Here is a 57671-nt window from a genome sequence, read left to right on the forward strand (position 1 = left end):
ATCGGCCACCGCGGACGGAAGCCATACAAAGCCCATATCGTGATGCAGCCCATAGAAATCGGCAAATGCCTGATCCAGCTTTTTTTCCGCATACCGGGCGATATCCACATACCTTTGGTCCCCGGTGCGCAGATAGAGAAGCCACATGATTCCCGGCCAGAAGCCGTTGGTCCACCAGGAAACGCCATCATCCCAGCCAAACTGCCGGTCCTCGTCAATCTTGTTGTCATGAGTTCCCGAAACCGTCGTATACGGGATTTTAAATCTGGATTTTTCAGAAACCCAGTCCATTTTTTCAATAATTTTTCGTTCTGCCTCGCAGGTCCAGTCCATCTCATTCTCACTTTCTGATGTCAAGCAGTCTTTAAAGCCGGGTATGGAACAGCCCGCAAAACGGGTCCACCGGATTTTTCCCTGTAAACCGGCTTCTCCCCATTATTTTTTCGACTATGGCATCGATTACGTATCTGCTGGGTGTATAACCATTGATGTATGTCCTGACCTTTGGCACATCCAGGAGCATATAAGGGTTATCCACAGATATAAAGAGTGTCGGGATTTCATAAATGTATCTGGGTGTGTTGCATCCGCCCGGCGCGGTCCAGGAAATTCTGGAAACATTGTCGCTGCCGGAAGTTTTCACGCTGCAGTAATACAGAATCAGGTCAAACCGCTTCGTCATGCTCTCTATGCTGTTCCCGATCGGAAGCAGATCTTTTCTGGAAGCATCGTAGACGGTCACTTCAAACCCTTCTCTTTCCAGCAGCCCGGCCAGATACTCCGCCTGATTGCAGATGGGATCGTGGTAACCGCCCTTGTCGCCCAGGACATGGAGCAGAATCCGCCTCTGCGTCCTGGGGCTTATGGGGAGCAGGTTCTGGGTGTCCTTAACCAGGGTAACCGACCGGTCCGCACACTCCCTGGCCAGATTACGGTTATCCTCACGTTCAAACACCTTCAGCGCCTCATCTCCCGGAAACAGGGTTCCCTCCTCCATCTTTTTATGAAGCTTTAGATGAGCCTTTAAAGCCAGAATCCGTGCAACCGCCTCGTCCAGTCGTTCCATGCTGATGGTTCCGTCTGCTGCCGCGTCCAGCACGTACTGGTAATCTTCTTTTAAATCCAGGGTAAACAGGATCATATCGCAGCCTGCCGCCACCGCAAGGGGCAGGGCGTCTCTTCTGGCCATGGTCTGCATGAATCCGGTCATCGTCGTGGCATCCGTCACCACCAACCCATTAAATCCCAGCTGCTCCCGCAGGAGCCTTGTGGTCAGATCGCAGGACAGGGAGCCGGGAAGAATCTCCTCATCCCTGATATCCGGTTTCATCTTTCTGGAGTATGCCGGCAGCATGATATGGGCGGCCATGACGGTTTCCGCGCCGTCATCTATCAATGCCTTATAAATCTTTCCATAGGAGGCATCCCACTCCCCGGCCGTGCAGTCGTTGATGGTGGTTACCATATGCTGGTCCCGTTCATCCCGCCCGTCTCCAGGCCAGTGCTTCATGCATACGGCCATACCGCTTTCCATCTGTCCTCTGACAAACTCCCTGGACATCTGAAGAACTGTTTCCTGGTCGGAACTGAATACTCTCGTATTCGTAATGGGATTGTGATAATTCGTGTCAATATCCAGAATCGGCCCAAAGTTCCAATTGGCCCCGGTTGCCGCCGCCTCCTCCCCACAGACCCGCCCCAGCTCATACGCCCATCTCTTATCTCCGGCTGCCGCAACCTGCATCTGCGTTCCAAATAAAGTGCCTTCTTTGCAGATCCCATCCGCTCCGCGCTCGAGATTCGACGCAAACAGCAGAGGAATCCCGGTTCTGGCCTGAAGCTTTTTGAAATTTTCTTTCACTTTCCTTGCTGGAAAAACATCGGTCATATAGCCGCCCGGATAAAAGCCCAGGGCATCCATTTCCGCTGCCATCTCTTCCACCGGTTTATCCTTGATTAAAATACAGAACAGATGGCTGACCTTCTCTTCCACGGTCATTTTCTTCATACAGCCCTGTACCCATGCGATATCACTCTCATCCAGGAAGAATGGCTTTACCTTAAAATCCACGTTCATACCGCGCTCTCCTTTCTTATCCCTTGACACCGGAGGATGCCAGACTCTGCTCGAAGAAACTCTGGAAACACAGGAATACGATCAGAATCGGTATAATCGAGATGACCGATGCAGCCATGATCGGCCCGTACTCTGCCGTAAACTCGCTGATCATGTTGCGCAGTCCCAGCTGAATGGTATACAGTTCCCTGGAATTGATGTAGATAAGCGGAGCCAGAAAATCGTTCCATACGGATACAGAGGTCAGGATCACCAGCGTTCCGATTACCGATTTGGAAAGAGGCATGATGATCTTGGAATAGATGCCGAACTCATTCAGGCCATCAATCCGCGCCGCCTCGCTCAGTTCATTGGGAATTCCATCGAAGAACTGCTTCATCAGAAATACGCCCATGGGGTTAAACGCCTGAATCAGGATCAGCGCCATATGGGTATTGGTGAGTCCGAATATCTTGATAACGGAAAACTGAGGAATCATAACCACCTGGTAGGGAAGCATCAGCGTTGCCAGGTACAGGATAAAGATCTTATCTCTCTCCGGAAATACCAGCTTGCTGAATGCGTAAGCCGCCAGGCTGCACGTCACGATCTGCAGAATGGTAATCACCACCGTCAGCTTCAGTGTGTTAAAAAACAGCTGCGGATAATTGGCCTTATTCCAGATATAGGAGTAATTTTCCAGTTTCAGATTCTGAGGGATCCACTGGATAGGAAAATTGAAGACTTCCAGACTGTCTTTAAAGGAAGAAGACAGCATCCAGAGGAACGGAAGAATCATAGTTAAAGACGATGCGATGACGACCGTATACTTGACAATCGATAAGAACAGCGCAAGTCCGGTTTTTTTCTTTTTTTCTGCCATGCTCTCTCCCTCCTAATCCTGTTTTTGGCGTTTGAACTGAATCAGCGTCACCACTAAGATACAGGCAAACAGTACCATAGCCTCTGCTGATGCGTAGCCAAACTTGTAATTCTGAAATGCCTCTTTGTAAATCTGAAGCACCAGCACGGATGTAGCGCGTCCCGGGCCGCCCTTTGTCATGATGAAAATCGGCGTAAATACCTGGAACGAGTTGATGATGCACATGATGGTTATGTAAAAGGTAACCGGCTTAAGCTGCGGAATCGTAATAAACCGGAAGCGCTGGAATGAATTGGCCCCGTCTACGGTAGCCGCCTCATACAGCGAGTTATCAATCCCCTTTAAGCCCGCCAGATAAATGATCATATAGTATCCGATTCCTTTCCAGATAATCATGATCATCACAGCCAGAAGCGCCCAGTCCTTATCCGACAGCCACGCGGGAACATTTTGAAGACCAATACTGTGCAGGATCTGATTTAAGGGGCCGTTCTTGGAATAAAGGAACTGCCATACGACCGAAATCGCTACAATGGAGGAAATATGCGGAAAGAAATGCGCCGCACGAATTGCAGAAGAAAACTTAATGCCGGAATCCAGAATAAACGCCATAACCAGAGACAGCATGATGATAAACGGTACGGTTCCCACCGTATAAATAACGGTATTCCAAAGGGATATCGTAAAGTTTGAATCGCGAAACAGATTGATATAGTTTTTAATTCCCACAAACTTAGCCGCACCGGATCCGTCCCAGTTCGTAAAGCTTAAACCGATTGCCCAAACAGCCGGTATTAAGGTAAAAACTGCAAATCCGATGATATTTGGAAGCAAAAAACAGAACGCCATCTTTCTGTTCCGGTTGACCACTACCTGGTTCGACTTGTATACTGCTGTCGTTTTTGCCATATCGTCCCTCCTTGTTATGTGCACTTCACGGGCGCACCCTGGCCGCTTACGTGCAATACATGTCGTCTCCGCTCAGCGCGTGACGCTTTTTAAAGTCTGAGCCGGCAGACTTGAAGCTGCACTGCGTAATGAACTGCGCAGTGCAGTGCTCAAAATATCGTACCGGCTCAGGAACCACCCCTTAGTTCTGAGACAGGATCTCTTCACGACGGGTATTTAAGTTTTCAGCCATCTCTTCCGGAGACTGGTTGTCTGTAAGTACAAGCTCAAGTTCTTCGTTTACCGCACTTGACATCTGGCCTAAATTCACGCTTGCTTCTCCAAGGCCGTAACTGACATTGTCCGTCAGCGCTTCCATGGATGATTCGTCAAGCCCTGTGCTCTCTTTAAATGTGGTCATAATCTCATCTGACATATATCCCGGAACCAGCATGGATTCTGCAACGATCTTTGCGCCCTCTTCTCCGCAGAGAAACGTCATCAAATCCCATGCCGCATCTAATTTTTCCGTCTTAGGATTGATCAGTACCGGAGTAGAGGTTGCAAAGCCCTTCTTATCGGTGCCTTCCCAATAAGGAGATTTCACAATGCCGTATTCAAATCCTAGATCCTGTGCTTCCAGAAGCTGCGTCATCCAGGAACCGTTATACAGCATGCCCCACTTTCCCTGGTAGAAGTATGTCTGATCCTTCGACATGGAGACAGACTCCGCATAGTCTTCCCAGACGCCGTCTTTCATCGCTTCCATGACTTTTGTTGCTGCCGGCACCAGCTCATTAAAATCGCTGGAAGTAATATCAAACCCGTTTACGGCTCCGACGAGACACGGTGCGATAAATCCTGGTTTTGGATAGAACGCACATCCGTAGACATCGTCATGGCTTAACTGCTTTCCGAGTTCAAAGAACTGCTCCCATGTCATATCATTGGTGGGATATGCAACTCCTGCATCATCAAAAATCTTCTTATTATAATAGATCACCCAGTCATTGGTCCGGAACGGAAGGGCATAGAGGCCGCCGTCTATCACATAATGCTGTTCCAGAACAGTTCCGTAAGGGGTGAGATCAAATCCTTTTTCTTTTGCTACGGCATTTAAGTCGAGGGCAAAATTCTTCTGCACCAGCGTCGGATAAGAAGTATTGGATTTTGCAAAATATACGTCAATATCGTCGCCGGAAGCCAGCATCGTGGTAAGCTTTGTCTCGTAATCGTTGGCCGGCGCGTTGATGACTTCCACTTCAATATTGGGATATTTCTGGTTAAACGCCTCCATCATGGCCGGGTATACAGAGCCCTCCACGTCATAGTCCCAAAGAGCCAGTTTTAACTTCGTCTTTTCTCCTGATGCCTCTTTGCTTTCTCCCGCCGCTGTTGTCGCAGACTCAGCCGCCAGAGCTGCTGTTGTAGTCTCTGTCTTCGTTCCGGTACCGCTGCATCCTGCAAGAACTGTCACTGCGGCTGCGGCTGCCAGCATTACACTTACGTTTCTTTTCTTCATGTGAATAATCCCTCCATTTTGAATGCCAATAAAAACCGTCAAGTTTTTACGATCATTTATTGGTTTTACGATTGTTTTGTATGTTCATTATATTCTTTTATGTACATTATGTCAATAGTGCTAAGAAATATTTTTTATTTTATGTTGTTTTTATGTTTTTTTGTTTCCAATCGTTCATTTTGTCACTTTTACGAACTATATTTTTATTTTTCATTGTGGTACGCGTGATTTTCTATTGATTTATTGTACGTTCTTTGGTATGCTGTCCTTGTATTCTTGAGTTTTCTTTTATTTTTCGTTCATTCAGGAGGATTATATGAACGTTTTAGTGATTGATGTTGGAACTTCCAGCATGAGGGGTATTTTATACGATGCGCACGCAGCAGAACTGAAAAAGGTTCAAATTTCCTATTCCCCGTTCTATATTGATCAGATTCGTGTGGAGCAGAATGCTTCTGAATGGACCTCGGCACTGATCCGGATCTGTTCCGGATTGGCGCAGGCCGCCAAAGAAGAAAATCTGGAGATTGATGTGCTGTCTCTCACGTCACAGCGCTCCTCCGTACTTCCACTGTCGAAAGATATGGAACCACTGTCTCCGGCGATCATGTGGCAGGACAAACGTACAGTACCTCTCTGCCATGATTTAAAGAAGTCTGATCCTGTTATAATCCAAAAGGCAGGAAGCCGGGTCAATCCGGTTTACTCGGGCAGTAAAATGGCCTGGATCCGCAAAAATCAGCCGGAACTGTTTGAACATGCGGCAAAACTGGCGGTCATTCCCAATTATCTGGTATGGTTTATGACGGGTACTCTGGTCACCGACCATACCTACGGGAGCCGCTCTCTTCTCATGAATCTGGGAACCCGGGAGTGGGATGAGGAGCTTCTGCGGCTCTTTGAACTCCCCCGCTCCAAGCTCTGTGATCTCATATCTCCCGGCACTGTGGCGGGACACATATCCGGCCCATTTTCGCGGCTCACCGGACTTTTGGAAGGGACGCCGCTCATATCGGCAGGAGGCGATCAGCAGTGCTCCGCGCTGGGCCAGGGGGTGATCCACCATGGAGACGCCCAGATCACGACAGGTACCGGCGCTTACATCATCAGCGGCTGCGATGAACTGCCTGTGGTTAAAGGCAGCGAAGTCATCGCGGGCGTCAGTGCAATACCGGGAAAATACGTTTTAGAAAGCAGTATTCTGGCCTGCTGTTCCGCTTTTAACTGGTTTCATAACGCCTTTTATCCTGACAGCGATCACGGCTTCGATTCGATCAACCGGGAAATCCTGGATTCACCTCCTGCGGCAGGCGGCATCATCGCTCTGCCTTATTTTCAGGGGCAGGGGACGCCTGACTGGAACAGCATGGCCACAGCCTCCCTCCTGGGTCTCACGCTGTCCTCCTCAAGAGGGGATATGGCCAGAGCCATCTTAGAAGGGATCTGCTATGAGATAAAGGTCAATATGGAGTGCATGGCACGGTATCTTCCCGTCCCCTCGTCCATTGTCTTAAGCGGCGGCCTTACGAAATGCCCGTCCCTGGCGCCGTCCCTGGCCGGAATCCTGGGAACGCCGGTCACCCAGTACAGCAATCCGGAGTCCACTGCCTTAGGCGCATGGATGTCCGCCGCCGTAGCCACCGGGCTGTATCCCGGCTGGGAAGAAGCCTTTCGGGCCGCCCGGGCCGCCGATGCCGTTACACAGACACTCCCGGAAAACAGGGACAACTACAAAAAAGGATACAGTCTGTATCAGGAATCTTATTCCAGACTGTATCCTTACACTTAAATATTCTGTTATCTGTCCTTACCTGTCAATCGGTAATGTGGCCCTTCAATATGGTCACGTTATCTTTTTCCAGCCTTGACGTAACCGCCTCGTCGGCCAGCTCGTCCGTAACGATATGGGTAATCTGATGGGTATCCGCGATGATAAAATTATGCAGCTTGCCGATACGCTTATGATCCGCCAGTATGACGACCATATCCTTTGCCCGCTCGATCATCAGGCTGTTTACCATGGTTTCCTGAAGCACCGCCGTGCTGATCTCGCCTTCTGCCGTGATTCCGCTGACTCCGATGAAGCACTTGTTCGCCCGGATCTTCCGTATGGTGGCAAGTGCAAAATCCCCTACCAGGGAACATTTCGTTCCGTGCAGCTCCCCACCGGTCAGAATAATGCTGACCAGCGGATCGTGACTGCTGGTAATGGCATTTCCATTATTCGTTATCACGCTGACCCGCTTGCCGGATATATAGTCCAGCATTAAAAGAGCCGTCTTACTGCTGTTGACGAATATTATATCGCCCTCTTCAATCAGCTCTGCAGCCTTCTTTGCAACGACTCTTCTGTAATCCGTCGTTCCGTCCTGACCGGTGGCAGGCGGAACCTCCAGCGTCGGATCTTCAAAAAGGGTGCCTTCTATCAATTTTGCACCGCCGTAATGGCGTTTCACAAATCCCTGATTTTCAAAATCAATCAAATCCCGTCTTATGGTAAGCGGTGAGACTCCCAGTTCATTGGCTAATTGATCAACCGATACTTCTTTCTCTTTCTGCAGTCTCTGTAAAATCGTCTGCTGCCTTTTTACAATGACACCCTTTTTGTTTTTCACTTCGACAACCTCTTATACCCTGTTATAGTTTCGTTTCCTGCTCTCCGCAGAAGACATTTTCACTTAAAATACATTTTCCTGATCGTTTTGTTCAAATGCACCGCATTTTACGAACATTTTTTTGATAATTAAGGATTCATTTAGAATATTTTATCGAACGTTGCATCAAATATCTGCGGTGTTTCAGTCCGGCTTTCCCCGCCAAATGCTTATATAGTACATATCATACCATAAATTTCATTATTTGAACAGTTCAATAGCCAGGAACTTAAAATTCCTGGCTATAAACAGTAACCTATGATCTCTTCTTTGTATTCGACGTTATGACTACCAGCGCAATTGCAGCCGCGCACCCGGCCAGTTTGGAAACCAGCAGCGCAGGCAGCATATCCGGCTCGGTGCTCACGGTAAATCCCAGATGGGCGGCCAGCATGGAGGCTGAGCTCACCATATACGCCACATTGACAAGCTTGCCAAACGTGTTCATGTCCTTCATCATGACGAGCGCCGGTATGGGACTCACGATACTGACCAACAGCCCCAGGACACTGATGCTGTCCAGCCCCATTCTGGCGCCCAGTGCGGTACAGGGCCGTTTCAGCCGGCGCTGAAGAAATTCCGTCACGGGAAGACTGCCCAGAAGCACCACACCGATGGATGAAACCACCGCCATGGCCTCCTCGATGGGAGCCATTCCGGGAATCACCACAAATCCTGTCATATATGTAACCGCTGCCAGCACAAGCCCGGCGGTTATCACGGTACGGATAAGAACAGCGAACACCTCAAAGCCTTTCACCATGCCATCAGGAATACGGAACAGACCGATTCCCAGCAGAAGGGCCAGAACCAGAACAGGAAGATTCTGATGCAGAATCTCCCCGATCCCCAGGCCGCACACAGCCCCTCCGGTGATCAGCGCCGCCGGCATGGCAGCCAGCCCCAGCATAATTCCCTTTGCAAATACGGGACGGTCGCCCTCTTCGATCAGCCCCATCCCTACCGGAATGGTAAAGACAATCGTGCAGCCAAACACAGAGGCCGCCACGATTCCCGCGTACCTTCCGATCAGCGGATTCTCCGCCAGCTCCATGGAAAGCTGATATCCTCCCATATCGATGGCCAGAAGGCTTCCAAACATGGCGGGGTCCACCCCAAGGAACCGGTAAACCGGAATGATAAGCCTTCCCAGCGTCCCCGATACCAGCGGGGCCAGGCAGATGATCCCCACCATGGACAGCGCAGTCGGCCCCAGATACTGAAAGCCTTCCTCAAATTTCTTCCCATACCCAAAACGATTCCCCAGGATACGGTCAATTCCCCCAGCCACGGCGCCCAGCGCCATAATGATCATAATAATCCGGTTTATCATATCTCTGTCTCCAAAATCAAATTTAATCTCTCACCGGACACTGTCGGCTGTGTCTCATTGTATCACAAACTCGAAACTCGTGGAAGACCTCATCAGTTTTAAACGTGTATGAATTTACCAGACTGCGGTACCCCAGACGGGGAGAGAACAGTAAACTTTTTGACAGCCGGGAGGCGATTTATCTATGGATATCTATTGATGTGAATACAAAGTTCTACTATAATGGAAGGGAGAATATTGATGAACCGTCATACACTGCAGCGGCCTCCCCAGAAAGCTGATTGTCTATCTAAAGAAAGATAACTTCTGGCTCAGCCGCCTGGGAAACGTATAAGGAGGTAAATACAAGGTGTGACGCACTCAGGGAATTATTTGCAGAAGAACTGGATTTCAAAAGAATCCCAATACCAACACAGAAAGAGGATAACCAATGTCAGACAAACTCACACGGTGTGACTGGGCCGCCCACGATATACTGAACCAGGAGTATCACGATAACGAATGGGGGAAACCCGTTCACGATGACAGAACACTATTTAAAATGCTGATTCTGGAGGGTATGCAGGCAGGTTTAAGCTGGATTACCATCCTGAAGAAGCGGGATGCCTTTATAAAGGCCTTCGATGATTTCGATCCGGCCATCATCAGTACATACGGCGACGAGAAGATCGAAGAGCTGATGCAGAACGCCGGAATCATCCGAAACCGTTTAAAGATCAACGCAGCCATCTTAAACGCCAGGGCTTACTTCGTGTTGTGTGAAAAATACGGTTCCCTGGACCAGTTCTTATGGTCCTATGTGGATAACAAGCCCATCAAAAATGCCTGGGAAACCATGTCTGACGTTCCTGCCAGCACTCCGTTAGCAGAAAAAATCAGTAAGGATTTAAAGAACCTGGGATTTAAATTTGTAGGCCCTACCATTATTTATGCCTACATGCAGTCGGTCGGGCTGGTCAACGATCATATGACCTCCTGCTTCTGCTATAATTGCGAAGAGTAGAGAGAAATGGTTAGAGCATGTTTGAAAATTGTTTTCCGACATCTGTGTATCCAACTTTATGAGAGATTTTGCCCCACTAAAGGAGGCACAGCGGGCTACGCGGGCTGTATCGGTCCAAATCTGCCATGAAAAGGGACGTGCAGTATGACCAGAGGAACATGGCTTCCGGATGCATGTGTGATGCAAGGCGCTGCTGCAATTATCTGGTGCTCGGACGCCAGAGAGTCAAAGGCCGTATCAAAGTCATTCTCGTTGGAGAAACTTTGGGATTTTAAAAAGAAGCGCTTTTCCGATCCAACCATGACCGGAAAAGCGCTTCTTCTATTCTTTGTTACTCTTTATTATTCGTTATTTTTCTTTTTTACCAGCTTTTAATTACCGCTCTTTCCATCTCTACAGCAAATTCTTTGGTCCGAACCCGATCGGCAGCAATTCCTTCAGCGTAAAGATTTCATACTCCTCCCTGCTGGAAGGCAGAATAATCTGAAATGTCTCCGGGTCGCAGAATTCCATCATCACCTGGCGGCAGACGCCGCAGGGAGCCGTCAATCCTTCCGGGACACCCTCCTTCCCGCCGACGATACAGATCGCAGTAAACTCTCTCACCCCTTCGCTGACCGCCTTGAAGAACGCCGTCCGCTCCGCACAGTTGCTGGGGGTATACGCCGCGTTTTCAATATTGCAGCCCTGATAGATTATTCCGTCAGCCGTGAGCAGCGCTGCTCCGACTTTAAATCCGGAATAAGGGGCGTAGGCCTTCGCCATGGCCGAAAATGCCTGGGATATCATCTCCTCAGCGGGAAGCTTTGCCCTAAGCACAGCCATTTCCTCCGTAAAATCCATAACGGCCTCCTTTCCTTTACCAAACAATTGCATAAATACCGCAGTAACAGTGCTTAATATCCGCCGTCACTCTTCTCCTGCTTTACCAGCTTGATCATCCGGCTGGTTCCCAGGCGCTCCGCGCCCAGCTCCAGGAACTTTTCCGCATCTGAGAGCGACGAGATGCCGCCTGCGGCTTTGATCTTTACCTCTTTTCCCACATGCGCCTTGAAAAGAGCCACATCGTCAAAGGTTGCTCCCGCTTTGGAAAATCCGGTGGATGTCTTGATAAAGTCCGCGCCGGAACTGGTTACGACCTCGCACATACGGATTTTCTCCTCATCGGTGAGAAGGCAGGTCTCGATGATGACTTTTAATATCTTATCTTTGCAGCATTCCTTTAACGTGCGGATTTCCTCCTCCACACGGTCGTATCTGCCGTCCTTCACCCAGCCGATGTTGATGACCATGTCAATCTCATCGGCACCGTTTGCAATCGCGTCCTTTGTCTCATACGCTTTTACCGCGGTCGTGGAATAACCGTTCGGAAAACCGATCACCGTGCAGACCGCCATGCGGTCCTTCATATATTCCTTCGCCGCCTTCACATAGGAAGGGGGAATGCAGACCGACGCCGTCCCAAATTCCATGGCCTCGTCACAGATCTTCCTGATTTCTTCCCAGGTCGCCGTCTGGGTCAGCAGCGTATGATCCACATACTTCAACGTTTCTTTTCCGTCCATAATTTCCTCCTGTGCCTCCTTACAGTTCCAGAGCGATCTCCATCATCTTTCCAAATCCCAGCTGGCGCTCCTCGGCGCTTAATTTCTCCTCGCCGTAGATCAGATCCGAGATTGTCAGCATACAAAGCGCTTTCTTTCCCGCAGCCGCGGCGTTCATATACAGCGCGGCCGCTTCCATCTCCACGGCCAGCACGCCCATACTGCGCCACTTGTCATTTACGGTAGTGTCCGCGTTATAGAAAATGTCGGAAGAAAGGATATTGCCTACCACCACATGGGTCCCCTGTGCGTTCGCCGTATCCACCGCTTTCGCCAGCAGACCGTAGTCAGCAATAGGGGCAAATGTCCCGGGGAGGCCGTACTGATAAGCATAGTTGGAATCCGTGCAGGCTCCCATGCCGATTACCACGTCCATAAGCTTTACCCCGTCCTGTAAGGCTCCTGCGGAACCGATGCGGATAATCTGCTCCACGCCATAGAAATGGAACAGCTCATACGTGTATATGCCCACAGAGGGCATTCCCATTCCGCCGCCCATGACGGAAATCTCTCTTCCCTTATACGTTCCGGTATAACCGAACATGTTGCGCACTGATGTCACTAACACCGGATTTTCCAGATACGTCTCCGCAATATATTTTGCACGCAGCGGGTCGCCCGGCATCAGTACTGTCTTCGCTATCTCTCCCTGTTTCGCCCCGTTGTGGGCTGTTGGTGTCATACTCATTTGCCTGTCTCCTTCTCAATTTTTGCTGTTTTCTTCCTGAATCATCAGCCGGATGGCCTCGACAGCTGTCCGGATGGCCGCATCCGTGTCATGGACAATCGGGTTCTCAAGCCCTTCCTTCGCCCTCTCCTGGTTAGCCATAACGAGAAATACCGATCCCGCCCTCACCTTCAGCGCGCTGGCCACGATAAACAGCGCCGCCGATTCCATCTCGGAAGCCTTACAGCCCAGACGCAGCCAGGCGTTCCACTTATTCATCAACTCATACGATACCGGCTTCGTCTCCGGTGAATGCTGGCCATAGAAAGAATCCTTGCACTGGACAACGCCGACGTGATACGGTTTTTCCAGCTTCTTCGCCGCCGCTGCCAGGGCGTTCGTCACATCAAAATCGGGAACCGCCGGAAATTCGATAGGAGCATATTCGCGGCTGGTGCCCTCCATACGGATAGCTCCGTTGGCAATCACCAGGTCCCCGCTCTTAACATTGATATCCATCCCGCCGCAGGTGCCGATACGGATAAAGGTATCCGCCCCCGACATCACCAGCTCTTCCATAGCGATCGAAGCCGACGGTCCGCCGATTCCAGTGGAGGTAACGCTGACAGGCGTTCCGTCAAGCGTTCCGGTATACGTCACATACTCCCGGTTGTCCGCGATCAGCTTCGGATCGTCAAAATATTTCGCAATAAGCGCGCACCGCTTCGGGTCGCCCGGCATGATGACGTACCGGCCCACATCGCCCCTTCCCACCTGGATATGATACTGTTTCCCTTCGTTTTCCGAATAGTTTGTCATAAATGACCTCCCTTTCTCTCAATCCGTTATATGTCATTCTCATCTATCTTATCCGCCATAGCCGATTTAATTCTCTGGTACTGTTCTTCACTGATTAAGATTCCCCTTCCCTCCCGGGAAATATATCCCTCTTCCTCCATCTGGCTTACGCACCGATTTACCGTCTTCACACACAGCCCCGTACTGTTGGACAAATCCTTTCTCGTCAAATGAATCCGGCAGACCCCCCGTCTGGCTGAATCCCGGTATATCTGCATAAACAGAAGAAAAAGCCGGTCGATTCCCTGAAGGAAGAGAAAGAGACGCTCCTTCCTCACCTGCTCCACGAGATAAACGCTCATAGCCTTCACCTGTTCCAGCACCGCGTGGATATCCGTCAGCATCCAGCGGCTGAACTGGTCCTTGGACACGCAGAGGAACCGGCAGTCGGTCTCCGTCATCAAGGTCGTCTTATACAAATCATACCCCATGAGAAATTCCATAGCCCCGAACACCTCAATGGGATAAAATCGGGTGTAATCGTACGCCACCTCCTGAATGCGGTAGTCCGTCGCCTTCACAATTCCCTCTACCAGAATGTATACAGTGTCCACATGCGCGTTTTCATGGATGAACGTGGTTCCCTTCTTCAGACGCACGATCTGAAATGCTTCCAACAGCCACTTGGGCGCGTTTGCCAGATAATTATTCAGATACTCGCGTTCTTCGCTGCGCAGCTCGTTGATCAAAGATACAACATCATTCATGGTCTACCTCCTTCATCCGTACTTGCCATCCTCTTCTTCTAGTTTGCATCATTTCACAAAAAAAGTCTACTGTTCCTCATAAATTTTTTTAATATTTTCCCTCTATGACTTACCATCCCCAGCCTGACGCCAGTCCAATCCGCCAGTCTGCTCCGCCTGGAACGGGAAGGGGACTTTTCCGTACCCTGGCCGGAAAAAGGCGGAAACCGGCGGGCTGAAGACGGCGATTTTTTCCGGAGTGTGGCGGGACTTAGGGCGGGCAGGGGGCAAACGGGGGGCAGATTTTCGTTTACAGGACGAAAATCTGAGGGCACTGAGAGCGAACTCATCAAGAGTTCGGTCGAATTGCCCGGTACCCCCGTTTGGCCCCTGTCGGCCCTTAGTCCCGTCCACTCAGGAAACATGAGCCGTCTTCTGCCCGCCGGCTTCCGGCTTTTTCCTCACACCGCCGTCAAAGTCCCATTCCCGTTCCAGGCGGAGCAGACTGGCGGATTGGACTGGCGGCAGGCGTCCCCTTCTATATTTATCTGGCGCCCTTCTCGTACGGCTGACCACTGGCCTTCGGTGCAGAGGACTTACCAACAAAGAGAATTAGAATCACAATCGTAATAAAATACGGCAGCATAGCGAGAATCTGTGACGGGACTGCGAAGTTCCCGCCTCCCAGCGTTACCGTCAGCGCCTGGGCCGCGCCGAACAGAAGACATGCGCCATACGCCCCGTGTGGCGTCCACTTACCGAAAATAACGGCCGCCAGCGCGATAAATCCCTGGCCGCTGATAGCGGTCGGCGTAAACTGCGGAATAATGGCCAGAGTCATGGCGGCTCCGCCAAATCCCGCTAACAATCCGGAAACCAGAACACAGATGTAGCGGATCACATACACATTGATACCCATGGTATCGGCAGCAGCCGGATGTTCCCCCACGGCCCGGATGTGAAGACCCCATTTTGTCTTATACAGAAAGAACCAGATGAACACAGCCAGCAAAAGCGCGAGAACAACGGTCACATCCACATTTAAATTCTGAAGAGCCCCCTGTACTTTCAGTCCTCCGAACAGCTTGGGAATCTTGTTTGGTACCGGCTGCGACATGGTCGCACCGTCGAATAACAGCCGGCAGACGAAGAGCGCCACACCCGGTCCGATTAAGTTAATGGCAATTCCGGAGATCGTCTGGTCCGCTTTGCAGGTAATGGCGGCAAACGCATGGAGAAGCGCAATCAGTCCGCCTGCCAGCCCCGCGGCGATAAATCCGGCCCAGGCGCTTCCCGAGTAATATCCCACCGTAGCTCCCGTGACCGCTCCGATTGTCATCATTCCCTCAATCCCCAGGTTTGTCACTCCGGACCTCTCTGACACGACTCCGCCCAGTGCGGCGAAAACCAGAGGAGTTGAATACATCAGTGTAATGCCGATAAACAATGTCAGACTGTTAATCATGTTTTTTTCCTCCCTTTGACAGACGTTCCACCAGCGGCGGAATAATATGGGTCAGCGCAACAAAGAACACGATAATGCCGATGACAATGTTGATAATCTCGGACGGTGCGCCCACCTCGTACTGCAGTGTCTGGCCGCCATAAATGAGACCGCCGAACAGAAGTCCCGCAAAGATACAGCCAACCGGAGAGCTTGCCGCGATCAGACAGACTGCCAGCCCATTAAAACCGGTATTCTCAAATGCCGCCAGTGTAGCAATTCCGTGGGGAGAGTTGCCTGTTATGTAAAGAGCTGCCGCCAGCCCGCAGATCGCGCCGGAAATCAGCATGGAATGCAGGATATTCCGGTTCACATTAATTCCCGTAAACTCCGCCGCAAACCGGTTTGCGCCGACCGCGCGAAGCTCAAATCCCTTTGCCGTCTTATAAAGCAGAAAAGATACGAGCACGGCAAGGATGATGGCAATGAGAAATCCAGCGTTGACGTCTGTCTTTAAAAGCGTATTTTTCAGGAAATCATTTTGCATCAGCGCGGCCTTCCCACCTTCCGTCGCCTTGTAATTTCCCAGAATCATCGTATAGCCGGAACGGTTGATCGCATACGTTCCGATGGTGTCCGGCTTATGGAAGCGCTCCAGTCCGCACACATAGTTGGAGAAATAGAGCGCAATCCAGTTGAGCATGATGCTGGTTAGAACCTCATGGATACCGAATTTTGCTTTCAGAAAGCCTGCAATTCCTCCGTATAACGCGCCTGCCGCTACTCCCGCTCCCAGCACCAGGGGGATCTGAATCACCGGTGGGAAATCACAGACAATTCCGACCACAGTGGCCGCGACACAGCCCATAATAAACTGCCCCTCCGCACCGATGTTAAAGAGGCCGGTTTTAAATGCAAAGGCCACTCCGATTCCGGTCAGAATCAGAGGCGTGCTTTTGATAATCACGTTAGACATATGCTTGGGACTCGAAAAAACACCGTTTAACAGAACGCCCAGCGACTGAACAGGCGGATATCCGACCGCAGCCAGAATGATTCCGGCGACCAAAAAACCAAAAAAGATGGCAATCAGGGTCATCGTGAGCGGCTTTTTCAAAATATGAACAGTTTTATTCATGATTCTTTCCTCCTGCCATCAACAGGCCAATCGTATTTTCATCCACGGTCCCCTGTGTAAACGTATCCTGGATTTTTCCATCGTAGATCACCGCAATGGTATCAGAGACATTCATTACCTCATCCAGCTCAAAAGAAATGAGGAGCACCGCCTTTCCCTTGTCGCGCTCGCGGATCAGTGTCTTATGCACGGTCTCGATGGCTCCCACATCCAGTCCGCGGGTGGGTTGAACCGCAATCAGCACATCCGGGTTCATGGAGATTTCACGGCCGATAATGACCTTCTGCTGGTTTCCTCCAGATAAGCCGCCTGCCCGCTTCGAACCACAGTCCTCCGGCCTGACGTCAAATTCCCCGATCAGTTTTTTGGTGAACAGCTCCATCTCCCTCTTATTCAGAATACCTTTTCTGGAAAATGGTTCCTGGCGGTATCTCTCCAGCACCGCGTTCTCATTGACCGTGAAATCCAGTACCAGGCCGCGTTTCTGCCGGTCCTCCGGTATCGTGCTGATCCCGCTGTCGATGACGGTGCGCGGATTTGTGTTGCCAACCGCTTTTCCATTGACTGTAATGGTTCCCTTCTCCGCGGGCACGAGACAGTTAATCGCTTCTACCAGTTCCTTCTGGCCGTTGCCGTCGATACCCGCAATCCCCACGATCTCGCCCTTCCGCACGGTTAAGTTAAGCCCCTTTACCGCATCCAGCTTCCTCTCGTTCTTCACAACCAGATCTTTAATCTCCAACACGGTTTCCCCGGGCTTTGCAGGTGTCTTGTCCACCACCAGCTTCACCTCATGGCCCACCATGAGTGTTGCCAGCTCCTGCTCCGTCACCTCTTCGACCGATATGGTATTGATATACTCTCCGCGGCGAATGATTGTGCAGGTATCGGAGGACGCCTTGATTTCCTTCAGCTTGTGGGTGATAATAATGATGGCTTTTCCGTCATCCACCAGATTGTGCATGATGGAAAGAAGATCTTCGATTTCCTGAGGAGTCAGCACCGCAGTAGGCTCATCCAGGATCAGCAGTTCAGCTCCCCGGTACAAGGCTTTTAAAATCTCCACTCGCTGCTGCATTCCCACGGAAATATCACTGATTTTTGCATCCGGATCAACCTCCAGACCATACTTTTCGACGATTTCCAGAATCTGTTTTCTGGCCCTTTTCATATCCACGATTCCTGCGTGGGAAGTGGTCTCATTGCCAAGAATGATGTTCTGCGTCACCGTAAAATCCTCTACCAGCATAAAGTGCTGATGAACCATACCTATGCCGCTCATGATCGCCGTATTGGGATTTTTAATATCCTTCTTCTTTCCGCCTATGTAAATCTCGCCCTCGTCGGCCTGATAAAGACCGTACAGCACATTCATCAGTGTACTTTTTCCTGCCCCATTTTCACCCAGAAGGGAATGGATGCTGCCTTTTTTTACGTCCAGATTCATATTTTTCAAAGCGTAAAATGCCCCGAAACGCTTTGTTATCCCATGCATCTGAACCGCATAGTCGCTGCTCACCGTGGCCATCTCGATTTCTCCTTTCATTTTTACACCGCAGCCCTGCTGGTACTGCGGTGTAAAATCATTCGTCCCTATTCTGCTATGAATGCTTCGTACGTTTCTTTTGTGGTTGGCGGAACCAGTTCCCCGTTTTTGATGGATTCCGCTACCTTCAGCGTATCCTCATAAACGCCGTCCGCCATGTTGCCGTGTTCTTCCGGAATGCCTACACAGTCCTCCTTTAAGCCGAATGTCAGTGTCTGTCCGCCAATCGTTTCGCCTTCCATTGCTTCGATGGAAACTTCCTTAACAGCTTTACCAACCAGCTTAAGCGCTGATGTCAGAACGTTTTCCGGCGCTAAGTAAGCCTGGTCTCTATCCACGCCGATTACCCATTTGTCCGCTTCCTTTGCAGCCTCGATCACGCCGGTTCCGCTTCCGCCTGCGGCATGGTAAATCACGTCACAGCCGTCTGAATACATCTTTGTGGCAATGGCTTTTCCTTTCGCCGCATCGCTGAAGCTTTCCGCATACTGAACGGAAATATCGATATCCCTGCCCAGTTCCTTTGCCGCGTACTTGACGCCCGCCTCATAACCGTACTGGAACTGGTCAATCAGACCGGAAGATATGCCTCCCACGAAGCCGACCTTGCCGGTCTCCGTCATACGGCCCGCCACGTAACCGACCATAAAGGAGGGTTCCTCAGCCCGGAACATTACTCCCGTTACGTTGTCCGGCGTATCATCATAGGCATTGTCAATAATTGCATACTGAATATCCGGATTGCTGTCCGCTGCTTCCAGTACTGCATCCGCACAGGCGTAGCCCACGCCCCATAAAAGGTTGGCGCCGTTGTCTCCCAGCCTCTCCAGGTTCGTAACGAAATCCGACGCCTGTTTTGATTCAATATAGTTAACTTCTACTCCTTTTTCTTCTTTTAACTCGGTCAGACCTTCCCATGCCGACTGGTTGAAGGACTGGTCGTTGATTCCGCCCGTGTCCGTGATCATCGCAACAGAAAAGCTGCTCTTGCCTTCCGATGTCCCACCGCCTGTATTTTCTGTGTTCTCTGTCTTTGCACTTTCCGCTGTTGTACTTCCTGTCTTTACGCCTCCGCATGCTGTAAGAGACAGTGCCATTGCCGCCGTTAATCCAAATACAATTCTTTTTCTGATTTTCATAATGCCAATTCCTCCATCTGCATTTTTTAATTTATAGTCACGTATAGTTTTTTACCCTGTACGATCCTTTATACAATCTGAATATCCTGAAACCCGTATCTGACCGCCAAATTCTTAAGCGCTTCCATGCGTTCCCGGGACGGACTTTTCGCCTCCTTAAGACTTCCAGTCACTCCATATTGACGGAAGGTGATCAGCTTCAGCCGGAATTCCTTTAAATAGGGAGCTGCTTCCCGGGATACGCCTGCGATGACCGCCTCCATATCCACTTCTGGAACCCGTTCCTGCCGGTTTTCCCCCTCGTGCTCCGAGTCCAGGCATACCAGCCGCACTTCGAATAATTTTCCGTGTTCCGCCAGATATTTAAGATTCTTCTTTACTATGGAAACATCTCCGCCTGTCAGCCGTCCAAAGACTTTGTGATCCCACGCCTTTACATCTAACATCACCTGATCTGTCACCTGCATGAGCTGTGGATATTGGGACAAATCCACACAGCCGTTGCTGTCCAGGAAACAGGTAAGCCCCGCTTTTCCTGCCCGCCGGAACAGTTCTGTGAGGAACTCCGGATACAGGGTGCATTCACCTCCGGAAACGGTGATTCCCTGGATAAACGGCATGTTTTTTTCAATTTCCTTCCACACGTCATCTGCGCTCATCCGGCGCACCTTTGGAGACGCGTGGCTGGGACAGACGCGAATACAGGTATCGCACTGCACGCACAGGCTCTCATCCCAGATTACTCTGTCTTGCTTATTTTCCTTCGATACTGCTCCGCCATTCCGTGCTTCTCCGCCCTCCGGCTCGTCTCCTCCATTTACCTGAATCGACAACGCTCCCGCCGGACACTGGCTGACACAGAGGCCGCAGCCGCTGCACAGCTGCTGTGTCTCAGGGTTGTGGCAATAGGCGCAGGCGATATTGCAGCCCTGGACGAATACGGAGGTGCGGCAGCCCGGACCGTCCACAACGCTCAACGGAATAATCTTATTAATCACGGCCTCGGGAGGGACCATGCTCATAGCGCCCTCACCTTCCTGTTTTCCAGATGTGCGTTCCGGTAGTTATCTCCGCCGAGATACACCGTATTCTGAAGCACAGCCTCGCCCTCGTAATACTTTTTCATCTCGCTCCGTTTCACCAGATAGCCGGTAATCCGGACTAAATCGCTGTCCGACGCATAAAAACTTATGTATTTATCTCCCAGGGAAAATGCCCCCTTTACGATATCCAGCATGGCCGCCGGATTATTTCTGCCGGTTGGGTCAAAGGAAAAGATATCCGCGCAGCCGGTCGGGAAAAAGCGGTGGAAACGCGCGCTGTGGCGAAGGTGGTCATACATGCGCTCCGGTTCCATTCCAACCGGAATCCTCACTCCGGACGTAATTCCGTGGTCCGAGTCGATTCCCACCTGCGCGTGGAGAGCAAAATGGTCATGAAATACCTCCGAGTAAAGCGCCTTCGATGTCTCCGCATATTCCGCAATGACCTGCATGATCTGGTCTGCCAGCTGGTCCGCTTCCTGATCGCTTCCGTAGATCTTGTCCGGGTCGTCCATCAGCAGATTGGTACATTCCGCCAGCCCCACGACTCCGAACATGGCAAGGAATTTATCCCTGGAAATAAAACCCTCTCTGGAAAGGAACGAGGTCTCGAAGAAATTCGATTCTTCCACGAGGAACCGGATTCTCTCGTTCATATAGTCCCCCATGCGGTGCAGACAGTCCGGAAGGGTCTCCGTCAGAAACTGTTCTCTGCTCTCTGCCTCAGGAACCAGCTTCGGAAGGACGATTCTCGTCAGTGTGTAGGAGCCGCCTCCAATGGGCAGAATGTTGTAACAGCTGGAAATGCCGTAGTCCCCATACGTATCCTTGTGCATCCGGTGGTTGCAGATGGCCGGATTCGCGCAGTAAAGGGAGGTATAGAGCGCCAGTTCCCCGTAGGAGTCCGGCGTAATATCCGGATCATATTTCAGTGTCAGGTTCGGAACCGCATTTTGAAGCTCTTTTTCCAGCTTCAGGATGATCCGTCCGGTTCTCGTCTCCTCCGGGCCCAGATTTGCATGGCAGAACCCGTCGGTAATGGTCCGGTCGAGATAAATCAGGAACAATCTCAGCTTTTTCTCCGCTTCCTCATCGCTCACACCTTCGAGAAACGGTTCGATCAGGCGGTCGATGCTGCCAAGATAAACGGGATAACTGGTAATGGAGGGCACATGGCGGTACAAAATCTCCAGGAACTGAATCACCTCGTCAAGATCCTTCGGCGGGTCAAGCTGCAGAAATTCACACCCTTTTTTTACCGCTGCTTCGTAATCCGGCATGATATATCTCGGCCGGTACGGCGCATGGCCTTCGTCCAGGTCACAGATGGCTCCGGTCTCCATATAGTGACGGGTCTTCTCCGGTATCTCCAGTACCTCCAGACTGTTCTCCGCCGCATGGGCCAGGGCCACCACCTTCTGTTCATACGTCAGTCCCTTCGATGTCACAATGTCTAAAACCTTATTCATGCATTCCACCTCTTTCTTTTTCAATGGACCTTATGTCTCTTTTGTTTTTGGAATAATCACATTGTAGCAATGGTTTTTTCATTTTTAAAGGACTTATGTCCTTTTTCAAGGAAATATTATCCACTTTGTGAAAATATCACATTTTTATGAGCCATTTTTTAGGCAAAAAGTAGATGCAAAAAGGACACAAGTCCTCTTTTTAACGACTGTGATCGAAAAAATAGTGATTTGCAAGAAAAAAGCCGCCCCTTTTCCAGAGCGGCAAAAAATATCTGATTAGATTTGCGATAAAAAATCACTGAATATTTTATAATGCAGCTTCTCGTCCAGAGACAGACGCGCGAGCATTTTTGATACCTGAGGGTCCTTGATCTTTTGAGACTGATCGGCATATGCCTGGGCGGCGAACTTCTCGGACTCGGCGTCTGTCGCCAGCACGGTACGGATATCGCAGCTGTAATCTACCATATTTCCGCGCCAGTATGAACACGGCTCCACCGAACGACATTCCGGCTGGCCGCCCAGAAGAGTAATAAGCTGTCCGATAATGGTAAAATGGTGTTGTTCAACCACAGCGATACGCTGGATCACACGGCGTATGTTTTTATGTAAGGCGCGCGAGTCCAACTTGCCGGACTCTTTATTATAATTACTGCCGGCAGTCCAGGACTGATACAGATATTGGTGTACCGTGGTCATTTCGCTGACCGCTGCAGCTAAGTCCGGCATGAGGATCTGCGCGTACTGAAGATTTTTTTCAGTGACGGCGGCCGGAGGATACCAGTTCGAATGGATAACCGGTATGGAGTCCGGATTCGCATGGATACTATACGGAGTATTATTCATAAAATAGCTTCCTCAAAAGATCTGATAAAGTAGTTAAGTAATCTTTATGAGAAAAAGCCCTCATATAGAACCTGGTACATTCCTGGTACATTATGACCTATCCTCACCGCTGCACACGCTGTTTTTATCTAATTTTTATAACCAATATATTTATACTGGTAAAACGCACAATTTTTCTTTTTGATTTTCCCAAAGTTTGTGAACACTTTTTTGTAGAAATGAGTTATATTAATAATCGTAAACCCCCCCAATACATTATATAGTTTTTGCTACACCCCATAAGAAACGAAATACCTTCTCCGAAAAAAGGATCAGCTCCCCCGGCTGATCCTTTTTCATGTTATTCTTGCAATTTTCCAGTTCTATGGTAAAATACATAACTAACTGCTTTGGCATTTTCGCCAAATGTGTGCACCTGTAACAGACAAATACATAAAGGAGATTTCTAACATGGAAAAAACAGGCGTGAAAGAGTTTTTGAAACGTAAAAACGTCAACATCACCGTCCAGACCTATCTCATTGATGCATTGGGTGCCATGGCATTTGGCTTATTTGCCTCGCTGCTGATCGGCACCATCTTTGCAACGCTGGGCGACAAGACCGGTGTCGCGTTGTTTGGCACCATTGCGGGCTACGCAAAAAGTGCGACCGGCGCGGCTCTGGGAGTATCGATCGCTTACGCGCTGAAAGCGCCGCAGCTGGTCTTATTCTCCGCCGCTACCGTCGGGATCGCCGGCAACGAGCTGGGCGGACCGGTCGGCGCACTGGTAGCCACCGTCGTGGCAGCAGAACTCGGAAAGATCGTATCGAAGGAAACCCGTGTCGACATCATCGTAACCCCCGGCGTCACCATCATCTCCGGCGTCCTGATCGCTCAGTTTGTAGGGCCGGGTGTGGCTGCCTTTATGGCCGCCTTCGGAAATCTTGTAAAAACAGCCACGGAGATGCAGCCCTTCTTCATGGGAATCCTGGTATCCGGCCTCATCGGGATCGCCTTGACGCTGCCGATCAGCAGCGCCGCTATCTGTATTATGCTGGCGCTCGACGGTCTGGCAGGCGGCGCGGCCACGGCCGGTTGCTGCGCCCAGATGATCGGTTTTGCCGTTTTAAGCTTCCGGGAAAATGGCTGGGGCGGTTTGCTGGCCCAGGGGCTCGGCACCTCCATGCTCCAGATGGGCAACATCGTGAAGAATCCGAAAATCTGGATCGCGCCCACGCTGGCCTCCCTCGTAACCGGCCCGGTCGCCACGGTGATCTTCCAGATGAAGAACATCGAGACAGCCTCCGGCATGGGAACCTGCGGGCTGGTAGGCCCCATTGGCGTCTATACCGCCATGGGCGGCGGCGCCAGAATGTGGATCGGAATTCTGCTGGTCTGCTTCCTGCTTCCCGCCGTTCTGACGCTGGTCTTCGGAGAATTTTTAAGGAAAGCCGGCTGGATCAGGGAAGGGGATTTAAAACTGGATCTGTAGTACGACATACTGCACTGTGGCACGACATACTGCACTGCAGAACAGAACAATCAAACTTTTTTCAAAACAGGGCCTGGCGGAAAACCAGGCCCTGTTCTTTTATTAAGTCATATCATCTCGAAGCGCATCAATGATATTCTCTTTCTTTAATTTTCCGACTGCAGACACCATTGTGATAAACACGATAAAGAACACACTGAACGCGCTGACTGCCATACTTGCCCATGGAAATACGAAGCTTACGTCCGCTCCCCCGTAAGCCATGCCGCAGTAGATCAGCCAGGAGCAGATTCCCGCCGCCGGCAGCCCAAACAGCAGCGTCCTCATACCGTAGAAGGCACACTCAAAATTCATCATCTTATTGAAATCATGGTCAGACATTCCTACCGACCGGAGCATGGCAAGCTCCCGCCTGCGCAGCTTGATATTGGTAGAAATCGTGTTGAACACATTGGCCGCCGCAATCAGCGAAATCATCATCACAAAAACATACGTAAACACGTTAATAACAAATAGAATGCTGCGGTTTTCTTCAAACATCCGATTCACATTATACAGGGCGTAATCGGTTCCAATTCCCGCTTCCTGAATCATTTCCGACATCTCCGCCGTCACCTGCGAGGGCTTATCCGACAGAAAGGTCAGTCCCATTATCTCCCCCGCATCTGGAGATACAAATTGTTCTCTTAGCTGCCATGGTGCGACGATCATAAAGATAAACGGCTTCACATCGGAAGAGTTCTTTGGAAGCGTATCGAGAGGTATGGTATCGACGAAGGTGATACTTATCTGCTTCTCTTTGTCTGCCGATGGATTCCCCTTCCTCTCCCCGGGCGGTTCGGCTCCGGGGGTGACCGATCCGCTCACGGAATCACCCACAAACATATTAACCAGCCCGCTCCGGCCGCTTTTCGTCTCATCTGATTTTTGCTTCGCTACGGCAATCATTTTCGCATTCTGGCCGGTATATTCTTCCGGAGACAATCCCAGGCTTTCGATAAAATTACGGAATTCTCTGTCCTCAATGAACTGGATATCCATCGGCAGTGTGACTGTCTCATCCGGATTCTCATACCCCATGTATTTCCGGTATTCGTCTGACAAGTCGCCGGCCCTGACCGCGCAGGAATATGACATAAGCGCCTGATAAGAGCTTTCTTTGATCCCATCCGCAGTTTTAAGCCTGCCGTAAAGACGGAATAATTCATTTTCATCAATTTTCGGCGACGAAAAACAGATGTCAAAATCCGTATTTACCACGGACCGCTTCGCTCCCTGATTCAGGCAGCTTCCAAAAGCATTGGCCGAGACAAACAGAATAACGCTTAAAGAGAGGGAAAGCACGATGCTGCGGCAGCGCTTCTTATTTCTTTTAAAATTTTTCAGAGCCAGCGTTCCCTCCAGGCCGCAGAGGCGCTGCGTCAGTTTTGATGTTCTCACGGCTCCCGATTCGATTTTGATCTCATTGGTCTGGCGAATGCTTTCCATCACAGGTCTGGCCGCGGCCTTCCTGGCCGGAATATAGGCGGCAAACAGAATTGTGACCAGACTGATCACCGCCGCCCCCGCTATGGCTGTACCGGACACAGTCAGCGAAAGAGACACGGCACTGTAGCCGAAGTTTTTGAACTTCTCGGCCACAAAGGATATTACAAGGCCAATGCTGCCAAGGCCCACAAGGATACCGATGGGAATACCAGCCGCACCGATACAGAGCCCCTCAAACAGCACCGAATTCCGCAGCTGGCCGGCCGTAGCCCCCACCGATGCCAGAATCCCGAACTGGCGCGTCCGTTCGTTCAGCGAGATGGTAAAGGAATTGTAAATTAGAAAAATCGAACCTGTCATGATCAAGGCCATCAAAATTCCGCCGACGGAATATAAAAGCATATTAAACAGGTGATCGCTGGACACCCCCAGAAAACGCAGCACATTGTCATTCAGGACATATGCGCTTTGCCCCGCAGACCTTTCAATATAAGCCTGGACTTTTCCCGGATTTTTAAGTGTGACAAAGATGCTTAAGCTGGCCGCCTGATCTGTCCGGCCTGCCGTCAGACCTGCTGCTGTGTCTTCTGTCGTTATCAAAGTATAACCCGGCGCAGTAAATTCCTCGAAAGCCGGTCTTTCACAGATGCCGACAACCGTATAGGTTCTTTCTTCCTGAGGCACAAAGTTTTCAGTTGCCTTCCCCGGCTCATTTCTGGCAGAAAAGGGATCATGCTGGCCGAGACGGCCTTCCCCAGCCATACGGCTTCCGATGGCAAGCGAAAGCGTGTCCCCCACTGCATAAGTAACGCCGCCGTTTGCCGCGACATGGGCCGGGACCAGAATCTCCCCGCTGTTCTCAGGCAGTCTGCCGGAGACTAACTCAATGGGAACCGTGTCAAAAGCCTCTTTGCTGAATCCCGTAATAAAGAGATAGGGCTTGTTGGGATTTTTCCCGCCTTTCAGCTCCGCATAGCCAATATTTTCGGATATCGCCGCGCCAGCCACTCCGTCGTCCCGGGCCCGCTCCTCCGCGAATGAGGAATCCACATCCAAAAACTCGACGTGCCATCCGCCATATTTCACTGTCGCGCCCTTAATCATGTAGTTCAGGAGGGAAACGGAGAACGTCGTGACAGCCGTGATCATAGCCGCGGACAGAATTACCCCGATCACGGTGACAATTGTCCGCGTGCGGCTCTTTTTCATGCTCTGCAGGGTGACCTTGTGAAAGATATTCATCATCACACCATCCTCTCGTCCCGCACTACCTTACCATCCGAGATACCGATGATGCGGTCTGCCTGCAGGGCGATATTTTCATCGTGCGTGACGACGATGAGGGTCTGCCGGTATTTTTTGTTGCTTAATTTCAACAGATTGATGATCTCATGGCCGTTGTGACTGTCCAGACTGCCTGTCGGTTCGTCGGCCAGGCAGACAGACGGCGCATTCATCAGCGCGCGCCCAACGGAGACCCGCTGCTGCTGCCCCCCGGACAGCTGATTAGGCAAATGCGTTCTCCGGTCTTTCAGACCGAGCATTTCCAGCAATTCCTCCAGTCGCTCCTCGTTGACCTTCCTTTTGTCCATCAGGATGGGCAAGGTAATATTCTCCACCACATTCAGGGTGGGAATGAGGTTGTGAAACTGGTAGATCAGCCCCACCTGCCGCCTGCGGAAAATGGCCAGCTTTTCACTGTTTCCCGCATACACATCCTGCCCGTCTAAATACACCTTTCCGCTGGTCGGCACATCCACGCCGCCGATGATGTGGAGCAGTGTCGATTTGCCGGAGCCGGAGGGGCCTATGATCGCGGCAAACTCGCCCTTTTCGATTGTGAGTGAAACGTGGTCAAGGGCAGTGACCTGATTTTCGCCCCTGCCGTAGACCTTGCATAGATTATCAATTTTTAAAAGCTCCATTATGTGAGCCTCCTTCCTCATGGTATACTCATATAATAGAGAATTCACCTTACATCTCTGTGACTTTTCAGTGAGAGATCCGTCACTTTGGAAAACGGATGGTAAATACCGCGCCTCCCTGCGGATGATTCTTTGCAGTAATCGTCCCTCCCTGCCGGATGATAATCATCCTGCAGAGAGCCAGCCCGATCCCATATCCCGCCCTGTTTGCGCTTTTTCCGCTGTAAAACCGTTCAAATATGTGAGGCAGAGCTTCTTTTTCAAATCCCGCGCCGCTGTCATGAATCGTAATTTCAGTGAACAGAACCGTATCCGTACAGACAATCTCAATCGTTCCGTGATCCCCCGTGCTTTCCATACAGTTTTTAAGGATGTTCTGTACTGCCTCCGCCAGCCAGCCCGGATCACCCTGTATGATTACGGGGAATGCCGTCTTGGCATCTGCACGCACCTCTCTCTGCACCACAATCCCATGCAGTTCCATAGGGATCAGCAGGGGCCGAATTGCCGTGCTTATGAGGTCGTTTACGTCAACCGGCTCTCGTTGAAATACCACGACGCCCGCGTCCAGACGGGACAATTTAAGCAAAGACGTGATCAGCCAGTCCATACGCACCAGCAGTTCCTCTGTTTCCCGAATAAAGGCCCTCCGCTCGTTTTCATCCGGATTTTTCTCCAGCAGGGAAAGCGTTAAATTTGCAGACGTAAGAGGTGTGCGGAGCTGATGGGCGATATCGGCCAGCGAATCGGCAAGATGCATTTTTTCATCTTTAAGCGCCTCGTTCTGTTCCCGAATGCGCAGCAGCATTTTCGTTATTTCGCTGTGGAGAATAGACAGCTCGCCCTCTTCCAGTTCGTCGAGATCCAGACGGTCGGCATTGTGCAGCACGAGATCGATCTGATTGGAAAGCCGTGCAATACGTCTGTATCTGGCTTTCGTAAACAGGAAAAAGGCGATGCCGAAGACAGAAGCCGAAACGGCGGTAAGAATTCCGGCCGCCGTGTTGATGGTAAATCCAAGCGCTACCGTGACGGCTGCCGTCAGGACGAACACCATGACAAACTGCCGAAACTCCTTATTCCGAAACATTTCCGCCCCCCATTCGATACCCGGTTCCGCGGACAGTCAGAATAATCTGCGGATTTGCTGGATCATCCTCTATCTTCTCCCGCAGCCGCTTGATATACACAGTCAATGTATTATCATTGACAAATTCGCCCGCCGCGTCCCACAATTCATCAAGCAGCCTGCTTCTCGTGATAATACTCCTGGGATTGTTAACAAACACCAGCAGTAAACGGTACTCCAACGCAGAGAGGAAAACCTCGCGGCCGTTTTTTTTCACAACGCCGCCCGCCATATCGACGAAAAGCCCGCAGATTTCAAATGCCGCCCCGCTGCGTCCGTTTTTCCGCAGCGCAGTCCCGATCCGCGCGATCAGCTCCCGCGGGCGGAAAGGCTTGGTGATATAGTCGTCAGCCCCCATATTAAGCCCTGTGACAACACTCGTCTCATCGCCCGAGGCAGTCAGAAAGATCACTGGAATATCCTGGGTCTCCTTGATCTTTGTATATACGGTAAAACCATTTCCATCGGGCAGCGCAATATCAATCAGCGCCAGATCAAATTTATTGCCGTCTGCTGCGGCAAATGCGTCCTCCCGCGTAGGGGCGTGGGTGACCGTAAATCCCTCCGAGCAAAGCAAAAGCGTAAGGTTTTTCGCAATCTCCCTGTCATCCTCTACTAAAAATATCCGCGTCATTCGTCATTCCTCCAATCTTTCCATAGAGTGCTCTCATAGCTTCATCGGCCGTCAAATCTTACACGCCTGATCCGACTTTTGCCATTTTAATCGTATGGTATCCCACAGCAGGTGCTATATGCACAAGGACTTATGATACGCTGTACCAGATATTGATCCCTGCCTTGCGTGCCTGGCTTCCCAAGTCCTTCACCGCCAGTGTGTATCGTTTACCATCCTTGATAAAATGAGTCCCGCACTGCCTGAATTCAAAATGAATCCCGCTTTCCATACACTGCTGTCTCAGCCAGAGCACCCACTCATAATCCAGCGGCCGGGCATTCCGGTCGGATTCGCCGCCGGCCACCACCAGCTCAACCCCGGATAGATACGGCCGGATATCGATCCTTTCAATCAACGGCTGGCAGATGATATTTTTATGCCTGATCGAAAGGCCGGAAAAGATGGAAAGCCGTTCATCGGCCCTTGCCTGATTTTCTACCGTACAGCAGACCGTCACATTGTCATATCCATTTTCCCAGTCGGGAGGAATACAATCCATAAATCGTTCAATTCGTTTCGTCAGAAAGAGGAAATGCAGGTCCGTTCTCTGACGAATCATCATCCAGCACTCCTCCCGCCACGCATCAGCCTCTTCCACCAGAAAATCGGACTGGAAGCAGAGATATACCACCTGTCCCGGCTTCATTTTGTATTCGCCGTTCTTCTTTTTCTCAATGGGCGCAAAGAATTTATCCGTCCGGACCACCTCGTCCGTATTGATCCCTTTTCTAGTACTGCTTTGCATAAATAACTAAGTAATAGTGCCTGATATCTGCGTCAGGTGTGCGTCTGCGAAGCGACGTCGTAGTGGACCCTACGGCTAGCTTCGCAGGCGTGCTCCTGGCGTAGATAGCGGGTGCTATTACGTAGGAATTTATGCAAAGCAGTACTAGCATCGCCTTTGTGAATATAGCAGTACTTGCAGCCGTCGATGTCCGGGCAGCAGTTTAAATTCTTTTCCAGGCTTTCGGATATACTTTTTGCATTTATTAATCCTGCGTAACACCGGTCAGATCAAGCAGCCTCTGAACCGCTTCCGGACTCTCTGCAAATGTCTCAATGGGGTCTCCCGCCCACTCAGAACAGGCTTCCCTGGTCATAGTCCCCTGTCTTACCTGGGGCCCGTCTTCCAGTTCGACCGTGTACGTCCAATTGACCTCTCCCAGATTCCCGGTCAGAGCTATCAGGACACAGGCGTATCCCTTCATTTGCTCTTCAAATACAGCTGAATTCGCCGCGCTGTTCTCAAAGTTCAATGTCCATCCATACGGTTCCTCCGAAGTCTGAAGCTCATTTTTAAAGCTGCCAAGCGCCTTACCGATTCCGAGCAGCTGCGCGACTCTGCCGTTAGCGGACATATCTCCCACATACGGATGCTTTGCAGCGAACAATTCATTTGCCTGCCTGCTTACAATGGTTCCGTCCTGCATCACAGTCATTCCATCGATGGAAAGATCCGTTCCCACCTCCGCCAGATCAATGTTCAGGTTAAATACTCCGCTCCTGTTCCAGACAGACGGCAGGCAGGCATAAATCACCAGTTTTGTATTTCCATCATCCTCTCCAACCAGTTTATACCTCCGGTACACAGAGGCGGAATCGTAAAAGACGCCTCCAACCGACAGCACGTGTTCGTTCACATTTGCATACGTCACCAGATAGGAATCCACCGGGTATCCGATGACAAACAGCTTTAAAAACAGGGCCAGCAGGACTGCGGCGAATGCGGAGCCAATGCCTAAAAGTACTTTTCGCAGATTGCTCTTCCTGATTTTTTTCAAATAATCAATTTCCCGTTCATTTTCCTTTTGTTTTACATCCGTCTCACGTCCAAGGTCCTCTTTCATCCGCAGATACCGGCCGCGGCAGTCCTCACAGGTCTCCATATGCGCCTCGATCTGCCTGCTGCTCTCCTCGGACGTCAGCCCTTCCACATACAGTGGAAGAAGATCGCGGATCATTTCACAGGGTATGTTCTGTTTCATTTTCCTTCGCCTCCTTTACAATTCTTTCCTTTCCCCGATAGAAAGTCACTCTCGCCCAGTTCTCGCTCTTCCCCATGATCTCTCCGATCTGGCCAAAGGTCAGGCTGCCGGTCAGGCGCAGATACATCACCTCCCGCATGGGGTCCTCCAGATGATGAAGCAGTTTCATGACCGAAAGCTGATCCCAGGAACAAAACACTTCCTCCTCCGCGGAGGGGACTGCAATTTCTTCCGCTTCCTCGAAATCGGCCCTGCCCTTCTGCTTCCGCAGATAATCGAACCATACGTTCCGCGCAATGCCGCAGAGCCAGGTAGATACGCTGCTCTGCTCTTTGAATTTATGGATGCTTTTCACCGCCTGATAGAATGTTTCCTGGGTCAGTTCCTCCGCCAGATCCGGATTCTGTGTCTTCGTCAGGAGAAAGGCATATACTGTTCTCGCGTGTGATAAATAGATCTGTTCCATGGAATCCATATATGTGTTTCCTCCTCTCTGTTAATTAGTGTTGCAGAATCCCGATTCGTTACAGGCCGGTTATAATTTTTTCATTCAGCTTCTATAAAACTTTTTCTTCGACCGTATCTGCTGTTTCCATTTACAGCAGTCGTTTAAATGCAGCATGGGGTCCCGTGTCGGCGGCATGAGCAAAAGCCCTGCCACGTCTTTCTTTTCCCAATAATCCAGAAGCCAGACCGACTCTTCCTGTGCTGTGACGCCGCCTTCCTCCCGTATCCGTTTTAAGTCTTCTTTTCGGACCTCCCGCTTCATATCATCGGCCGTCAATCCTTCCACGATCTGTCTCGTCCTTCTGCCGACCGCGCTCCTGTATTGCAGCAGTTCGGCGGGGCGCAGCGCCTTGCTGAGCGCCATGATCTGATCGTCACTCATCGCGTTGCCGGTATCTGCAACTGCCGTTCCCAGACGCCGGGCCCACTCCCGGTTCCATACCTGTTCCCCTCCGGAGACCAGAAGATTCATGGTCAAATCCTCCAGCCTGGCAATATGCCAGAGTGCCCAGGCGATGGTCTCATCCTTTGATGTCACCATCACCGCATACTCCGGATCCTCCAGGTCTCCGGTCAGCCGGTCCAGCTCATTCTCCTCTCTCCCCGACACCTCCGAAAGATGCAGGGCGCCATGAAGCTCTGAAAACAGGCGCTTCGCGTCATCCAAACGATTTGCTTTCCGTATGATCGTTCCCAGTTCTTTATGTTTTTCACTCAAACCTGTTCCAAAATATTTCATAGCTTCTCCCCATGTTCTTTACATTTATGTTATAGCTGCAGCGAATCCTGTTTTGTCTGCAATGAATGCCTCCCGTTTATCATACAGCACCTCGTAAATCATATCGATAGTCTCATATACTTCCCTGTTCTCCGATGCCGGAAAACGATTTTCCAGCATATCCTGAAACTCCTGAAACATCCGGTCCGACAGCAGTCTGGCCAGATCGTATTTGTCCGAATAGTGTTTATAAAAGGTGGACCGGTTGATCAGCGCCTCATCCAGTATATTCTGCACCGTGATCTCGGAAAAGGACTTCTTTTCCAGCAGCCGCAGAAATGACTCTTCTATGTTCTTCTTCGTTATTAATCACACGCAAATCCTGCTGATTCATGCCATTTCCTCCTCGCTATGAGCACTTGGCGGGCGTCTTTTGGCCGCTTACGTGCGATGCATGTCATCTCCACTTGGTGAGGTCCCTCACGAACCTAGTGGAGTGGCTCGCTATGAGCACTTAGCGGGCGTCTTTTGGCCGCTTACGTGCAAGAATAGCAGCCTGGTACGAGCAGAATAGCACATTCTATATGGATAAGCAACTAATTGTCGCATTTTATTGCTTATCCAATCAGTTCCGTTCCATCTGGTGATTGAAACTTTTTTCCGGACTCCTTACAATCGGAGGAAAAGGAGATGAGGGGTATCACTGCCAAGTTGATGGCAGAGACCTTAAGAGGCAAAAGTCTCGCAAAAGGAAGATTACCTTTCAGCCGTCCTCTGCAAAGCGTCTAAATGACGGATCACAGTCAATAAAATCAGTGTGTTTTTATCCATTTCCGACAATCAATATTTTTTTACTGGTAAAACGCACAATTTTATCTTTGAAATTTCCTGAAGTTTGTGAACACTTTTGTAGGGGTTATGGTGTATATTAATAATCGTAAACCCCCCCAATACATTATATAGTTTTTGCTACACCCCATAAGAAACGAAATACCTTCTCCGAAAAAAGGACCAGCTCCCCCGGCTGATCCTTTTTCATTGTCTTAATATATTATTTTGCCCTGTAAGAAAGGGGCGGCAGACTCGCGTCCGCCGCCCCTTTCCCTATTTCACCAGATAGCCCTTCTCCGCGAGCGCTTCCGCCGCCCGCAGGAAATCTTCTTTCTTCGTCAAAACGTAATCGGTGTTATACGTGGAAACAACGAAAATACCGATCGAATGCTTCGCCAGGGCTGCCGATATATCCGCCAGGATTCCAATCAGGGAAAAATCCAGCACTCCCTCGATCCGAAATGCCTTCCAGCCATCCTCTCTGTCCGTCGTCTCCTCCGGAACATGCTCCGTTCTGCACACCAGTGATAATTCCTCATCCGTTTTCCCGATAAAATAAAACGAATCCGTCAGGTTGACTCCTGACAGGTCCCGGATTTTACAAACCGAGAAATCGTCGTTTAAAAGCTTTATTTCCATAGCACTGCCTCCTGTCACCTTATTCCATCATATTATCGCGTTTGAGCTGAAAGGCGGCCACAATACCGTCTAATCTTCTCGCTTCGGCAGAGAGCGTCTGGCTGGCCGCCGCTTCCTCCTCGGCAGTTGCCGAATTGGACTGCACGATCTCGGCAATCTGTTTCATGCCGCTGCGTAAGAGCCTGATGTGCTCCGCCTGCTGGGCCGACGCGGCCGATATCTCCCGCACCAGTCCCATCGCCTGATTGGAAGCAGACACGCCCTGCTCCAGAGCTTCGGCTGTGGCAGAGGCGATCTCTCTGCCCTTTCTGACCGCCGTGTTGGCATTCTCAATCAGCTTCGCTGTATCCCTGGAAGCCGCGGAGCTCTTTCCCGCCAGACTCCTCACTTCCTCCGCGACCACGGAAAAGCCTCTGCCCGCCTCCCCGGCCCGCGCGGCTTCGACGGCGGCGTTCAGCGCCAGCAGATTCGTCTGCAGGGCAATATCCTCGATCACCTTTGTGATTCGCTCAATTTCTTCGGAAGCGTGTGTGATATCATTCATGGCAGCCGTCAGCTGTTCCATCTGAGCCTTTCCCGCCTCCAGCACCCGGACCGCGTCCTGGGAGACGAGACTGGCCTCGCCTGCGTTGCGCGCGGTGTTGTCAACCTCATCCGATGCGGCTTCCAGCGTCGCCGCCAGTTCCTCCACCGAAGCGGCCTGCTCCTGGGCCCCCTCACTCAGCGTCATGGCGCCGTCTGCCACCATACCGGCTCCATCTGCCACCTGGGCGGACGACCGTACAATCTCTTCCAGCGTATGATTTAACCGCAGCGTAATATGAACCAGAGATTCCCGGATGGAGCTGAAATCCCCGACGTAATCCAGTGTGGGACTCACCGTTAAGTCATTGGCCGATATGCGTTCCAGCACGTATGCCAGCTCTCCGATATACTCTCTCAGCCGTTTTACGGTGAGTTCTAAGGTTCCCGCCAGCTCTCCGATCTCATCTCCCGACGTAATTCCAGATACCACAGGAGTATGGGAGGCGATTCCAAAATCTCCCTGTTCCACTGTGCGGGCAAACTTCCTGAGGCTGGCAAAGGGAAGCGATATGGCTCTCTTTGCGAAAAACAGAATCAGTCCCACGCCCGCCGCCGCGCAGATCAGCCCCGCAAGCCCCATGGCCCACAGCGCTCGGTACATCGTGGACTTCGCTTCATAACTTGAGACTCCCGAAAAAATAAGCCCTTCAGCCGTCCCATCCGCTCCATACACCGGTACATAGGAGCAGACATGGGGAACACCCAGAATCGAGGTCTCTCCGACAAATGATTTCCCCTCTGAAAGGACTATCTCCGCAACTGCCGGATCCAGCGTCGTTCCGGTAACGCGCTCCCCATCCTTGATGATCGTGGTGGCTGTCCGCTTATCTCCCTGAAAGATCGTATACTCGTAACCGGTCTGAGCCTTCAGTTCATCGAGAAGCAGCGTCCTGTCCCGATCCCCGTTTTCCGCCTTCGAAAGCTCATAATTCAGCAGATTCGTTCCCTGCACACACTCTGCCTTCAGCATGTCCATGAACTGCCTGTGGAAAATGATTCCACAGAGAATAATAACAAAAGCTGTGCTAGCACACAGCAGGACACCAGCCAGAATACTGAATCTGGCGCCTAGTTTCAGTGACTTTTTATGGCGTTCCATACGTGGCCCTCCCGGAATTAATTTCCTGGTTCTCTCAGTTAATAAGAAATATTCTGATTAAACATATCACGATGGTTTATGTCTGTCAAGAACTTTGGAAGGGCTTCCAATCTCAGGAGGAATGGCCTGTTTATCATCTTTCCGTCCGCCATTTTTGCAACACAAAAGGTGACCGCTGCGCGTCACCTTTTGTCCGTCTCTTCCTGTTTTTAAAGATTTTTCACCGGGAGCAGTTCAATATATCCTCTGGTGCCGACCGGCTCCAGCTGAATCCGGGGGTTTTCGCTGTCCCACCGGTATCCCGCGGCCGATGGTTCATATCTCTTAATCGCTGTTTGAACTGCCTCGATCGCTGCGCAGTAGTCTTCTTCCTCGAAGGGTTCCCCCTGAAACATGAGGTATTTTGCCGCAGGGAGTTCGATCACATCGAAGCCTTCCGGAACTGGACCGTCGTAATCCATGGTGACCTCCACGCCCTGTACATAGACAGAGGTCCCGGGCCTGCGCAAGGCCTCCGGAAGCCATAGACATACGGGTTCCCCGCAGAGGGATTTCATGCTGGTTAAGAGTCCCCATACATCGCAGCCCACCTCTTCACAGTAGGGGAAGTAGTCCGCCGCCTTCACCCCTCTCTTGATAATCACCTTGCGTTCCGGTTTGTCGATTGCCTGAATAAACACATTTTTCACATTTTCCATTGCGTTCCATTCCTTTCTGATCTCTCTGTATTTGACGCCATACGGGGTAAACAGATACAAAGGAACCGGATTCCCGGCGTATTCACGCGGATTACAGCCAAACTCCCGGAAGAACGCCCTCTGGTATCCATCCACGCTTCCGAACCCGTACTCAAACGCCACATCTGCGATTCTGCACTGCTCGTCTCTCAATTTCAGCGCGGATTCAGAGAGGCGCAGCCGCCTGATATAGTCGGCCGGAGTCTGGTTCGTCCACTGCCGGAACAAACGGTAGGAATGCCACGGCGAGAACAGCGATACCCTGGATAAATCAGCCAGCGTAACCGCCTCCTTTAAATGCTCCTGAATATAGTCCTGCATCCTCTGAACCGCCTCTGCCTGTTCCTTCATAACTGTCTCCTCCTGTTGTGTGCACTCATCGGCGGCTTGAAACCGCCTGTGTGCATTTTTGTCATCTTCACCTAAAAGTTTCTTCTCGAACTTACTGATGTATCTGACACGATTATCATACAAAAAATCAGAAAAATACTCTCGACCTTTTTTGCTGAACGGAATTCTGATACAGACGGTATTCTCACCTGGATTCCTAATCCTGGAGGGGCAGCGGCATTACCCACACCTCCATATAAAGATCGGATTCATTGCTTCTGTAGTACTTTTCCGCTGAAAACGGCAGTGTTGTCAGGCCATGCGCCGGCAGCCACGTTCCGAATAAGTATTTTCCCGCCTGATCCAGCGCGATGGTCACCAGTTTTTCAAACGTCTCCGCCTCGATTCTGCATACCAGATACTCTCCCACAGGCAGTTCCCGCTTCACAAGCGTGGAAGCCTCTGCCGCTTTCGACTTTGTATTTACTTCCATTCCTGCTGCCTCTGCGTCCCCCTCCGCCAGGGCCCCGGCAAAATAGAGAAATGTCCCCGCCTCCGGATCTGCCATATGCGACATCCCCATCTCCGGCCCATCCGGCGCCAGTCCATCCACAGATGGTTTCTTTTCATGAAATGATTTCCACAATTGCCCCGGGACATCGATTCCGGTGCTCTCCCCCGCCGGCACCTGCCTCTTCATCTCCACGGCAGTCTCCATTCCCAGATAAGCTTCGGGAACCGCAAGCCGCCTCCGCTCGATCTCCAGAACGATATCACCCGCGATCAGCGGCACGCCCTCATCCACCAGCTGATATCTCATGGACAGCTCCGGCTTGTCACACGTGTTGAGCATGGGCCAGTCCTTCCTGTACTCCTCCGGCGAGATGCCATAGGCCTCCTTAAACGCCCTTGTAAATGCGGCATGGCTGGAAAATCCATACTCCACCGCGACATCCAGAATCCGCTTTTCCCTGTCGGCCAACACGGAAGCCGCCATAGCCAGACGCCGCATCTTAACGTATTCCAATACCGGCCGTCCCGTCAGACGCTTGAACAGCCGCTGAAAATAGAACGGGGAAAGGCCGGCCGACTGTGCCAGCGCCTCCGTGCTGATATCCTCCTGTAAGTGTTCCTCAATAAAATCCAGTGCTCCGTCGATTGCTTCCCATGCGTGCATCCTCTTGTCTCCTTTCGATTTCTGTCTTTACTTCTATCCTCGATTTCTGACCTCATTTTATCACGCACACGCTTTGCCCGCTATCCGTCCAGTGCCCTTTTTCCAGGCTCACCGGGAGATTTAAAACAGCCCGGTGTGCCATTTCAGCACATCGGGCGTTCTGATAAATTCCATGGCGGCGTTCAGCAGTCGCCCACATAATAATTCACAATACTCAGGTAATCCGCTGGTGTGGGAACCTCCAGACACAGACTCAGAATCTTCCTGTTCCTCTGATATTCCGCCTGAAGCTTAACCTGGATTCCGTATTCTTTGTTTATATTTTCTTTTCTTCCATCAGAGTCCACGATAAAAACGGGGCCCGTGCAGCCATTGACAGTTTTCAAAAATTCCTTCATATTTAAAATCCTGAGTTTCATCATATCTATCCCTCCTGAACAAAACGGTCCGGCACGCCGGACACCTGCACTGTCTGATCTGTTGTCTTCTCATTACAATATCATTATAGTGCAGTTTGTTTCAGGAAAATATCATCTTACTGTCAATCTATATCATAATTCCGCCATTTACTTCGATACTCCATGGGACTGCATCCGACGCGTTCCCGGAATACCTTTCCGAAATAACTGCTGCTTCCCAGTCCACAGGACTGACAGATCCTGGTGACGGAGTCGTTCCCTTCCGCCAGCATATGGCACGCTTTCTGTAAACGGTAATCTGTCATATATTCCACTGGCGTCATCTTCAGGCAGTCATGAAACGTGCGGAAGCACTCCCTCTCGCTGATATAGGCGGCTGCCGCAACTTCCGCCACCGAAATCTTATCCGCGCAGTGTTCATGGATATACACCATCATCATCTTAATCTTTTCACTCGGCCTGCTGCCATGGGCGCCTTCACTGCAAAGTGGCTCTGCGATCGCAAGCAGACGGCACCACAGCTCCGAGAGAAGCGTCCGCAGGCGGATCTCGTAGCCATACTCATCCTCCGAAAGTCCAAACGATTCCCGGAGAATCGCAAGGAACTCCGCGTGCTCCGGCCGATCCGGATAGAGCCCGATCATCTCGATACCGGGGGCTGTGATGAGCGGCCGCACGTATTTCTGGTCAATCCGGCTTCCTGTCTGCCCGCTCACCAGCAGCGGATCGAAAATATGAATCATGGAAACCGCTGTCTTCTCCCCCTCCTTTACCCGCGACATGTGGAGTACATTGGAGTTGACGAAGCCGGCGGAGCCCTGTGGGAAGATGATCTTCCCCTGGGGTGTATCATACTCCACCGCCCCCTCTTTCATATAAAACAGTTCGACTTCCTTATGCCAATGCCACGGCGACTGCTTTCCCAGATGCTTCTCCAACTCCACATAGGAAGCGATATAAGGGAAATCCGGCGAAAAATCAGGAAGCTGCTCCTCATAGCTTCCCGGCTTTAATTCCACAGTATGGATAACTTTCATGGCGACCTCCTGTCTCTGGTCTTTATTATACCAGAACGAGAGGCCGCTGTAAAAAGAAACTGACCTTTCTCTTTAGCTGATATTTTATCTGGCCGTTCTGATGTTTCGTTATATTCCCTGCTCCTTCGCTTCCCTCTCCCGGTTCTTCAGCGCATCGATATGCTCCCGCGCCTTCTGCATATTTCCGTACGGATCTCCTTTTACAGGGTCAAAATCCATATTATAACGGCCCCGGTGTACACCAGGCTTCTTATCTGCATCCTTTAACACGGCACTCACTCCTCCTCCTTCGTATACAGTTCGATGGGGAACAGTCCCTCTCTGTACTTGGTGATTCCGGCCGGAACGATGCTGACACTCCTTAAAAAGCGTCAGATACTGCGACAAATCCCGGATAGAACGTTCCAGCTCCGGTCCGTCATTGACATTCTTGCAGCCCCCGTCCGGCCTGCTGGAGCTCAAATCCAAATTCAATTATAACATTACAGCGTTCCATATTGCCACAGAATGTAAAAAACTTAAGTTTAATGTAATAACTCTGCCGGATCATCGGGAGGCGCTTCCTGTAATAAAAATGCCACACAGCTGCAAAGATATAAATTCTCTGCGGCTGTATGGCATTAGTGCTGAATTCAACGGCATTTGCGCAATGCAGTACCAGGGCTTGTCTGAAAATTAATTTCCGTCATCGAGATAGAGAAGTACCCGACCGATATCCGGCGCCCCAAACGGTCTAGCTGTCTTTTACTCAACCGTTAAAGTGAAGACAACAGATGTTCCCCATTCGTCAAAAATATTTTTTCTTTTAATGGTTCACTCATTTTACCTGTATTTTCCAACGCCTCACTATTTTTCCTGACTGTCGCGGGAGCTGTATGGGGGAAATCGCTTCCGTATAGGATGTGATCTTCCGAAGCAGCATTCAAAAGCACATCCAGCTGTTTCGGTTCCGCGTAGCCTGCCACATCAAAATATACATGTCTTAGTGCCTGCTCCAAATCAGGTTTGTTGACTGTAAAATTCTTAAAAAACACATCCAATCGGTCTGACAAAAAAGGAACAAATGCTCCCGCATGTGAAAAGATAAAACGAATATTAGGATATCTCACAAAAACATCGGTCAGACACATATTTACAAAAGTTCTCGTCGTATCGAAGAAAAATTCCATGGCTGGAATTGGAAAATCCGTACAGACATCTTCCGGAACATCTGATGGTTCTGTTGGATGGATATGTACAATGCTTCCTAAACTGTCCCATTTTTCCATGATCGGGTCAAGTATGGGGTTGCCAAGGTAAATCCCGTCAGAATGTGTGTTGACGGTAAAACCTTTCGCCCCCTCCTCCATCGACTTCTCTATTTCTTCCAGTGAGCGTCTGATATCCGGCATCGGAAGCGCTGCTAAGTAACCCATTCTTTTTTCATAACCCTTTAACAATGAGCTAATCTCCTTATTATTTTCCCTTACAGCCTCTATGGTTTTTTCTGTATCACCACAGCAAAAATACGGGGAAGAAATCCCCAAAAGTGCGTATACGATCTGATTCTCCTCCATACAGTCCAACTGTTTTTGAATATCCCAATCCGGTGTTTTAAAATTCTCCGGTTTTGGTCCAAAATGATCCATTAAAAACCGTCTGTATTGGTCTGTCAGATAGTGAACATGAAAATCGATTTTCTTATACATTTCTCATTGTCTCCTTTAATATTTTTTTACAAGCGTTTTTTGCGCAGATTTTAGAGTATGCTTCTTTGGATATTTTTCCTGTTTCCGCTTTTTTATCCAACCATCTTCCCAGTGGGAACTCCATAGATATATTGGCCATGTCCGTACCGAAAAAAAGACGGTCCTGGTATTTTTCCATAAAATCAAGTCCAAATTGGGGATCACGCATAATCGCATTTCCGCCGCTGTTTGCAGAGAGGTCACCGTGTAAATTCGGATAATGGTCCATCAGATCGATCAGCCTTCCTCCCGCTTCCACGGGCCCTTCCGGGTATCCCTGCCGTTCTTTTTCATTTTCTGTCCGGTTTTTGCTGATTTCATACCAAAAGGGCTGGGAATGACCAATCATCATTAACCGGGGGAATTTCTTCAGCGCCTCCTCTAACAGAAAGAGACCAGGCTCATCGATGATGCCATACTGATTTTCCGGTTCCGGGCTGATGTGAAACAGGATTGGCAGTTCCAAATCCTCACAGGCTCCCATAATCTCCTCCATATATGGATGCGTGAGCGGAAGATGTGTTACCCACTCCCCCAGACCTTTTGCCCCCTGTTCCTTCATTCTTTTTAAGTAAGAATAAGGTTCCTTCACGCCTGTTGGAATGTTGCAGAACCAACTGTATGTTTCGGGAAACCGCCTCGCTATCTCAGCAGCTGCATGGTTGGAGATCATCGCGTCATCCTGAATCTCCAGTGACATGATTACCGCATGTACAATTCCAAGCTGTGACAAGTGTTCTTTCATGGCCGCACAGCCGCTGAATTTCACATGATTATAGATTCTGGCACAATCCTCCAAAGCTACATGCAGATGGATATCTATTTTCTTCATCATCCATTCCTCCTGACTTCTTCCCCTGCAAGATAAACCGCCTTTACATGAATATCATTGTCAAAAATAATGAGATCTGCATCTGCTCCAACGGCTATTTCGCCCTTTTTTCCCTGAAGTCCCAGATACCTTGCAGGATTCTTCGAGGCCATTCGGACTGCGGCCCATAACGGAATCCCCGTTTTCACAGCACAGGTGCGAACCAAGGTGTCCGCGCAGGCAATACTTCCCGCAAAACAGCTTCTGTCCGGCATTTTGGCCACACCATCTTCAATGATGATCTTCATGCCCATCATCTCCTGCTCTCCCGCAGCATCCGTTCCAGCAAAGGGTCCCGAATCCGAGACCAGCAGGATCCGGTCGTAGCCTTTACATTTTACTGCCAGTCGGATCAGCTCAGGCGGCAGATGACAGCCATCACAGATCAGTTCCACATCCAGATCATCACACAATAGTCCGGCTTCCACAAGTCCGCCGTGACGGAACCCATTTGTTCTCGTTACTGTGGACATGGTAGTAAATAAATGAACCACACAGGAATAACCGTTATTTTGGGCCTCCATGGCTGTATCGTAGTCTGCCATACTGTGTCCCATGCAGACCCTCACCCCTCGCTCCTTTAAAAAGCGGCCAAACTCCATGGCACCCGGAAGTTCCGGTGCAGCCATCCAGCGGATCACACTGCCCTGTGCAGCCTCCCACAGCGTCCTCCACTGCGTCTCTTCCATTACCCTTTTTTTCAGTTTCATCCCTGATCCGGCTCCCTGGGCAGCCTGCTCTGATGATGTGTAAGGACCTTCCATAAACAATCCAGGTACGAACGGAAGCCCCCGCTCCTTTGAAAGCCGCCTCCACAGCCCTGCCATAGCAGATATTTCTTCTGCCGAACGGCCCAGGGCAGTTGGTAAAATAGTGGTGGTTCCGTGAGACAGATGCGCTTTGAGAGCCGTTTGAAACTGACTGTAATCCGGCTCCAGAAAGCTTCCCCCGCCGCCTCCATGTGTATGGACATCAATCAATCCCGGAGATACATAATCTCCTTCACAGTTGATGATCTCATCCGCTTGCGGCATCGAAATTTGTTCTGCACAACCACCTCCAAAACATTTTATAATGCCGTCTTCTTCTAAAAGCCACCCGTTCTCTAATATCCGATCCGCAAGAACCAGATTACATGATTGAAATAATCGTTTTATAGCCCTCTCCTCCTTTTTTTCTCATGATTTTCCGATGCAGAATCTAAAATATGCAGTCCAATACAGGCAGTTGTCTTCTGCCCCGGCTCAAGGCTGGTTAATGTCTCGGGTGCCGTATGAAACGCATCTGCCGGTGCCGACCATGGTTCCATACAAACAAAATGATTCTCAGGTCGGGACCAGAGCAGATGGTAGGGAAATTCCGGACTAAAGGACACCTCCAGACGGTGTCCGCTGCCACGGTCCCACAACGAAACCCGCTGGGACGCGTTAAAAAACATTGCCCCATACTCGGATGATCCGTCTATCTCAAAAGCAAATCGTCCCGGTGCCGGAATACGCAGCTTTTTGGATGGAATCCATAACTCATCCGCTGAAATTTGAAATTCCACCGATTTTAATTCCGATATGCAAAAATATGGATGAAAACCAAAAGAAAAACGCATGGTCACCTCTGATTGATTGTGATAAGTCTGGAACACATACAGAGAGTTTCCCACCAGTTTGTATTCCAAGTCAACACAAAATTCATAAGGATATAGCTTTTTGGTTCGTTCATCTGAACAGAATCTCAGCTTTGCATAAGAATTCTCCTCTGATTCTCCTGCGCTCATGACTTCCCACACAGCATATTGGGCCAGTCCATGAATCCCCATATGGCGAATCTCACCACTTTCAAAGTAAGAATCCTCTTTTAGTCTTCCACAAATAGGAAATAATATAGGCATTCCGCATTTTGGCCGTTCTTCTGATAAAAGATTGGCCACATCAGAATAAAGATACTCCTGCCCCTGCATATTCAAACTGACCAGCATGCCTCCGCATGCAGGAAGGATAACGGCTGTTAAACCGTTATCCTCATTTTCCAGCACCAGCTTCTGCTGCGCCGGTACATGATATTCTTTCGCTTTGTACATTGGAACAGTTATCCTCTTTTTCTTTCCGCTATGGTATGCTGCACTTCTTCCATTTTCTCCTTCGTAAGATCATAAAACCGCATGGCTATCAATGTCGCGATATGACCTAATATCGGTACAATACAAAAACAAATCAGGATCACATTATTAAATACAGCATTGACCGGCTCGTTTGGTGTGATCGTTACAGCTCCCACACCGGCATAAGCCAGCGCAAATCCTACAATCAGCGTAGACAGCGAGGACAGCAGCTTGTCAATAAACGAAAAAATAGTTGCCACCATCCCCGGAACATACCGTCCTGAGCGGTAAGTCTCGTAATCGCTGCAGTCAGCAATGAGCGGGGTCAGCGTGGACATGGAAACATAAGTTACACATTTCTGCAGCATGTATAATCCCAGGAAAATAAACGGTACCTCCGGATTCGGTTTCAAAATAAACATCAGTGTCAGCAAAATTAAGGAAATCCAGGTCGTTGTTAAAAAACACCGTTTCAGCCCAACCTTTCTTGCCAGCACTACTCCCAAAAAAGAAAAGATAATCGATGGTACCAGTACCATCATCGAAAATTTTCCCTGCATGGAAGAATTTAACAGGATATTGGCAAATATGTAGGTCAGTGTTCCTCCCATCAGCATGGAGCCAAGCTTGTCAGTAGCTGCGGAAACAATCAGCATCTGCAAAGGACGGTTGTGTGCAGTGATGTCTAAATATGCTGATACTTTTACCTTTTCAGCATTTCCACGACTCGTAAAATTCTCAGACCGATCCTTCTCCCAGATTCCGGCAATTGCCAAAATAGTCAGAAACACAGACAACAGTACAATAATGAGGGACGCCGTCTTCCATAACTCCGGATTCACCATTCCTTTATTGGGGGCATATTCGCCAACCGAATAAATTTTGGCCAGATACGTGGTAATCAGAAATGGAATAATAGCCGATATGATCTGGCAGCCAAATCCGTCAAAAAATGTGAAGATTGGCCTCTGTTTCGGATCATTGGTCAGTATCGTCTGGGCACCCTTTGTACAGATCGTCTGAAAGGTGTAACCAATAATATACAGAAAATACATGACCGTTGTATAAATATATTTCCCGGTAAGCGATAAGGTGACGGGTGTTCGGAATAAAGCAAGCAGACAGAGTCCAATGATGATGTTTCCACCCAGCATAAACGGGCGGAATTTTCCGAATCTTCCATCCGTCCGGTCAATCCAAAAACCTACGATGGGATCCGTTATCCCGTCAAATATTCTGGTGCAGGTGGCAATCATTCCAACAATGACCGCTGCCAGTCCCAACACATTCTGAGTGTAGTAAGCGTAATAAGCCATTAAAAAATTTGCACAGTTGGTGGCCACGTTGTTCATAGAAAAACATCCGATCTGCCACAGTTTTGCCTTGTCGTAATTCATCTGGTTATCCATAGTATCCCCCTGAATATTTTTATTTCAGAACGCGTTCCTGATAATTTGATTATAACAGGGACAATTATTTGAAGTTAGGATAATCTTATGATATACTGGTACTATCTTTAGGAGGTGACATGATGGCTGACTACACCGCATTTGATATGATTACCGATATGATTGGAAAAGCAACCGGAGTTCCCGTCTCATTCATTCCCAATACGAGAGAAAATCTAAGCAGCTATGATTCCCTTCTGTCAGCCGGCCTGTCCCAGGTGAATTCCTGCAACTTTGAAGAGGAGAAGCTCTATTGTATTGAAGATTTACTGCATGTTCACACCCTGATCCTACGAAGAAAACTACCGGATGATTTACTCATGATTATCGGATCTTTCCTGACGGCTGAACCGGGGGATGAGGAGATTATCCGCGTAATGTCTGCAAACGCAATGCATCCTTCCACGAAACCGGCTCTCATTGACTATTATCGTTCGCTTCCCCTTGCTAAACTGTCTTATGTACGGTATTTTGCCGGCATCGCAGGACGCTTTCTGTATGGAAGGACTGTGAAGTTTGATATGATCAATCTGTCCCTTTCCCCGCTCTCCTCCGGCTCCATTACACCGTTTCAGGAAAATCCCGGGGCACAGCTGACATTCTTCAAAGAAGTAGAGAAGCTTTTTGATCTGGAAAAAAAGATGATGTGGGAAATCGAGCACGGCAATCGCAAGGAGGCGCTTCAGACCTATGAAGAACTGTATCTTTATGTAAAAAAACGTCTTCATCGGGAAAAGCAGCTTCAGACAGCCCGGTGCCACAGCCATTCGCTGAATGTACTGTGCCGAAAGTCCGCCCAATATAGCGGCGTACATGTTTCCCTTTTGCATGAGGCTTCCGAGCATCATACAATCAGAATTGAGCAGGCCATGTCTCCGGGAGAACTCCATGACGGCGACATCCGTATGCTGGGAGAGTACCTGACACTGGTCCAGAATCTTTCCATGAAGGAATATAGTAAGTCCATCCGCCAGGTCACCGCCTTCATCCTCACAAACCTTGGAGCCGAAATTAATCTGGGAACTCTGGCTGAATTATGCAGTCTTTCCCCGACGTATTTAGCCGCTCTTTTCAAAAAAGAGACTGGAATGACGGTCGGTCAGTTCATCACTATCAGACGCATCCAGCTGGCCTCGGATCTTTTGATTCAGTCCGGTATGCAGATTCAGGAAATCGCTCTCTATCTGGGATTCCAGGATACCAGTTATTTTTCACGGGTATTCAGGAAAGAAACCGGCATGACGCCTCAGGCTTTTCGGAGAAAGCATAAAATAATCCGGTAGGACCAGCCTGCCGGATTATTTTAGCGTCTTCCTTATAACTGCGCACTTTAATTTCTTGTGGTTATAACCTTTCCAGCAAGTATAAGAGCCAGCAGCGCAGCACCCATTCCAATTGCGATGAGCAGCATGCGGGACTGCTCCGCTGACCGGATTGCAAGCTGCACCTCAGTTCCGTCTGCGGACAGGAGCAGATAGCTCCCCATGACTTCGGTATCCGCTTTGCTCCACTGTCCATCCACATAGAGGTAAATAGTTGTTTTCTCTGGTTTCCCATTTAGGGGCTGATAACGGATGATGTGCTGCTGCGCACCGTCTCCCGGCATGGAGACGCGCCAATACTCGTCAATTTCATCCAGTGGGACACCTGAAGCATCGCCTTTCGTGACGGTAATCGCATCATCTTGAGAGAACTGCCCGTCAACAAGAATCACCGACTGCCCGTTGCTGCGCAGCGCACTGCTTGCCAGTGTAGTGCAATACCTTGTGTAAACGGCCTCAACCACATCATCGAATCTTAAATTGGTAAAATCTGACCTGCTCCACTGCCCATAGCAGCCTTCTTTATAAGGAACGTCCGGCACATGAGAATGTTCCAGCGTTTCACCGTATTGCACCGAAAGTGTTTTCACGACAGCATTGTCCGCCATGAAGATCATGGACAGGCTTTTGAACCTGGTGGGAAGCCCTTCTGCCAAAAGCAGGGCTTCATAGGACATGGGTTCCGCTTTCCCGGACAGACTCACTCTGTCCACACCCGCAAGGTCATCCGAAACAAAGTAGTTGCCCGAGAGTATTCCGGTGGCATCACCGGCAATGGCGGCGGCATTTTGCGAATCTCCCCGCACATTTACCAGCGTGTAGCATTCACTGATATCCTTGCCTTGTCCTGCAATGCCGCCCACATACCTGCGCCCGGACAGAAAGCTCTTGGTAAAGGATTTGCGAATGATTGAGAGTGACTGACCTGCGATGCCGCCGACGTAATCCCCGGAGGTGCTGGAGATAAAGCCGTAGTTCTCACAGGTGTAGACCGTCCCCAAATCCATTCGCCCAACTATCCCGCCTGCATAGTCCTTTTTGGAGGTCACGCTGCCTATGTTCACGCACTCCAGTGCAATCGCTCTGGTCTGGTACTTAAAATCGCAGGAGCGGGTTCCGCTTATGGAAATATCATCCTCCGGATCCAGGTCGTACTCAATGGCCATGGAGCCCGCCACGCCGCCCACGTTGACATCTCCATCCACCGTCCCGGTATTTTTGCAGCCGGCCACCTTGCCCTCGCGAGTCTCGTAAATATCCTCGTTGGAGATATCCTCATAGTAATTTTTGGGGTCAGGTCCGTCGGTTCCTACATCGTCGCAGAGAGCGAGCATCAGGTCCATAACCACCATAAACTGGTTGTTGACCGCCCGAAGATCGTCGACGAGGGTATCGTTTGAGGAGCCGAGTGTACTGTTCAGCGATGAGAGTGAGCCGGAGAGCCCGGTCAAAGCGGCGTTCAGCCGTTCCGAACTCTGTGTGTAAGCTTCTCCCAAGCCTTGAAATCTGATATCGTCCTCCCCGGACAGGTCTGCCGCCCATTGATACAGCTGAATAACCACGCCGGACAGAGAGTCTGATGCGGACTCAAGCGTTTGGAGGGCCGACTGAATCTGGCCCGCAATCGGACTAATTGCACCATTGGCCTCCTCCAGATGCTCTAAGAAGGCGGCAAGCACAGAGAGAGAATGATTTATTTCGCCAAATGTATTTGAAAAATAGTTTATGGAACGGGACAAATGGCTTAGAGCTGACTGTATATCACCTTGTAAGCCTTCTGCTTCCTGCCCGATGCGGTCCCAATCTATCTTTTGCATGATATCGTCCAGGTCTGTCGCCACGGCAGACCCGCAAGTCATCACATCAGTCAGTGACTGGAGCAGCTTTTCCAATGTTTCGCGGCCTATGGTGCCTGCTGCCTCGTATTCCGCCGCAGCTTCTTCCACAATTTCTGCGACGGCTTCCACCGCATTGGCAAAGGCTGTACTGTCTGTCTGCAGCTGCTTCATCTCGGCATCCATATCAGGCAGGTACCGGTCGTTGACGAGAATGTCCACGGCTGCCTGGATTTCCTCTACCCCGGCGCTGAGATAGGCTGACGCCTCGCGCAAATGCGAGACAGCTTCCTGTAAATCACGGATAGCGTCGTCGGATATTAGGGTGAGGTCATTTAGCTGTGGAGCGACCTTCTGCAACTCGGAGAATGCCTGTGAAGCCTCCTCAGATGCGTCCTCCAGCTCCGATAGAATTCCCGGCAGCCTGCCGATATACTTCCGGATAAGAGCGGATAAATCGTTGGTGGAGCTGACATTGCCGTCCACAAAGCCGGTGATTTGACTGTTCAGGCTGTCGGCGCTATCCCGTGCGGTATCCAAATATCCCAACGCAGTGGTGGTCTGTGCGGAGGCGGTGGTGGAGGCGGCATCCGCATCCGTCAGTGTCTGATCCAGCAGCCGATGAAGTGTGTTGAGCTCGGTCTCCAACTGCTGAATGTCCGTCCCGCTGAATGTCAGGCGAATATCGGGGGCCATCTGCCCCACGATACCACCAACGTCCTTTCGTCCGTTAATGGTTCCGTTGTTGACGCAGCCGCTTAAATATCCCGACTGTCTGCCTGAGATTCCCCCCACATTGTAGCCCACATGAGGGTAGCCTACGCTCCCGTTGTTAGTGCAGGACTCGATGGAGCCTGTGGAATAGCCACTGATTCCCCCGGTGTCGGTATGTGCGGGAACATTTTCTGCGGAGTTTGGGCGCTCCCAATCAATTTCTATATTTTCAAGGAAAGCTGGCAGCTCCACATAGTCCGTATTGACCGCACCATTATTGGTACAGTTTATCATGCTGCCGCTGTTTAAACCAACGATACCGCCTGTGAAATGGGTTCCGGAGATGATGCCGGAGACTCGGCATCCTGTGATCACGCCGCTGGTCTCGTTGCTTCCGGCAATCCCTCCAACCGTGCTTCTGCCTTTTACGGTTCCGTTGAAACTGCAATCATGGATGGTGCCATAGTTCGTTCCTGCAATCCCGCCAAGGACATCCTGCGTGCCCGCAGACACAATGCTCCCGGTGACTTGGAGGTTTTTGACCACGGCGCCCGGCTGAACAATGCCGAAGACCCCAACGTTAGAAACGCTATGGGAAACCGACCATCCTTTGATGGTGTGCCCCTGGCCGTCAAACAATCCGCCAAAGGTCGGGACGGATACAAAATCCGTGCCCCGGAGGTCTAAGTCGCTGGTAAGCCGGAACTCCTTGCCTTGTGACCAGGTATCTAACGTACAGTTTTTTGCAAATTCCAAAAATTCCTGCGTGCTGTCAATAGAGACGATGCGTTCCTGTTCCACCGCAAAGACGGGGGAAGCACAGCTGGCAAAGAGGACACACGCCATGAGAAAACTGATTATACTCCGCTTATTCATCTTCGATATCCTCCTTTTTTTCCGGTGCCTCAATTTCTTTGATTTCTCCTGATTGAACAAAGGCATCCACCCTGCCCCTCACGACGCCGTGAATGGTTCCGGTAATTATTCCGGAAACCTGCCCATGGATGCGCCCATCCACCCGAACAAATCCGCTGGCCGCGCTGCGTGTGGGCAGGGCCACGTTAATCGCGAAGGATGTTTTGCGTATGATCTTATCTCCAAAAAGCAGAAGCTGGGGCAGAATGAACAGGACCAGGAAAATGGAGATAAGGGTCCCTCTGGCAAGGGACTGCCCGATGGCCACGATGGCCGGCTCCGAGGTCAGTTCGCCGATGAGGAGACCTGCAATGGCCAGCATGGACCCGGAGGTGATGATGGTTGGGAACGAAAGGTTCATGGTCTCGATCATGGCCTCTCTCTGCGGCATCTGCTCCGACAGCTCCATGTACCGGGAGGAGATGACGATTGCGTAGTCGATGTTCGCTCCCATCTGGATGGATGAGACGATGAGATAGCTCATGAAAAAGAGGGGCGACCGGGTGAGCGCCGGGAAGGAGAAGTTGAGCCAGATACTGCCCTGAATGACCATGATCAGCAGTACCGGCAGCCCCGCCGAGTTGAAGGTAAAGAGGAGCACCGCCAGAACGATAAGAATGGAGACCACATTCACCACCGTATTATCCCGCTGGAAGGATTTATACAGGTCATACTGACTGGTGGAGTCTCCCGCAAGATAAATTTCGTCCTTGTAGTATTGCCCGGCGATCGTGTGCATCTCATCGAGAAACGCAAAGGTCTCCGCGCCCTCCTGGGGGAGGTTGAGCGACATGAGGATACGGCTGTAGTGCTCACCCTCCATTTGAACGCGGCCGTCCCGCATCTGCACATAGGCATCGTCCAAGGTCTCCTGTAAGTCTGGGTCGAGGGTTACATACCCCTCCTGCACCTCGTCATAGAGGAACATAAACATATCAATGAGCGGTACGCCATAGGTGGGCAGACCATTGACAATTTTCGCATAGTTCTCATTATTTGCTGCGTAGGCGGCATAGAGCATCTCCGCCACCTCATAGTCCAGGTCCGCAAGCTCGGCAAACTGGCGCGGATTCAGCTTATCGGTCAGCATATACCCGTCCATTGCCTCGGTGTTGCTCAGTCCCATGGCGTAATCGATCTCGGGCCGTGCCTCAAGTTCAGCAAGGAGCCCCCGCTCTGCCTCATAATCGCCGCCCGGCACGATCATGGCAAGCACGTTGTCCTTGCCGAAGTTCTCTTTGATCATCTGTTCGGCGATTTGCGATTCATTCTGAACCGGAGTGGTCAGCTGACTGTAGCCGTACACATAAGGGCACTGATTGGAAATGAACATCGCGGCGGCAGCCAGAACTAAAAATATGGGTGGGACAACAAAACGTGTCCGGTACGCAATCTTGCCTACAAGGGGAATTGGTGGAATCAGCTTTTTGTGCCTGGTCTTTTCCATCCAGTTGCTGAAGAGAATCAGCAGCCCAGGCATGATAATAAAGACCGACAGCAGGCTTAAAATAATCGCCTTGATGAGTACGATGCCCATATCGACGCCAATTTCAAACTGCATAAAAGTCATAGCCATGAGTCCGCCCACGGTGGTAAGGGAGCTGGCCGATATTTCGGGGATGGCCTTGCTCAGCGCCACAATGACCGCCTCACGGGTGGGCAGCGTCTCCTGTTCCTCCTTAAAGCGGTTGCACAGGATGACCGCATAGTCAATAGACAGGGCCAGCTGGAGCACAATGGTGACGGAGTTTGAGACAAAGGAGATGGTTCCGAAGAGGAAATTTGTTCCCATGTTGATAATTGCGGCAGAGAGAAAGGTTGCCAGCAGCACAATCACCTCGGCGTAAGTCTCCGAGGTCAGCAAAAGAATGCCTACCACCAGGATGGCCACAATGACGATGATCGCCTGCATCTCGCTGGCAATCGTCTCCGAGAGAGTGTCTCCCAGGGTGGTGGATACATAGAAGTCGTGCCCGGCGAGGGTCTCCTTCACAGTGTCCAGCGACGTGAGACAGGCGTCCTCCTTTTCATCATAGGCGAAGGTAATATGGTAGAGGGCGCTGGCGTTTTCATAGTGGTCGGCGGTATCGTCAAAGGTGACGCCGGACACTCCGGGCACCGCCTCCAGCTTTTGCAGGATTTCCTCCGCCTGTGGATAGGAGATATTGGCCACCATGACGTCTGCCATGCCAAAGGTCACAAATTCCTTCTCCATGATGTCGAGCCCCACTCTGGTCTCGGTATTGTCAGGCAGATAAGCCGACAGGGAGTTCTCCACATGAACCCAGCCCTTTGAAAATGCGGAAAAGATGATGGCGATGATGAGCAGCAGAAAAAACAAGTTGCGCTTATCCACGATAAAGGTCGCAGCTTTGATCACGGCACCACCATCTTGCTTTTTCTGATTGTTCTCACTCATTGCACTTGCGCTCCTTCTATTTTCATGGGCTTATGATTGGGGGCATGGGCCAAACCCGTTACGGTTCCATCGGCAGCTAAATTGGCGTCCACCTCCACCGGCAGCACTCCAAACGGCAGCTTCACTTGAATTCCAAATTGATAGCTGCTCCCATTCACTTTACCGTTTTCGTAGGGAATGGTTAAGCCCATCAGCTTTGCCGTACCACCAAATTCTGTTTCGGTGTACATGGTAAGCTCCACATAGACCTTAATGGGCCCCATAGGACTTTTAATTTTAACTTCAAATTTTTTTGTTTTATTTACCGGCTGCATAATTATGACCTCCCAAACTTGTAATTTTTTTAAGGCGGGGAACCAGTTCCAGTGCGTTTTCTGTAAATATCATCTGCTTTTGCTCGTAAGTCAGTTTTTTTGTCTGTTCCAGTGCCTCCGTCTGTCCGATGCAGGCAAAAATGTCGGTGTAGGGCGTGTCGGAGCCGTAGAGCAGATGGCTGGAGTCCACATTTTTGAGGAGCAGCTCCACCTGCTTCTGCTCGGAAAAGCCCGCCACATCGAAGTAAACATGGCGCATATCCGCCATAAAATCTGCGTGGCGGTCCGGGTTGTCAAAGCGCAGCATAACCGAAAACGATTCAAAGCGGTCTGCCAGAACACTGAGGAATGCTCCCGCGTGGGGGACAACCCATTTGATGCCTGGAAAGCGTGCAAAGGTGTCCATCAGCACCATGTTGGTAAAGGTCCTGGTGGTCTCGAAAAAGAACTCCATGGCGGGAATGCTTATGTCCTCGCAGACATTGGGAATGCTCACCGCCGGTGCAGCGGGGTGAATGACGACCAGCGCGCCCCGGCCGTTCAACTCCTTCATCAAATCGTCATACCGCCGGTCTCCCAGGTAAACGCCGCCGCTGTTGGTCAGAACGCCGATTCCATCCGCGTGTAAGGTGTCCAGCGCATAGACGGCCTCCCGAATACTGTCCTCCACGTGAGGAAGCGGCAGCACCCCCAGGAAACCGAGACGCTCGGGGTGCCTCGAAACATATTCTGCCGCCTCTTCATTGATACGGCGCACATACCTCAGCGTTTTTTCCTTCTGTGCCGTATAGAGCCCCGGTGAAGAGAGCTCCAGAAACGCAAAACCAATTCCAAGAGTGTCCATAAACTCCAGCTGTGTCTCCAAGTCCCAATCCGGTGTCGGGAAACCGTCTGGTTTCTCCATGCCTTCGCTGTCAAGGAATTCGTAATACGCCGGTGAGAGAAAATGGGACTGAAAATCAATCTTTCTTGTAAATTTCATCATTGCTTTTACCTGCTTTCTCATAAAATGCTGACTTATGTTACAGATGATCCGGCAACGAGCCAAACGGACACGCGGGCGCGTTGACTTGGCAGTAATATATGCCATTTTTCATGAATGCCACCTCTTTGATAGAAATCATACAGGAAACCGGAGAGTAAAAAAACGGTCATCTGCAGTGCAAATGAGTAAAACCGGACAAAAGGTGCCGAATTGATGGTCGATTGCAAATACCGGACAGATGTGATATCCTATGAATACCTGGGCACTTAACGAGGTCTTCCACCCGTTTCTTGACCATGGTATCATCGCTGCGATTAAGAGGTAAACAGATGAAACAAGAAGAGAAAACCCTTCAGACAAAACTTGCCCTTGCCAATGTTCTCAAAAAAAAGATGACCAAAAAATCTCTTTCCAAAATAACGGTTCGCGAGTTGATTGAAGAATGCAATTTGAACAGGAAGACCTTTTACTATCATTTTGAAGATATTTATGCACTGCTGCAATGGATGCTGGAGCAGGAAGCCATTGAGGTCGTTCAAAACTTTGATTTGCTGCTGAATTTAGAGGACGCGATTGAGTTTGTAATGAACTATGTATCGGAGAACAAGCATATTTTAAACTGTGCGCTAGACAGTATGGGCATAGAAGGCTTACAGCGTTTTTTTGTTTCCGATTTTCATAAGTTAGTAAACACACACCTAAAGTTGGGTGCAAAAAATCTCGGCGTTGCAATTCCGGAGGAATATGAGCGGTTTTTAACCTTCGTATATACCCAGGCCATTGCCGGAATACTGGTTGAATGGATCAAAGCAAAAAACAGGAGTGAAGTCAGCTATATCACGCCCGAATATGTATCGATGTTTATTCGCACCTCACTCCCTCCCGCACTGATGGCCGCTGCACAAAATCAAATTTAGGGGGCAAAATTGAAGACAAAAAAAGGACTGGATACGTATTTGAAGCTTTTCTATTCAAATACTGTCCAATCCTTTATTTTAAGAGGTTTTTAGTGTAATCTTTCATCAAATTTTTTACGCCAATTGCATTTCCCGTTTTACGCCAATTTTACGCCAATTAAGGCGAAAAATACAAGAAGTTATATGAAATAAAAAAATGCCCTAAACCCGCATGAATACTGGATTCTTACGGTTTTTAGGGCATTTATCTTTCACTCCGAACAATTACTTCGCGTAATCTGTCACTCTGGACTCTCTGATCACGTTGACCTTAATCTGTCCCGGGTATTCCAGGGCTTCTTCGATCTTCTTGGAAATATCGCGCGCCAATAAGATCATTCCGTCATCGTTAATCTGTTCCGGTACTACCATAATCCGAACTTCGCGTCCCGCCTGGATGGCGAAAGACTTGTCGACTCCCTTGAAGGAGTTTGTAATATCTTCTAACTGTTTCAATCTGTTTGTATATGTTTCCAGTGTCTCTCTTCTTGCACCCGGTCTTGCGGCAGAAATTGTGTCCGCCGCCTGTACGATGCAGGCGATAAGACTCTGTGGTTCAACGTCACCGTGATGGGATTCTACGGTATTCAGCACAACTGCAGGCTCTCTGTACTTCTTGCAGAGCTCCGCTCCCAGCTGAATGTGAGAACCTTCCATCTCATGGTCAACGGCTTTCCCAATGTCATGTAATAAACCGGCACGTTTAGCCATACGGACATCAAGCCCGATCTCTCCGGCAAGAAGCCCGGATAACTGGGCTACTTCCATGGAATGCTTTAATGCATTCTGTCCGTAGCTTGTCCTGTACTTCAGTTTACCAAGCAGTCTGATGAGTTCCGGATGCAGACCGTGAATACCGACCTCAAGGGCCGCGGCCTCACCTTCCTCACGCATGTTGGTTTCCACTTCTTTCTGTGCTTTTTCTACCATTTCCTCAATTCTGGCCGGATGAATACGTCCGTCCACAATGAGCCGTTCCAATGCGATCCTGGCTACTTCTCTTCGAACCGGATCGAATCCGGATAATACAACCGCCTCAGGGGTATCATCGATAATGAGTTCCACGCCCGTCAGGGTTTCTAACGTACGAATGTTGCGTCCTTCACGTCCGATGATTCGGCCTTTCATCTCATCGTTCGGAAGCTGCACAACGGAAACTGTCGTCTCTGCAACGTGGTCCGCAGCACATCTCTGGATGGCTGTCACCACATATTCCCTCGCCTTTTTATCGGCTTCCTCTTTTGCTTTGTTGTCGAGTTCCTTGATTAATTTCGCAGTGTCATGTTTTACATCATCTTCAACAGATTTTAAAAGATATTCTTTTGCTTGTTCGGAGGTTAATCCGGAAATCTTTTCCAGTTCCTGTATCCCTTTTTCATAGAGAGACTCTACTTCGGCGTTTCTCTTATTCAGGGCTTCCTCTCGAGCAGTAAGACCTACTTCTCTTTTTTCCATTGCGTCGGACTTCTTGTCCAGGTTTTCTTCCTTGCTTAGTACTCGTCTTTCATAACGTTGAAGCTCAGCTCTTCTTTCTCTGGTCTCTTTTTCCAGTTCATTCTTAGTCTTCAAAGACTCTTCTTTTGCTTCAAGGAGAGCTTCGCGCTTCTTTGTCTCAGCGGTTTTTAATGCTTCATCTATTATTTCCCGGGATTTTTCTTCTGCAGAACCAATCTTGCTCTCATACGATTTTGTACGATACGCGATGGCAGCAGTCCAGGTAATAAAAGCAACTACAACTGATGCGACGATTGCAATCAATGCAGCCGTGAATACTGATACTGACACAGGAGCACCTCCTTATTTAATTTTCATTGTACATCAATACAACACTACAATTTTAAACTGTTTTATACATTATGTCAAGTATTTAACCGCTGTTTCCAGTATACTTATACACATTTTCAAAATGACCCATCATCACTGTACTTACTGCCAAAAACGCGGTCCACCGTCTCAAAGGAAAATCCTTTTCTTCCCAGCGCTGCCATAGCTTTTCTCCGCTCTTCCAGTGTCATGGCTTCCGGCTCCAGTCTCTTCCGCCTGATGTAGTCCCTGATCTGCGCCTCCTCGTCCACCGGATGCTCCTCTAAAATGTCGGAGACCGCCTCCTTGGAAAGCCCTTTTCGCTGAAGCTCGTACTGAATCTGCCGCTTGCTTTTCTTTGTGGAGTGATACTCCACGTAGCGTCTGCCATACTCTTCATCGTTGATATACCGGTGCTTCTTCAGGAATTCGATGGCATACTCGATAGCTTCTCCAGGATAGTATCCGTCCTTCAGCTTCTTCCGCAACTCCTGTTCCGTCTTATCGGAAGACTTCAGCAGGTAACAGACCCGCTCCACCGCACGCTTTAAAAGGATCTCTTCCATGATCTCACGATACGTCTCCTCCGGCAGTTCCTCTCCCGTCTCAATGTGATACCGCTTTATTTCCCCGTTATAAAGCGCAAGAGCAAAGTCTTCATCCAGAACGACTTTACTCCTGCGCTTATCAAGGGGTGTGATCTCCGTAACTGTCATACCTGCCCCTTACTCTT

Annotated in this window: 52 protein-coding genes and 1 pseudogene (1 of these 53 cut by a window edge); 6 read left to right on the forward strand and 47 right to left on the reverse strand. The window is 50.1% G+C overall.

Features of this window, described 5'->3' with window-relative positions; genetic code table 11:
* The 5 genes from DFR60_RS16610 to DFR60_RS16630 all read right to left on the reverse strand — a co-directional run.
* Window positions 1-357 carry the 5' end (the start) of a glycoside hydrolase family 88 protein gene (locus DFR60_RS16610; RefSeq protein WP_341457967.1) on the reverse strand. 813 nt of this gene lie to the left of the window's left edge, so only the first 357 of its 1170 coding nucleotides appear in the window; the start codon lies at window positions 355-357; the stop codon falls past the left edge of the window.
* A gap of 7 nt (window positions 358-364) precedes the next feature.
* On the reverse strand, window positions 365-2077 hold the full coding sequence (locus DFR60_RS16615) for a glycoside hydrolase family 3 protein (RefSeq protein ID WP_110323899.1): 1713 nt from the start codon (window positions 2075-2077) through the stop codon (window positions 365-367).
* 16 nt (window positions 2078-2093) lie between these two features.
* Window positions 2094-2939, reverse strand: a complete 846-nt coding sequence (locus tag DFR60_RS16620) for a carbohydrate ABC transporter permease (protein WP_002601335.1) — start codon at window positions 2937-2939, stop codon at window positions 2094-2096.
* Between the two features lie 12 nt (window positions 2940-2951).
* Window positions 2952-3848 carry a carbohydrate ABC transporter permease gene (locus tag DFR60_RS16625; protein ID WP_110323900.1) on the reverse strand — a complete coding sequence of 299 codons (897 nt, stop codon included), beginning with the start codon at window positions 3846-3848 and terminating at the stop codon, window positions 2952-2954.
* A 181-nt stretch (window positions 3849-4029) separates the two neighbouring features.
* Window positions 4030-5349 (reverse strand): ABC transporter substrate-binding protein, encoded by a 1320-nt coding sequence (locus DFR60_RS16630; protein ID WP_110323901.1) that lies wholly within the window; start codon window positions 5347-5349, stop codon window positions 4030-4032.
* Between the two features lie 316 nt (window positions 5350-5665).
* Between DFR60_RS16630 and DFR60_RS16635 the strand changes: the two genes are divergently transcribed.
* Window positions 5666-7138, forward strand: a complete 1473-nt coding sequence (locus tag DFR60_RS16635; protein ID WP_110323902.1) for an FGGY-family carbohydrate kinase — start codon at window positions 5666-5668, stop codon at window positions 7136-7138.
* A 25-nt stretch (window positions 7139-7163) separates the two neighbouring features.
* Here the strand turns inward: DFR60_RS16635 and DFR60_RS16640 are convergent, their stop codons facing one another.
* Window positions 7164-7964, reverse strand: coding sequence for a DeoR/GlpR family DNA-binding transcription regulator (locus tag DFR60_RS16640; RefSeq protein WP_110323903.1), 801 nt, complete (start codon window positions 7962-7964; stop codon window positions 7164-7166).
* A gap of 295 nt (window positions 7965-8259) precedes the next feature.
* Window positions 8260-9336, reverse strand: a complete 1077-nt coding sequence (locus tag DFR60_RS16645) for an ethanolamine utilization protein EutH (protein WP_110323904.1) — start codon at window positions 9334-9336, stop codon at window positions 8260-8262.
* A gap of 430 nt (window positions 9337-9766) precedes the next feature.
* On the opposite strand from DFR60_RS16645, the gene DFR60_RS16650 reads away from it, so the two are divergent.
* Both DFR60_RS16650 and DFR60_RS31555 read left to right on the forward strand, forming a co-directional pair.
* Entirely contained in the window at window positions 9767-10339 is a 573-nt protein-coding gene (locus DFR60_RS16650; protein ID WP_110323905.1) for a DNA-3-methyladenine glycosylase I, read from the forward strand.
* Between the two features lie 6 nt (window positions 10340-10345).
* On the forward strand, window positions 10346-10468 hold the full coding sequence (locus DFR60_RS31555) for a DUF6783 domain-containing protein (protein ID WP_490393320.1): 123 nt from the start codon (window positions 10346-10348) through the stop codon (window positions 10466-10468).
* A 264-nt stretch (window positions 10469-10732) separates the two neighbouring features.
* On the opposite strand, the gene DFR60_RS16660 is transcribed toward DFR60_RS31555, so the two are convergent.
* The 12 genes from DFR60_RS16660 to DFR60_RS16715 form a co-directional block, all read right to left on the reverse strand.
* On the reverse strand, window positions 10733-11182 hold the full coding sequence (locus DFR60_RS16660) for a cytidine deaminase (protein ID WP_110323907.1): 450 nt from the start codon (window positions 11180-11182) through the stop codon (window positions 10733-10735).
* 53 nt (window positions 11183-11235) lie between these two features.
* Window positions 11236-11904 carry a deoxyribose-phosphate aldolase gene (deoC, locus tag DFR60_RS16665; protein WP_110323908.1) on the reverse strand — a complete coding sequence of 223 codons (669 nt, stop codon included), beginning with the start codon at window positions 11902-11904 and terminating at the stop codon, window positions 11236-11238.
* Between the two features lie 19 nt (window positions 11905-11923).
* Window positions 11924-12631, reverse strand: coding sequence for a purine-nucleoside phosphorylase (gene deoD / locus DFR60_RS16670; protein WP_110323909.1), 708 nt, complete (start codon window positions 12629-12631; stop codon window positions 11924-11926).
* A gap of 15 nt (window positions 12632-12646) precedes the next feature.
* Window positions 12647-13429: a uridine phosphorylase gene (gene udp / locus DFR60_RS16675; protein WP_110323910.1), complete on the reverse strand. Its 783-nt coding sequence runs from the start codon at window positions 13427-13429 to the stop codon at window positions 12647-12649.
* A gap of 26 nt (window positions 13430-13455) precedes the next feature.
* Window positions 13456-14175: a Crp/Fnr family transcriptional regulator gene (locus tag DFR60_RS16680; RefSeq protein ID WP_002601355.1), complete on the reverse strand. Its 720-nt coding sequence runs from the start codon at window positions 14173-14175 to the stop codon at window positions 13456-13458.
* A 523-nt stretch (window positions 14176-14698) separates the two neighbouring features.
* The gene (locus DFR60_RS16685; protein WP_110323911.1) at window positions 14699-15619 is read right to left on the reverse strand and encodes an ABC transporter permease; all 921 of its coding nucleotides are present in this window, start codon (window positions 15617-15619) and stop codon (window positions 14699-14701) included.
* Window positions 15612-16736: an ABC transporter permease gene (locus tag DFR60_RS16690; protein ID WP_110323912.1), complete on the reverse strand. Its 1125-nt coding sequence runs from the start codon at window positions 16734-16736 to the stop codon at window positions 15612-15614. The genes DFR60_RS16685 and DFR60_RS16690 overlap by 8 nt, the downstream gene beginning before the upstream one ends.
* A complete protein-coding gene (locus DFR60_RS16695) occupies window positions 16729-18264 on the reverse strand; it encodes an ABC transporter ATP-binding protein (protein ID WP_110323913.1) in 1536 nt (511 codons plus the stop codon). The genes DFR60_RS16690 and DFR60_RS16695 overlap by 8 nt, the downstream gene beginning before the upstream one ends.
* A 65-nt stretch (window positions 18265-18329) precedes the next feature.
* Window positions 18330-19421: a BMP family ABC transporter substrate-binding protein gene (locus tag DFR60_RS16700; protein WP_110323914.1), complete on the reverse strand. Its 1092-nt coding sequence runs from the start codon at window positions 19419-19421 to the stop codon at window positions 18330-18332.
* Between the two features lie 68 nt (window positions 19422-19489).
* Window positions 19490-20443: a YjjW family glycine radical enzyme activase gene (locus tag DFR60_RS16705; protein WP_110323915.1), complete on the reverse strand. Its 954-nt coding sequence runs from the start codon at window positions 20441-20443 to the stop codon at window positions 19490-19492.
* A complete protein-coding gene (locus DFR60_RS16710) occupies window positions 20440-21933 on the reverse strand; it encodes a YjjI family glycine radical enzyme (protein WP_110323916.1) in 1494 nt (497 codons plus the stop codon). Before DFR60_RS16710 ends, DFR60_RS16705 begins: the two co-directional genes overlap by 4 nt.
* A 276-nt stretch (window positions 21934-22209) precedes the next feature.
* A complete protein-coding gene (locus tag DFR60_RS16715) occupies window positions 22210-22779 on the reverse strand; it encodes a ferritin-like domain-containing protein (RefSeq protein ID WP_110323917.1) in 570 nt (189 codons plus the stop codon).
* 450 nt (window positions 22780-23229) lie between these two features.
* On the opposite strand from DFR60_RS16715, the gene DFR60_RS16720 reads away from it, so the two are divergent.
* Complete coding sequence (locus DFR60_RS16720) at window positions 23230-24252, forward strand: PTS sugar transporter subunit IIC (RefSeq protein ID WP_110323918.1); 1023 nt, start codon at window positions 23230-23232, stop codon at window positions 24250-24252.
* A 102-nt stretch (window positions 24253-24354) separates the two neighbouring features.
* Here the strand turns inward: DFR60_RS16720 and DFR60_RS16725 are convergent, their stop codons facing one another.
* From DFR60_RS16725 to DFR60_RS16830, 22 genes and pseudogenes are all read right to left on the reverse strand, one after another.
* A complete protein-coding gene (locus DFR60_RS16725; RefSeq protein ID WP_110323960.1) occupies window positions 24355-26982 on the reverse strand; it encodes an FtsX-like permease family protein in 2628 nt (875 codons plus the stop codon).
* Between the two features lie 2 nt (window positions 26983-26984).
* Window positions 26985-27665, reverse strand: coding sequence for an ABC transporter ATP-binding protein (locus tag DFR60_RS16730; RefSeq protein ID WP_002601366.1), 681 nt, complete (start codon window positions 27663-27665; stop codon window positions 26985-26987).
* 82 nt (window positions 27666-27747) lie between these two features.
* Window positions 27748-28755 carry a sensor histidine kinase gene (locus DFR60_RS16735; RefSeq protein WP_110323919.1) on the reverse strand — a complete coding sequence of 336 codons (1008 nt, stop codon included), beginning with the start codon at window positions 28753-28755 and terminating at the stop codon, window positions 27748-27750.
* A complete protein-coding gene (locus DFR60_RS16740; protein ID WP_110323920.1) occupies window positions 28742-29428 on the reverse strand; it encodes a response regulator transcription factor in 687 nt (228 codons plus the stop codon). Before DFR60_RS16740 ends, DFR60_RS16735 begins: the two co-directional genes overlap by 14 nt.
* A gap of 130 nt (window positions 29429-29558) precedes the next feature.
* A complete protein-coding gene (locus DFR60_RS16745) occupies window positions 29559-30215 on the reverse strand; it encodes a DUF5131 family protein (RefSeq protein ID WP_110323921.1) in 657 nt (218 codons plus the stop codon).
* 244 nt (window positions 30216-30459) lie between these two features.
* A complete protein-coding gene (locus DFR60_RS16755; protein WP_110323922.1) occupies window positions 30460-31455 on the reverse strand; it encodes a zf-HC2 domain-containing protein in 996 nt (331 codons plus the stop codon).
* Window positions 31433-31930: an RNA polymerase sigma factor gene (locus tag DFR60_RS16760; protein ID WP_110323923.1), complete on the reverse strand. Its 498-nt coding sequence runs from the start codon at window positions 31928-31930 to the stop codon at window positions 31433-31435. The genes DFR60_RS16755 and DFR60_RS16760 overlap by 23 nt, the downstream gene beginning before the upstream one ends.
* Before the next feature lie 75 nt (window positions 31931-32005).
* Window positions 32006-32701 (reverse strand): DinB family protein, encoded by a 696-nt coding sequence (locus DFR60_RS16765; protein WP_110323924.1) that lies wholly within the window; start codon window positions 32699-32701, stop codon window positions 32006-32008.
* Window positions 32702-32725: 24 nt separating this feature from the next.
* Window positions 32726-32977 (reverse strand): hypothetical protein, encoded by a 252-nt coding sequence (locus tag DFR60_RS16770; RefSeq protein WP_243005101.1) that lies wholly within the window; start codon window positions 32975-32977, stop codon window positions 32726-32728.
* Window positions 32978-33784: 807 nt separating this feature from the next.
* Window positions 33785-34150, reverse strand: coding sequence for an ACT domain-containing protein (locus DFR60_RS16775; RefSeq protein ID WP_110323925.1), 366 nt, complete (start codon window positions 34148-34150; stop codon window positions 33785-33787).
* Between the two features lie 19 nt (window positions 34151-34169).
* A complete protein-coding gene (locus DFR60_RS16780) occupies window positions 34170-35834 on the reverse strand; it encodes a methyl-accepting chemotaxis protein (protein ID WP_110323926.1) in 1665 nt (554 codons plus the stop codon).
* A 209-nt stretch (window positions 35835-36043) separates the two neighbouring features.
* Window positions 36044-36922, reverse strand: coding sequence for a helix-turn-helix domain-containing protein (locus DFR60_RS16785; RefSeq protein ID WP_110323927.1), 879 nt, complete (start codon window positions 36920-36922; stop codon window positions 36044-36046).
* Window positions 36923-37118: 196 nt separating this feature from the next.
* Window positions 37119-38078: an AraC family transcriptional regulator gene (locus tag DFR60_RS16790; RefSeq protein WP_110323928.1), complete on the reverse strand. Its 960-nt coding sequence runs from the start codon at window positions 38076-38078 to the stop codon at window positions 37119-37121.
* A gap of 182 nt (window positions 38079-38260) precedes the next feature.
* Window positions 38261-38500 (reverse strand): ribonuclease HII, encoded by a 240-nt coding sequence (locus tag DFR60_RS16795; RefSeq protein WP_110323929.1) that lies wholly within the window; start codon window positions 38498-38500, stop codon window positions 38261-38263.
* A 119-nt stretch (window positions 38501-38619) separates the two neighbouring features.
* Window positions 38620-39534, reverse strand: coding sequence for an AraC family transcriptional regulator (locus DFR60_RS16800; RefSeq protein ID WP_110323930.1), 915 nt, complete (start codon window positions 39532-39534; stop codon window positions 38620-38622).
* Between the two features lie 108 nt (window positions 39535-39642).
* Complete coding sequence (locus DFR60_RS30465; RefSeq protein WP_167437629.1) at window positions 39643-39804, reverse strand: hypothetical protein; 162 nt, start codon at window positions 39802-39804, stop codon at window positions 39643-39645.
* A gap of 11 nt (window positions 39805-39815) precedes the next feature.
* Window positions 39816-39969: pseudogene (locus DFR60_RS30920) on the reverse strand (radical SAM protein); the annotation flags it as partial.
* 320 nt (window positions 39970-40289) lie between these two features.
* Entirely contained in the window at window positions 40290-41222 is a 933-nt protein-coding gene (locus DFR60_RS16810; RefSeq protein WP_110323931.1) for an amidohydrolase family protein, read from the reverse strand.
* Entirely contained in the window at window positions 41215-42096 is an 882-nt protein-coding gene (locus tag DFR60_RS16815) for an amidohydrolase family protein (RefSeq protein ID WP_243005102.1), read from the reverse strand. The genes DFR60_RS16810 and DFR60_RS16815 overlap by 8 nt, the downstream gene beginning before the upstream one ends.
* Entirely contained in the window at window positions 42093-43166 is a 1074-nt protein-coding gene (locus DFR60_RS16820) for an N-acetylglucosamine-6-phosphate deacetylase (protein ID WP_110323933.1), read from the reverse strand. Before DFR60_RS16820 ends, DFR60_RS16815 begins: the two co-directional genes overlap by 4 nt.
* 119 nt (window positions 43167-43285) lie before the next feature.
* On the reverse strand, window positions 43286-44161 hold the full coding sequence (locus tag DFR60_RS16825) for an aldose epimerase family protein (RefSeq protein WP_167437630.1): 876 nt from the start codon (window positions 44159-44161) through the stop codon (window positions 43286-43288).
* A gap of 53 nt (window positions 44162-44214) precedes the next feature.
* Window positions 44215-45636, reverse strand: a complete 1422-nt coding sequence (locus DFR60_RS16830; protein WP_110323935.1) for an MFS transporter — start codon at window positions 45634-45636, stop codon at window positions 44215-44217.
* 119 nt (window positions 45637-45755) lie between these two features.
* Here DFR60_RS16830 and DFR60_RS16835 point away from each other — a divergent pair, with 119 nt between their 5' ends.
* Window positions 45756-46958, forward strand: coding sequence for a helix-turn-helix domain-containing protein (locus DFR60_RS16835; RefSeq protein ID WP_110323936.1), 1203 nt, complete (start codon window positions 45756-45758; stop codon window positions 46956-46958).
* Window positions 46959-47005: 47 nt separating this feature from the next.
* Here the strand turns inward: DFR60_RS16835 and DFR60_RS16840 are convergent, their stop codons facing one another.
* The 4 genes from DFR60_RS16840 to DFR60_RS16855 are packed head-to-tail and all read right to left on the reverse strand — an operon-like array spanning window position 47006 to window position 54179.
* Window positions 47006-50422 (reverse strand): hypothetical protein, encoded by a 3417-nt coding sequence (locus DFR60_RS16840; protein WP_110323937.1) that lies wholly within the window; start codon window positions 50420-50422, stop codon window positions 47006-47008.
* Entirely contained in the window at window positions 50415-52880 is a 2466-nt protein-coding gene (locus DFR60_RS16845) for an efflux RND transporter permease subunit (RefSeq protein ID WP_110323938.1), read from the reverse strand. The genes DFR60_RS16840 and DFR60_RS16845 overlap by 8 nt, the downstream gene beginning before the upstream one ends.
* Window positions 52877-53194: a hypothetical protein gene (locus DFR60_RS16850; protein WP_110323939.1), complete on the reverse strand. Its 318-nt coding sequence runs from the start codon at window positions 53192-53194 to the stop codon at window positions 52877-52879. Before DFR60_RS16850 ends, DFR60_RS16845 begins: the two co-directional genes overlap by 4 nt.
* Window positions 53178-54179 (reverse strand): amidohydrolase family protein, encoded by a 1002-nt coding sequence (locus DFR60_RS16855; RefSeq protein ID WP_167437631.1) that lies wholly within the window; start codon window positions 54177-54179, stop codon window positions 53178-53180. The genes DFR60_RS16850 and DFR60_RS16855 overlap by 17 nt, the downstream gene beginning before the upstream one ends.
* A 329-nt stretch (window positions 54180-54508) precedes the next feature.
* Between DFR60_RS16855 and DFR60_RS16860 the strand changes: the two genes are divergently transcribed.
* Window positions 54509-55096 carry a TetR/AcrR family transcriptional regulator C-terminal domain-containing protein gene (locus DFR60_RS16860; RefSeq protein ID WP_110323941.1) on the forward strand — a complete coding sequence of 196 codons (588 nt, stop codon included), beginning with the start codon at window positions 54509-54511 and terminating at the stop codon, window positions 55094-55096.
* A 264-nt stretch (window positions 55097-55360) separates the two neighbouring features.
* On the opposite strand, the gene rny is transcribed toward DFR60_RS16860, so the two are convergent.
* Together rny and DFR60_RS16870 are read right to left on the reverse strand one after the other, a co-directional pair.
* Window positions 55361-56920, reverse strand: coding sequence for a ribonuclease Y (rny, locus tag DFR60_RS16865; RefSeq protein WP_110323942.1), 1560 nt, complete (start codon window positions 56918-56920; stop codon window positions 55361-55363).
* Between the two features lie 116 nt (window positions 56921-57036).
* Window positions 57037-57654: a regulatory protein RecX gene (locus tag DFR60_RS16870; RefSeq protein ID WP_110323943.1), complete on the reverse strand. Its 618-nt coding sequence runs from the start codon at window positions 57652-57654 to the stop codon at window positions 57037-57039.
* Window positions 57655-57671: the final 17 nt, after the last annotated feature.

This window comes from Hungatella effluvii (genome assembly GCF_003201875.1).
In the GTDB taxonomy this organism is placed as follows: Bacteria; Bacillota; Clostridia; order Lachnospirales; family Lachnospiraceae; genus Hungatella; species Hungatella effluvii.

What these genes read in the sequence shown, in the direction of transcription:
- DFR60_RS16650 (WP_110323905.1), top strand. Translation starts at nt 9,767, where the DNA reads ATGTCAGACAAACTCACACGGTGTGACTGGGCCGCCCACGATATACTG.
- deoC (WP_110323908.1), bottom strand. Translation starts at nt 11,904, where the DNA reads ATGGACGGAAAAGAAACGTTGAAGTATGTGGATCATACGCTGCTGACC.
- DFR60_RS16830 (WP_110323935.1), bottom strand. Translation starts at nt 45,636, where the DNA reads ATGGATAACCAGATGAATTACGACAAGGCAAAACTGTGGCAGATCGGA.
- DFR60_RS16810 (WP_110323931.1), bottom strand. Translation starts at nt 41,222, where the DNA reads ATGTATAAGAAAATCGATTTTCATGTTCACTATCTGACAGACCAATAC.
- DFR60_RS16700 (WP_110323914.1), bottom strand. Translation starts at nt 19,421, where the DNA reads ATGAAAATCAGAAAAAGAATTGTATTTGGATTAACGGCGGCAATGGCA.
- DFR60_RS16615 (WP_110323899.1), bottom strand. Translation starts at nt 2,077, where the DNA reads ATGAACGTGGATTTTAAGGTAAAGCCATTCTTCCTGGATGAGAGTGAT.
- DFR60_RS16820 (WP_110323933.1), bottom strand. Translation starts at nt 43,166, where the DNA reads ATGCCGCAAGCGGATGAGATCATCAACTGTGAAGGAGATTATGTATCT.
- DFR60_RS16785 (WP_110323927.1), bottom strand. Translation starts at nt 36,922, where the DNA reads ATGAAGGAACAGGCAGAGGCGGTTCAGAGGATGCAGGACTATATTCAG.
- udp (WP_110323910.1), bottom strand. Translation starts at nt 13,429, where the DNA reads ATGACAAACTATTCGGAAAACGAAGGGAAACAGTATCATATCCAGGTG.
- DFR60_RS16860 (WP_110323941.1), top strand. Translation starts at nt 54,509, where the DNA reads ATGAAACAAGAAGAGAAAACCCTTCAGACAAAACTTGCCCTTGCCAAT.
- DFR60_RS16735 (WP_110323919.1), bottom strand. Translation starts at nt 28,755, where the DNA reads ATGTTTCGGAATAAGGAGTTTCGGCAGTTTGTCATGGTGTTCGTCCTG.
- DFR60_RS16775 (WP_110323925.1), bottom strand. Translation starts at nt 34,150, where the DNA reads ATGGAAATAAAGCTTTTAAACGACGATTTCTCGGTTTGTAAAATCCGG.
- DFR60_RS16720 (WP_110323918.1), top strand. Translation starts at nt 23,230, where the DNA reads ATGGAAAAAACAGGCGTGAAAGAGTTTTTGAAACGTAAAAACGTCAAC.
- DFR60_RS16815 (WP_243005102.1), bottom strand. Translation starts at nt 42,096, where the DNA reads ATGATGAAGAAAATAGATATCCATCTGCATGTAGCTTTGGAGGATTGT.
- DFR60_RS16855 (WP_167437631.1), bottom strand. Translation starts at nt 54,179, where the DNA reads ATGATGAAATTTACAAGAAAGATTGATTTTCAGTCCCATTTTCTCTCA.
- DFR60_RS16755 (WP_110323922.1), bottom strand. Translation starts at nt 31,455, where the DNA reads ATGAAACAGAACATACCCTGTGAAATGATCCGCGATCTTCTTCCACTG.
- DFR60_RS16710 (WP_110323916.1), bottom strand. Translation starts at nt 21,933, where the DNA reads ATGAATAAGGTTTTAGACATTGTGACATCGAAGGGACTGACGTATGAA.
- DFR60_RS16635 (WP_110323902.1), top strand. Translation starts at nt 5,666, where the DNA reads ATGAACGTTTTAGTGATTGATGTTGGAACTTCCAGCATGAGGGGTATT.
- DFR60_RS16715 (WP_110323917.1), bottom strand. Translation starts at nt 22,779, where the DNA reads ATGAATAATACTCCGTATAGTATCCATGCGAATCCGGACTCCATACCG.
- DFR60_RS16705 (WP_110323915.1), bottom strand. Translation starts at nt 20,443, where the DNA reads ATGAGCATGGTCCCTCCCGAGGCCGTGATTAATAAGATTATTCCGTTG.
- DFR60_RS16690 (WP_110323912.1), bottom strand. Translation starts at nt 16,736, where the DNA reads ATGAATAAAACTGTTCATATTTTGAAAAAGCCGCTCACGATGACCCTG.
- DFR60_RS16870 (WP_110323943.1), bottom strand. Translation starts at nt 57,654, where the DNA reads ATGACAGTTACGGAGATCACACCCCTTGATAAGCGCAGGAGTAAAGTC.
- DFR60_RS16790 (WP_110323928.1), bottom strand. Translation starts at nt 38,078, where the DNA reads ATGCACGCATGGGAAGCAATCGACGGAGCACTGGATTTTATTGAGGAA.
- DFR60_RS16730 (WP_002601366.1), bottom strand. Translation starts at nt 27,665, where the DNA reads ATGGAGCTTTTAAAAATTGATAATCTATGCAAGGTCTACGGCAGGGGC.
- DFR60_RS16765 (WP_110323924.1), bottom strand. Translation starts at nt 32,701, where the DNA reads ATGAAATATTTTGGAACAGGTTTGAGTGAAAAACATAAAGAACTGGGA.
- DFR60_RS16800 (WP_110323930.1), bottom strand. Translation starts at nt 39,534, where the DNA reads ATGAAAGTTATCCATACTGTGGAATTAAAGCCGGGAAGCTATGAGGAG.
- DFR60_RS16795 (WP_110323929.1), bottom strand. Translation starts at nt 38,500, where the DNA reads ATGATGAAACTCAGGATTTTAAATATGAAGGAATTTTTGAAAACTGTC.
- DFR60_RS16740 (WP_110323920.1), bottom strand. Translation starts at nt 29,428, where the DNA reads ATGACGCGGATATTTTTAGTAGAGGATGACAGGGAGATTGCGAAAAAC.
- DFR60_RS16630 (WP_110323901.1), bottom strand. Translation starts at nt 5,349, where the DNA reads ATGAAGAAAAGAAACGTAAGTGTAATGCTGGCAGCCGCAGCCGCAGTG.
- DFR60_RS16845 (WP_110323938.1), bottom strand. Translation starts at nt 52,880, where the DNA reads ATGAGTGAGAACAATCAGAAAAAGCAAGATGGTGGTGCCGTGATCAAA.
- DFR60_RS16680 (WP_002601355.1), bottom strand. Translation starts at nt 14,175, where the DNA reads ATGAATGATGTTGTATCTTTGATCAACGAGCTGCGCAGCGAAGAACGC.
- DFR60_RS16745 (WP_110323921.1), bottom strand. Translation starts at nt 30,215, where the DNA reads ATGCAAAGCAGTACTAGAAAAGGGATCAATACGGACGAGGTGGTCCGG.
- DFR60_RS16660 (WP_110323907.1), bottom strand. Translation starts at nt 11,182, where the DNA reads ATGGATTTTACGGAGGAAATGGCTGTGCTTAGGGCAAAGCTTCCCGCT.
- DFR60_RS16685 (WP_110323911.1), bottom strand. Translation starts at nt 15,619, where the DNA reads ATGATTAACAGTCTGACATTGTTTATCGGCATTACACTGATGTATTCA.
- DFR60_RS16835 (WP_110323936.1), top strand. Translation starts at nt 45,756, where the DNA reads ATGATGGCTGACTACACCGCATTTGATATGATTACCGATATGATTGGA.
- DFR60_RS16850 (WP_110323939.1), bottom strand. Translation starts at nt 53,194, where the DNA reads ATGCAGCCGGTAAATAAAACAAAAAAATTTGAAGTTAAAATTAAAAGT.
- DFR60_RS16725 (WP_110323960.1), bottom strand. Translation starts at nt 26,982, where the DNA reads ATGAATATCTTTCACAAGGTCACCCTGCAGAGCATGAAAAAGAGCCGC.
- DFR60_RS16625 (WP_110323900.1), bottom strand. Translation starts at nt 3,848, where the DNA reads ATGGCAAAAACGACAGCAGTATACAAGTCGAACCAGGTAGTGGTCAAC.
- DFR60_RS31555 (WP_490393320.1), top strand. Translation starts at nt 10,346, where the DNA reads ATGGTTAGAGCATGTTTGAAAATTGTTTTCCGACATCTGTGTATCCAA.
- DFR60_RS16645 (WP_110323904.1), bottom strand. Translation starts at nt 9,336, where the DNA reads ATGATAAACCGGATTATTATGATCATTATGGCGCTGGGCGCCGTGGCT.
- deoD (WP_110323909.1), bottom strand. Translation starts at nt 12,631, where the DNA reads ATGAGTATGACACCAACAGCCCACAACGGGGCGAAACAGGGAGAGATA.
- DFR60_RS16760 (WP_110323923.1), bottom strand. Translation starts at nt 31,930, where the DNA reads ATGGATTCCATGGAACAGATCTATTTATCACACGCGAGAACAGTATAT.
- DFR60_RS16695 (WP_110323913.1), bottom strand. Translation starts at nt 18,264, where the DNA reads ATGGCCACGGTGAGCAGCGACTATGCGGTTCAGATGCATGGGATAACA.
- DFR60_RS16620 (WP_002601335.1), bottom strand. Translation starts at nt 2,939, where the DNA reads ATGGCAGAAAAAAAGAAAAAAACCGGACTTGCGCTGTTCTTATCGATT.
- DFR60_RS16840 (WP_110323937.1), bottom strand. Translation starts at nt 50,422, where the DNA reads ATGAATAAGCGGAGTATAATCAGTTTTCTCATGGCGTGTGTCCTCTTT.
- DFR60_RS16780 (WP_110323926.1), bottom strand. Translation starts at nt 35,834, where the DNA reads ATGGAACGCCATAAAAAGTCACTGAAACTAGGCGCCAGATTCAGTATT.